Below are 57,671 nucleotides of genomic sequence, written 5' to 3'. Positions count from 1 at the left end.
TTGCGGCTGGCTGTACACCGCGGAGATCCTTGTAAAGCTTGCGGTGTACGAGGTACTTCATGGTGAGGGCAATGTAGTCTTATGTTTGGGGTAGGCGAAAGTCCTATCGTGCCCGATATCGTGACGAGCCGTCCGCCCATCTCCGTCACGTGCACATCCACCGTGAAAATCTCCTCCAGTATTTGTAGGCGCTCAACGGTGCAGATCGTGCGGCTACCCGCCGCACCTGTGCCGATCGCCTGGGCGGTTAGCCATGACCCGGTGGCGATCCTGTGCACGGCGTAGCTCATCGTCGAAATCGGGAATCCTCGTTCCTAGCTGGATTCTGTCAAGAATCTCCCTGATGGCTGTGTTGGTGAAAGGCCGATAGCTATGGGAATCACCTGGATACGGGTATTCTTCCCTGGTGTTTAACTGAGCTTTGCCCTACCTAGTCTCTCACTCGCATGCGATGCCGTCACCGTCACGGTCCAGTTTCTTAGAATAACCAGGATCTCCTACGTGAAGCGGGGCTACTCCAGCAGCGCGAGCTTCCTTACAATTGTTGTAATGGGCAGCAGGTTTGGGTGCGGGCTTGGGTGCAGGTTTGGGTGCGGGCTTGGGTGCAGGTTTGGGTGCGGGCTTGGGTGCGGGCTTGGGTTGGGATGTCGGCTCAGATGTTGGTTTTTCGGGCGCTGGCTTCATAAATCCCAGCGGGTGACTGGTTGTTACGGGCGTGGGAGACGGAGTCTGGGTGGTCACGGTTGGTGCGGGAGTCGGTGACGGAGTGGTTTTGACAGTAGCTTCTCTGGATATCGTAGGCATGGTGGTCGGATCGTCGGCGTTGGGGACCTCGCAGGCCGTAACCAAGAAAAGGAGAACTATGGCTACAGAAGTGCTTACAGTGCGGATGGAAGCTCGATAACCAGAAAATGAACCAATGTGCATAGATCGACTCCTTAAACAATGTGCGTGGAAAAGAAGTGTCGTTTCAGTATTCTAAATAATTCGACAGTGAAATATGCTGAAATTTGGAATATGAGTCCCAGAGTGCCACGAATGCGTAACTAATCCCCGCCGCGGTTTTTGTTGCCGTGGCGGGGATTTGTGTGAGTACCCCGAACAGGATTCGAACCTGCGACCTTCTGCTCCGGAGGCAGACGCTCTATCCCCTGAGCTATCGGGGCCCAGCGAATCGTCAGTCTAACATCTGCCACCCCATAGAATCGAATCGTCCGCGTGCGATCTTGCGTGGTGGAGAACTGAGTATTCGAAACGCGGAACAAATTGGGCGCTTCGGCGTGCCCCGGTATGCTTGGGGCATGACTCCTGAAGAACTCTCTGCCTTTATCCGTACGTCACTTGAACAGGCGATCGCCGCCGGTGAAGTTAACTTGGACCCGGCCGATCTGCCGGAAGTGAAGGTTGAGCGCCCGCGTAGCCGTGAGCATGGGGATTGGGCCACGAATGTGGCCATGCAATTGGCGAAGAAGGCGGGTACCAACCCGCGCGCGCTTGCGGAGATTCTTGCTGCACGCATCAAGCAGTCGGATGCGATCTCAAACGTTGAAATCGCGGGTCCGGGCTTTATGAACATTAAGCTCAACGCTGCAGCTGCGGGCGAACTTGCCCGTGCGATTGTCGAGGCGGGCCAGGCATTCGGCACCAGCGAGGCGCTGGCCGGGTCGACGATCAACCTTGAATACGTCTCGGCGAACCCTACCGGTCCGATTCACGTTGGCGGCGCCCGCTGGGCGGCCGTGGGCGATTCCCTAGCGCGAATCCTGACGGCGAGTGGTGCGCAGGTTGTGCGCGAATATTACTTCAATGACCATGGTGCTCAGATTGATCGCTTCTCGAAGTCGCTCGTGGCACGAGCCCGCGGCGAGGAAGCGCCGGAGGACGGATACGGCGGCCAGTACATCGCGGACATTGCCGCACAAGTAGTGGCGGACGCCGTCGCGGACGGCCAACCAGATCCAACTCATCTTCCCGACGACGAGGCGCGCGAAGTATTCCGCGAGCGCGGCGTCAACCTCATGTTCGATGCCATTAAGGAAGAGATGCGTGACTTCCGGGTGGAATTCGATGTCTATTTCCACGAGGACACTCTTCACGAGTCTGGTGCGGTGGACGCCGCGATCGGGCGCCTGCGTGAGGCGGGCGTCATCTTCGAGCAGGATGGGGCTACGTGGATCCGTACGACGGACTATGGTGATGACAAGGACCGCGTGATCATTAAGTCAGACGGTGATGCGGCATACTTCGCTGGCGATATCGCCTACTACCTGGATAAGCGTAACCGCGGTGCCGACAACGTCATCATCATGCTCGGTGCGGACCACCACGGATACATTGGCCGCATGTACGCCATGGCGCGCGCATTCGGTGATACGGCCGGCCCGGGCGAGAACCTCGAGCTTCTCATTGGCCAGCTGGTCAGCCTCGTTCGTGACGGTGAGCCGGTGAAGATGAGTAAGCGTGCAGGCACGATCGTCGTTCTTTCGGACCTCATGGAGGCCGCGGGTGTAGATGCTTCGCGGTATTCGTTGGTGCGTGCGGCGATGGATTCCCCTCTCGAGATCGATCTAGGCGTCATCACGTCCAACACGAACGAAAATCCGGTGTACTACGTACAGTACGCTCACGCTCGTACCTGTGCAGTGGACCGCAATGCCGCCGAGCATGGCGTGACGCGCGATGCCTTTGACCCGGCCCTCCTTGACAGCGACGCCGACGAGGAGTTGCTGGCCACGCTAGCGCAGTACCCGGTTGTCGTCGCTCAGGCGGCCGAGCTTCGCGAGCCGCATCGCGTGGCACGTTACCTCGAGGAGCTGGCCGGAAAGTACCACTCGTGGTACGGCGTCTCGCGCGTGACCCCGCGTGGCGATGACCCGGTGACCGCCCTGCATCAGACCCGTCTGTGGCTGAACGACGCCGCCGGGCAGGTTCTCGAAAACGGTCTTGGCCTGCTCGGCGTGAGTGCGCTGGAGAGGATGTAAACATGTTGGAGACGGTCGCCGCGCCCGAGCCCAACGGCAGGCCCGACGGAGTGTGGTCGATGAACACGGCCCGGGCGGAGTCAGGCGAGGTGACCGTCGCTGGGGTGCCGGTTTCGCTGATCGCTGCTCAGTTTGGCACCCCCACCTACATTCTTGATGAGGCCGACATGCGAACTCGCGCTCGCGCCTGGGTGGAGGCAATGGAGAAGGCTTTCACCTCGCTTGCCGGGGCGGACGTGTACTACGCCGGCAAGGCATTCCTCTCCAAAGCTGTGGCCCGGTGGATGATGGACGAGGGCCTCAACATCGATGCGGCCTCCGAAGGGGAATTACGCACTGCGCTCGCGGGCGGGGTGCCAGGTTCCCGTATTGGCCTTCATGGCAATAACAAGTCAGAGGCGGAGATCGCACTCGCTATCGATAGTGGCATCGCCCATATCGTCATCGATTCTATTCCCGAGATCGCCAAGGTTGCGCGTATCGCAAGCGAGCGTGGCAGGAGCGCCCCGGTGTATGTGCGCCTGACAACCGGGGTGCACGCGGGAGGGCACGACTTCATTCAGACCGCCCACGAGGACCAGAAATTCGGGCTTTCCGTGACAAGCGGAGCGGCCTATGATGCCATTACCCAGATAGCCGGCACGCCCGGCCTGAAGCTGGTGGGTATCCATTCACATATTGGTTCCCAGATCTTGTCCACCGACGGCTTTGCCGAGGCGGCCAAGGTGGTCCTTGACGTGCGGGCATGGGCGGCGCAGCGAGGGATCGAGATCCCGGAAGTGGATCTCGGCGGTGGCTATGGGGTCCGTTATACCTCACAGGATGCCGTCCCGCCCGCGCCGGAAGACTTCGCTGAGGTGCTCGCGCAGGCGGTGCGCGCACATTGCGATGCTACCGGCTTGCCGGCACCACGGATCTCCATCGAACCGGGCCGTTCGATCGTCGCACCGGCGATGATGACGCTGTATACGGTCGGCACAATGAAAGATGTCGCAACGGATAGTGGCCCTCGTCGCTACATTTCGGTCGACGGTGGCATGTCCGATAACCTCCGGCCGGCACTCTACGGCGCCAACTACACGGCCGCCGTTGTCGGCAGGGAGGCTACTGGTGCCGGGTGTCGGTCCCGCGTGGTGGGCAAGCACTGCGAATCCGGCGATATCCTCGTCAAGGACGTCAGCCTTCCGCCTGTCGAGATCGGGGATCTGTTGGCTGTGCCTGTGACGGGCGCCTACGGGCGTTCGATGGGATCGAATTACAATATGCTCCCGCGGCCGGGTGTGATCGCAGTACGAGACGGGCAATGCACGGTGTTGCTCCGCCGTGAGACGATCGAGGATCAGCTCGCTTACGATCTCGGCTAACGGCGGAAGGAAGACATGAGTATTAAAATCGCTCTCCTCGGATGCGGAACCGTGGGTACCCAGGTTGCGCGTCTACTCAAGGAGCAAAACGACCTCCTCTCCGCTCGCGCAGGAGCGGAATTAGAACTCATCGGCATTTCGGTGTCGAACCTTGAAACGCAACGAGATCCGGTGATTGATCGGGCACTGCTGACCACGGATTCGCGGGCTCTGATCGAGCGTGCGGACATCGTCATTGAGCTTATCGGCGGCATCGAGCCTCCCCGGACCCTCGTGCGCTACGCGCTGGAATCGGGAGCATCCGTGGTGACGGGCAATAAGGCGTTGCTCGCCGAGCATGGCCCGGAGCTGTATGACCTGGCTAAGGCTGCCAACGTGGATCTTTACTACGAGGCAGCCGTTGCGGGGGCAGTGCCGGTGGTCTACGCGGTGCGCGAGTCGTTGGCTGGGGATTCTGTCAAAGCTATCAAGGGCATCCTCAACGGCACGACGAACTACATTCTTGACGAAATGACCACGAAGGGCCTCGCCTTTGACGAGGTCTTGGCCACGGCCCAGGAGCTCGGATATGCCGAAGCGGAGCCGAGCGCCGACGTGGACGGTAGGGACGCAGCGGCCAAGATTGCGATTCTTGCCTCGCTCGCCTTCCATAAGAGGGTCTCGCTCGCCGACGTCGACGTCGAGGGTATCCGCTCCATCACCTCCGCGGATATCGAAGCTGCGGCGAAAAATAATTTCGTCATCAAGCTCGTCGCGACGGCGGCGCAAACCGGGGGCAAGATCGAGGTGCGCGTCGCTCCGACCCTCGTCCCGACCGTCCACCCGCTGGCTTCTATCTCGGGCTCCTTTAATGCGGTCGTGATCGAGGCAGAGTCCGCCGACCGACTCATGTTCTACGGCAGGGGAGCGGGCGGCACCCCGACGGCGTCGGCCGTGCTCTCCGACGTCGTTGCCGCGGCTGCGAAGAAGGTTGTGGGCGGGCGTGCCCCGCAGGAGATTGTGCTCGGCGAATCCGAGTTTGTGCCCGCCTCCGAGGCGGTCTCACGCTACTTTGTCCGGTTGCGGGTCAACGACGTCGTCGGCGTACTTGCCGAGCTTTCTCGCGCTTTCGCAGACTCCGGGGTTTCCATCTCGGCTGTGCGGCAGGATTCGGACGACGAATCGGGCGGGGCGAGCCTGACGATCACGACCCACGCGGCCACGGCGGCCGATATGGCGGCTACGATCGAGTCAGTGAGTAAGGTAAGTGACGTACGCGAAATCGTGCGCGTCTTGAGGGTAGAGGACGAGTAAATGGCACACCAGTGGCAAGGCCTGATCAATGAATACCGCGAACGGCTGCCGTTCGCTGAGACGGCTCCGGTGGTGACGCTCAAAGAGGGCGGCACCCCGCTCGTGTATGCCAAGGCGCTTTCGGAACGGCTGGATGCCGAGGTCTATGTCAAGGTTGAGGGCGCCAACCCTACCGGTTCTTTCAAGGATCGAGGCATGACCACCGCGATTTCGCAGGTGATGCAGACGGGTGTGGAAGTCGTGGCCTGTGCCTCGACGGGCAATACCTCCGCATCTGCCGCTGCCTACGCCGTGGCGGCCGGTCTGCAGTGCGCCGTCGTGCTACCGGCCGGCAAGATTGCGGCGGGCAAGCTGGCCCAGGCGATCGTGCATGGGGCGAACCTTGTGGCTGTGGACGGCAATTTTGACGACTGCCTCAACATCGTGCGCGAGCTGACCGATAGCCACCCGGTCGCGCTTGTGAACTCGGTCAACCCCTACCGCTTGCAGGGCCAAAAGACAGCCGCTTTCGAGATCGTTGACGAGCTCGGCGACGCCCCGGACATCCACGTTCTCCCCGTGGGCAACGCGGGTAACATCTCCGCATATTGGATGGGATACAACGAGTACGCAGGCAAAACCACGCTCGCTTCGATTGATGACACCGCCCTTCATCTTCCTCCGGTATCCACGAAGGTACCCCAGATGTGGGGCGTACAGGCCTGGGGGGCGGCGCCGCTCGTGCTCGGCCACGTGGTGGATGCGCCCGAGACTATCGCGACGGCGATCCGCATCGGCAACCCGGCGTCATGGAAATACGCCGAAGCGGCACGCGACGATTCACGCGGCTGGATTGATCGCGTCCGCGACGAACAGATTCTCGAGGCCCAGAGAATACTTGCTGCCGAGGTGGGCGTGTTCGTGGAGCCGGCGTCGGCAGCCTCGGTCGCAGGGCTACTTCAGGCGGGTGACCAGGGCAAGGTTGCGCAGGGCGCGAAGATCGTGTGTACGGTCACCGGCAACGGCTTGAAGGACACTGCGACCGCGCTGGGTGGCATGGAGATCAATTTCGATCCGATCGAGCCCACCGCTACCGCGGCTGCTCGCGTTCTGGGGTTGTAATGCGAATTGTCAACGATTCGGCGCGTGTGCGGGTGCCGGCGTCGTCGGGCAACCTTGGCCCGGGCTTTGATTCGATGGGTATGGCCCACGACGTGTGGGATGAGGTCAGTGCCACGCTGACGACCGGCGCCTCGAAGGCTCTCATTGTTGGCGAAGGACATGACACCCTGCCCAAGGATGGCTCGCACCTGATTATTCGGGTCATGCGCGAGACGCTTGAGCGCCTGGGGCTGCCGGCCGCGGGTGTCGAGCTTGTGTGCCGGAACTCGATTCCGCACGGGAAGGGCTTGGGTTCCTCGGCGGCGGCGATCGTGGCTGGCGTCATGTTGGTCCGGCAGCTGGTGGGCTCGCCTGAGGAGTTCACGGACGAGGAAGTGCTTAACATTGCCTCCGAATACGAGGGGCATCCGGACAACGCCGCTCCTGCGATCTACGGGGGAACAACCTTGTCATGGGCCGAGGGGAAGGGGTACCGTACGGTTCGCCTCACGGTTTCGCCGAAGGTGAAGACCACGTTGCTTGTTCCTTCTGAGATTTTGCCGACGACGACGGCGCGCGCGGTCCTGCCCGCCTCCGTCCCGCACACAGACGCCGCGTTTAACGCGGGGCGTACAGCGTTGCTCACGCACGCACTAGCGAATGACCCATCGTTGTTGTTCGCCGCCACGCAGGACAAGCTTCATCAGGACTACCGCTCTGAGGCGATGCCGCATACGGCGGCCGTTTTGGGTGCGTTGCGCAAGGCCGGCTGGCCTGCCGTCGTGAGCGGAGCTGGCCCATCGATTTTACTGTTTGCCGAGGTAGATCCCGCCATGGCGAATATTTTTGCCCAACAGGGGTATCGGACGATGAATTCTCGGCAGGTACGTGGCGCACATATCGCGGGGTAGAACTTTCGAAAGTCGCCACTTTGTGTGTATGCTGATGAATGACAGTTCAGACTATTAGTCATGTATGCGGGGCTATTAAACAGCTCGCACTTCCGCACTCTGTCAGATTATTTACATGAGCGCCATGCGCTATGTCGCGGAAAGTCACATTATTGACCCCGGCTTTGTTCCGGAACCGAGGAAGGAACCTCGTGAGCGAAAACTCAACGCAACCATCTGGCCCCATCTCCACGATGCGCCTGGCCGATTTGAAGACGCTTGCAGCCGACATGGGCTTGTCTTTGGCGCCTAACGCGCGCCGCAACGATTTGATTACGGCCATTCGTGAGGCGCGTAACGCTGCCAAGAAGCCAAAGTCGCGCGCACGCAAGGCTTCCGATCAGGCCACGCAGGCGGCGCAGCCGGCCGAAAAGCGTGAGGCCGAAGAGACCGTCAACCAGCACGGTGATCCCAAGGCCCAGCTTGACCTACCCGTCTCGAAGAAGAAGCCCGCCAAGGAGCTGAGCGAGGACGAAAAGAGGGCAGCCCTCGACGCACTTGGTGACGCCGCGCAGCGCCGAGCCGAGGAAAGCTCCGACGATGACGAGGGTCGCGGGCGTCGCGGCCGTCGCCAGCGCAACCGTAACCGCAATCGCAACGACGAGCGCCAGGAGCACGGCAACCGCAGCGATGAGCGCGGCGAGCGCCAGGAGCGCGGCAACCGCAACGACGATCGCCGTAACCGCAACGATCGCAACCGCAACGAGGAGCGCGAGGAGAACGTCGAATCGGGTGAAGTCCTCATCCCCGTCGCCGGCATTCTTGACGTCGATGGCAACAACAACTACTTGCGCACGGGCGGTTACCTTCCCGGTAAGAACGATGCGTACGTCTCTTCCCAGATCATTCGCCGCTACGGCCTGCGCCGTGGCGATGCGATCCAGGGAGCTGTGCGTGATGCGTCGGAGGGAAATAACCGCCGCGGCCGCCAGCACAAGTACAACCCGCTGGTTGAGGTCACGTCTATTAACGGCATGACGCCGGAGGAGGCGAAGGAGCGCCCCGAGTTTAACAAGCTCACCCCGCTTTACCCCAACGAGATGTTGCGCATGGAGACCAGCCAGAAGGCGCTGACCTCGCGCATCATCGACCTCGTCGCCCCGATTGGCAAGGGCCAGCGTGGTCTGATCGTCTCCCCTCCGAAGGCGGGCAAGACCGTCGTCATGCAGCAGATTGCGATGGCGATCGCTAACAACAATCCGGATGTTCACCTCATGGTGGTTCTTGTTGACGAGCGTCCGGAAGAAGTCACGGACATGCAGCGCCTGGTCAAGGGCGAGGTCATTGCCTCGACGTTCGACCGTCCGGCCTCCGATCACACCATCGTTGCCGAGCTCGCCGTCGAGCGTGCTAAGCGCCTCGTGGAGCTGGGCCAGGACGTTGTCATTCTTCTAGATTCGCTCACCCGCCTTGGCCGCGCCTACAACCTTGCCGCTCCGGCGTCGGGCCGTATCCTCTCGGGTGGTGTGGATGCCGGTGCGCTCTACCCGCCCAAGAAGTTCTTCGGCGCTGCCCGCAACATCGAAAACGGTGGTTCGCTGACGATCGTCGCATCCGCGCTGGTGGAGACCGGGTCGAAGATGGACGAGGTCATTTTCGAGGAGTTCAAGGGTACCGGCAACATGGAGCTGCGCCTGTCGCGTCAGCTCGCCGATCGCCGTATCTTCCCGGCTGTGGATATCAACGCTTCGGGCACCCGCCGCGAGGAGCTGCTGTTCAGCCCCGAAGAGCTCAAGATCGTCTGGCACCTGCGCCGCGCGCTTGGCACGTTGGATGTCCAGGAGGCCTCCGACTACGTTCTCGGGCGCATGCGCAAGACGGAGTCGAACGGCGAGTTCCTCATGTCCGTTGTTCGCGGAATGCAACACGCAGATTAGCGCTTTCGCGGGCGGTGTGATCAAGTGTGCACCGCCCGCGGCTATCGATATAGCGGCCTTATGTGGTTAAATTGACCGTCGGCTTCTGGTTCACCACGGGTAAATCTCGATGGACCCAGGGCACCAAACGATCCAAGGAGAAGAAATGAAGCAGGGTATCCACCCCGACTACCACGACATCCACGTCACCTGCACCTGTGGCAACGAGTTCGAAACCCGTTCCACCCTCGCAGGCGATTCGCTCCGCGTTGACGTGTGTAGCGCATGCCACCCGTTCTACACGGGCAAGCAGAAGATTCTCGACACCGGCGGCCGCGTCGCCCGCTTCGAGGCTCGCTACGGTAAGCGCACGAAGTAACTGAGCTTATGAACGCCGGTACAGTGTATCTGTACCGGCGTTTACCGTATTTTCGCACTAGCAACAGTTGGAGAGACATGAGTGAGTTCCCCGCAGCGCAGGCAGCGGCAGAAGAGTATTACGACATTGAAAAGCAGATGGCATCGCCGGAGGTGTTGGCCAAGCCGGAGAAACTGCGTAGCCTGGGGCGTCGTTATGCCGAACTCAAGCGAGTGGTCTCCCGCTACGAGCGCTGGGTCAACGCGTCAACCGATCTTTCCGAGGCTCAGGAAATCGTCGATCTGGGTGGGGAAGACGGCGAGCTGTTCGCCGGCGAGCTTCCGCGCCTAGAAGTCGAGGTTGACGACGCGGCGGCGTCGTTGCGAGATGCGCTTCTTCCGCGCGATCCCGACGACGGGCGCGACGTCATCCTCGAGGTCAAGGCCGGTGAGGGTGGCGAGGAGTCGGCTTTGTTCGCCTCGGATCTGCTGCGCATGTATCAGCGATACGCCGAGTCCAAGGGCTGGTCGACCCAGATTCTGTCCCACACCGACACCGATATGGGCGGTTACAAGGACGTGCAGATGGCTATCAAGGCCAGGTCGGTTCCGGACGATCCCGCCGACGGGGTGTGGGCACACATGAAGTACGAGGCGGGCGTTCACCGCGTTCAACGCGTGCCGGTCACCGAGTCTCAGGGACGCGTCCACACGTCGGCTGCCGGTGTCCTCGTGTTTGCCGAAGTTGATGAGCCCGAGGAAGTCCAGCTCAATGACAACGAGCTTCGCATCGACGTCTATCGTTCTTCGGGCCCGGGCGGACAGTCGGTGAACACGACCGACTCGGCCGTGCGTATCACCCACCTTCCGACCGGCATCACGGTCTCGATGCAGGACGAGAAGTCTCAGATTAAGAACCGTGAAGCGGCAATGCGCATTCTTTTGGCCCGTATCCGCCAGGTTCAGCTTGAAGAGCAGGCGGCTAAAGAAGCAGATCAGCGCCGCTCGCAGGTCCGTACGGTGGATCGTTCTGAGCGCGTTCGCACCTATAACTTCCCGGAGAATCGCATTGCCGATCATCGCACGGGCTTTAAGGCACACAACCTCGACCAGGTGCTCCAGGGCAACCTTGACGACGTCATTACCTCGCTACGCGAGATGGACGAAGAGGAGCGGCTCCAGGCAGCTGCGGAAGAAGCAGAGGCCAAGTAAATGTGGGCAGACGCCATCCGTCAGGCGCGCGAGCGGTTGGCGGATGCCGGCGTCGCGTCGCCTGATGCGGACGCGCGTTCCTTGGCGCAGTTCGTGCTCGGCCGGCGTCCGGTGCCCAACGACGCCGTTGTCCCGGCCGATCTTGAACGCTTCGAGGATGCCGTGCGCGCTCGCGCCAAACGTGTGCCACTGCAACACATCGAGGCAACGATGTACTTCCGCTACCTCGAGCTCGAATCGCGCCCTGGCGTGTTTGTCGTGCGCCCGGAGACCGAGATGGTGGTTGACGCGGCCCTGGCCGAGATTCGCGGTGTGGACGATCCCCTCGTTGTGGACCTGTGCACGGGCTCTGGAGCCATCGCAATCTCCATCGCGACCGAGACGAATGCCCGCGTGATCGCCGTCGAGCTCTCGAAGGAGGCTTTCGAATCAGCAGTGCGCAACAATGCCCGCTACGGGAGCCTCGTGACGCTCGTGCAGGGCGACGCTCGCGAAGAGCTGGACCACTATGCGCGAGGCATCGATCTCGTGGTGACCAACCCGCCGTACGTGGCACCGTGGCACGACTTGTCTCCTGAGGTCCGCCAAGACCCTGCGATGGCGCTTTTCGGCGGCGAGGACGGGCTCGAGCTGCCAATAGCGCTTGTGGAACGAGCCCACCAACTCCTTCGGCCTGGGGGTATCCTCATCATGGAACATGGCGACGAGCAGGGGCCCGCGCTCTGCCGTGTCGCTGAAGAACGTGGTTTTGTCGAGGTCTCGACTGGGCAAGATTTGACGGGCCGTGATCGCTGGCTACGCGCGCGAAAGGACATCCGATGAAGGTCAAGGCACACGATCCCGAGGCGATCGCGCTGGCGAGCGCCGCGATCGAGCGTGGCGAAGTGATCTGCCTGCCAACCGATACCGTCTACGGCATTGGAACTGACCCGTTTAACGCCGAGGCGATCACGGCGCTGTTGACCGCGAAGTCCCGCACGCGCGCCAACCCGCCTCCGGTACTCGTGGCCAGCGTTGACCAGGCCCACGCATTGACCGACCATCTTCCCCGTGCCGCCGAGACGCTGATGGAAGCCTTCTGGCCGGGCGCTATGACGATCGTGGTGCCAGCGCGGGAGACGATCGGCTGGGACCTCGGAGAGACCAACGGTACAGTGGCGTTGCGAATGCCCGATTCGACGACGACGCTCGCGCTCCTGGAAACCGTGGGTCCGCTCGCCGTGACGAGCGCAAATCAGCACGGCCAGCCGCCCGCGACGCGCGTCGAGGAAGCCATCGCCCAGCTTGGTGATTCGATCGCACTCTACCTCGACGGCGGGCTCGTAGGCGCAGGCGGGGGAATAGCCTCAACCATCGTGTCGGTGGTCGGCGAGCCCACGATTTTGCGTCATGGGGCCATCGCCGACGCCGATGTCTTCGCCGCCCTTGACCGCCCGGGGGAGCTCCGGTGAGAACCTATCTGCTCGTCCTCGTCCTTGCAGCGGTCTTGACCTACCTCCTTGTGCCGCTGGTGTTACGGCTCGCGCTCGCGAGCGGCGCGATCACGCAAATCCGTGAACGAGACGTCCATTCCACGCCCATCGCTCGTCTCGGAGGCGTGGCGATGTTCGGCGGTTTTATCGCGGCGTTGGCGTTGGCCAGCCAGATTCCCTACCTCAAGGACGTTTTCGCCGTGAGCACGGGCATGTGGGCGATCATGTGGGGCGGGGCGATCATGTGCCTCCTGGGCGCGATCGACGACATCTGGGAGCTGACCTGGTATGCCAAGTTCGCCGGGGAGATCCTCGCGGCTGGAGTCATGGCCTGGCAGGGCGTGCAACTGGTGACGGTTCCGCTTCTGGGGCTGACGGTCGGCTCCACCCGTCTGACCCTCTTCACCACGATCATCGCGGTCGTTGTCGTTGCGAACGCGGTGAATTTTGTGGACGGCCTGGACGGCCTAGCGGCCGGCGTTGTCGCCATCGCGGCGTTCGCCTTCTTCATCTACGCCTACTATCTCACCCGGGAGGTATCGCCGGGGGATTACACCTCGGTGGCGACGACCGTTCTTGCTGCCCTCGTGGGTAGCTGCATCGGATTCCTGCCCCACAACTTCCATCCTGCCAAGATTTTCATGGGTGACTCTGGCGCGCTCATGCTCGGCACGATCCTCGCCGGTGCGACCATCTTAGTGACGGGCCAAATTGACCCGGTCACCGTTGGCACCCGCCAAGCGTTGCCCGCGTTCATGCCACTTATCATCCCGCTTCTTGTGCTCGTCATTCCACTGGTCGACCTCACGTGGGCGGTTTTTCGGCGCGTGCGCAAGGGGCGCTCTCCGTTCTCCGCTGACGCCGGTCACCTCCACCACCGCCTCCTTCGGCGGGGCCATTCCCACACCGTGGCCGTGCTGATCCTGTACATGTGGACGGCCATCGCCTCATTTTCGGCCGTCGCCTATACGGTCTACCCGAGCAAGATCGTGCTCGCGATGACGCTGGTGGCGATCCTCGCCGGAATCGGCGTGACGTGGAAGAAATTTGGTCGACATGCCTCCCAGCAGAGCGCGTCGGCGTAGGCCGGGGCAACGGCTGACCTCCACGCAGGTCATCGCGCGTGCAACCGTGTGGGCGGCCGGGGTCGTCCTCGTGGCGGCCGCCGCAGCTGGCCTCGCCTTGCCCACCCATCGCCTCTCGATCACGGTTGGCGCGGCGATCGCCGTCGGCCTCAACCTTCTGTCGCTGATCGGCATGGTCGTCGTCGGGCGCTATTTTTCTGACGCGCAGGCGGCTGGCGTCGTCATTTCTTACGTGGTCAAACTGCTCGGCTTCGCCGTTTGCGCTTTTGCACTGAAAAATTCTGGTTTAGACGTCCGCATGGTAGTCGGAGTGCTCGTCATCTCGCTGGTGGCGTCGCTTGCCGTGTTTTCGTATGTGTCGCTGAGAAAATCAGGTCCGTTCGTCGGCGACCAGTAGGACGGGGATGGCCGTCATGATGTGAAATGTGCTTAAGTCACAAAAATATTCGAGCGCGCGACGGCCCTCATGGGTTACTTTGGAAGCAATGGAAATACTCGGGTAGAGTGTTTTGAGGTTCGCTCGTGTCAGCACTGAGGCCACTCGTCATGGGCATCGCACTAGTTGGGGTATAAACGCACTGTGAATTTTTCTGCGCTTGCATCATTGCCCATCTTCCTCGCGGGAGGTGGCAAGGGGTTCGTCCCACCCTCGCTCGAGGGCGAATTTAATCCGCCTGCGTTCCTCTTCGAAGGCACGCCCTTTGAAATGAACCGCATCGTCATGGCTCGCATGATCGCCGCGCTGTTCATCGCCTTCATTCTTATCTGGTATGCGCGCCGCAAGAAGCTCGTGCCCAACCGCCGCCTAGCAGCCGTGGAAGCCCTGCTGGACTTCTCCAAGGTCCAGATCGGTGAAGAAATCTTGGGTAAGGATCACGCTCACCGCTACCAGCCGCTCATCATGACGATCTTCTTCGGCACGTTCTTCATGAACATTACGGGCGTGATCCCGGGCCTTCAGATCGCCGGAACCTCCCTCGTGGGTATGCCGCTCATCTTTGCACTGTTCGCCTACTTGGGCTTCATCTTTGCCGGTGTGCGCGCACGGGGCGGCCTGCGCTTCTTCAAGGAACAGCTCTTCCCCTCGGGCGTTCCGTGGCCGATCTACTTCATTATGACGCCGATCGAGTTCCTCTCGACATTCGTGCTACGCCCGGTCACGCTCACGTTGCGTCTATTGATGAACCTGGTCGCCGGCCACCTCATCCTTGCGCTGACCTTCGTCGGAACGCACTACCTGTACTTCACGCTTTCGGGCGTGCTCGGAGGTGTGGCGGGTACCGTCACGCTCATCGGTGGAATTGCCTTCATGTGCTTCGAAATCTTCGTCGCCGCATTGCAGGCATACATCTTCGCCATGCTGACAGCCTCCTACATTTCCCTGTCCATTTCAGAACACTGACCCACAACAAAAGGAAAGAACACCATGATCGGTAACATCGCCACCATCGGCTACGGTCTCGCAACGCTCGGCCCGGGCATCGGCATCGGCCTTATTGGCGCCAAGAACCAGGAAGCAACGGCTCGTCAGCCGGAAATCGCGGGTCTGCTCCGCGTGAACATGTTCCTCTCGATCGCGTTTGCTGAGGCTCTGGGCCTGATCGGCTTCGGTGCTGGCCTCGTCTTCGGTGCATGATTCTTATGCATGAGACGACTCTGGCAGAGGGCGGGTTCTTTCACGTCCTAGTACCGGCGATCCCGGAACTCCTCTGGGGATCGCTGGCCTTCATTATCGTCGCTGTTGCGGTCTACGTCTTTGCGTGGCCTTCGTTCGTTGAGATGCTTGACGAGCGCGCACAGAAGATCGATGAGGGCCTACGCGCAGCAGAAGTCGCCCGTGCCGAGGTCGCTGATCAGCAGGCCAAGCTTGCCGATGATATTCGTGACGCTCAGCGCGAAGCCACGGGCATCCGTGAGAACGCGCAGGACAACGCGAAGGCCATCATCGCCGAGGCCCAGGCTAAGGCGCGCACGGAGGCGGACAGTCTGATTACCGGCGCACAGCGTCGCATCGACGCCGACTCTGAGGCAGCCATGCGCTCTCTCCAGGGTGAGGTGGGCCTGCTCGCCACGGAGCTGGCTGGCCGCATCGTGGGTGAGGCAATCCAGGACGAGGCGCTCGCACGCCGCGTCATCGATCGCTTCCTCGACGACCTGGCCACGATGACGCCGGAACTGAAGAACGAGGCGGAGGCTTAAATGCGATCGGCTAGCCAAGGCGCGCTTGAGCGTGCACGTGAGCGGTGGGAGGCATTCGTCGCCGCCCGGCCAGGCTCGGAGATCGATCTGGCTTTGCAGATGTTCTCCGTGGTGGACACCATTAAGGTTTCCACAGCTCTCACGAACGCACTCGAGGGAGGGGCACGTGAAGCTGATGCTCGAGCCGCGCTTGCCAAGAAGGTCTTTGAAGGCCGGGTTGCTGACGAAGTGACCGAGCTCGTCGAAGGCCTGGCCCGCGAAGAATGGTCCCAGCGTGATGACCTGCAGCGTGCCCTCGAGGCGCTGGCAGTGGACACGATTTTGCTGGGAGCACGCCGGGAAGGTGAGCTGTCGAAGGTTGAGGAAGAGCTCTACCAGGCGATGCGGCTGTATTCGGATAACCGCGATCTGCGGCTCGCGTTTACGACGCCGAACATCACCCCGCACGCTCGCCACGAGCTATCCGACCGGCTCTTCTCCCGCCTCCAACCATGGACCGTTGCGCTCATTCGCCGTTCCATTGCCCGTGAGCATCACACCATCCCCGGGCTGTTGCGCCGTTACACCGATGCGGCGGCGCGCATGGGGGACCACCTGGTCGCAGCCGTGACGAGCGCGATCCCGCTCACCCGTGAGCAGGAAGACCGCCTGGTGACCATCCTGTCCGCCAAGTACGGCAAGCAGGTCAAGGTTCACGTCTCCATTGACACGTCCATCATTGGCGGCCTGCGCATCTACGTGGGCGACGACATTATCGAAGGCACTATCGCCAGCCGACTCGACGCCGTTCGAGGGGCTTTTACTAACTGATTGACACGCGGCGATTGCCGCAAGCGAGGATTGGAAGATAAATGGCTGAACTGATTAAGCCGGAGGAAATCCGGGCTGCGTTGGACAGCTTTGTGAGTTCGTACGAGCCCCCGAAAGCGGCCAGCGAAGAGGTCGGCCATGTCACGCTGACGGCCGATGGCATCGCCCGCGTCGACGGGCTGCCAGGAGCGATGGCGAACGAGCTGCTGAAGTTTGAAGATGACACCCTCGGCCTGGCCATGAATTTGGAGGAAGAGGAGATCGGCGTCGTCGTCCTTGGTGACTTCGCTGGTATTCGCGAGGGCATGGAGGTACGCCGTACCGGGGAAGTTCTTTCCGTCCCCGTGGGCGATGGCTACCTCGGCCGCGTCGTCGATCCGCTCGGCCAGCCCATCGACGGCCTGGGCGATATCGCTAACCTTGAGGGCAGGCGCGCGTTGGAGCTTCAGGCTCCTGGCGTCATGATGCGTAAGTCGGTTCACGAGCCGCTTCAGACCGGCTTGAAGGCAATTGACGCGATGATTCCAATCGGACGTGGTCAGCGTCAGCTCATCATCGGTGATCGCAAGACGGGCAAGACCGCCCTGGCGATTGACGCTGTCCTCAACCAGAAGGCCAACTGGGAGTCGGGCGATCCAAACAAACAGGTTCGCTGCATCTACGTCGCGGTCGGCCAGAAGGGCTCGACGATCGCCTCGGTTCGTGCCACCCTCGAGCAGAACGGTGCGCTTGAATACACGACCATCGTCGCAGCTCCCGCCTCGGATTCGGCGGGCTTTAAGTACCTGGCGCCCTACACCGGCTCGGCAATCGGCCAGCACTGGATGTACCAGGGCAAGCACGTTCTGATCATCTTCGACGATCTGTCCAAGCAGGCCGAGGCCTACCGCTCGCTGTCCCTGCTGCTTCGCCGCCCGCCGGGGCGCGAGGCCTACCCGGGCGATGTCTTCTACCTGCACTCCCGCCTTCTCGAGCGTTGCGCGAAGCTCTCCGACGATCTCGGCGCGGGTTCGATGACCGGTCTGCCGATCATCGAAACCAAGGCCAACGACGTCTCGGCATACATCCCGACCAACGTCATCTCCATCACCGACGGTCAGATCTTCCTCCAGTCCGATCTGTTCAACTCGAACCAGCGCCCCGCTGTTGACGTGGGCATCTCGGTTTCCCGAGTTGGCGGCGACGCCCAGATCAAGGCCATGAAGAAGGTTGCCGGCACCCTGAAGATCACGCTGGCCCAGTACCGCGCGCAGGCGGCGTTCGCGATGTTCGCCTCTGATCTCGATGCGACGACGCGCCGCCAGCTCACGCGCGGCGAGCGCCTCATGGAGCTGCTCAAGCAGCCCCAGTACACCCCGTACGCGGTGGAGGAGCAGGTCGCTTCGGTGTGGGCGGGTACCCACGGATACCTCGACACGATCGAACTGAAGGATGTGGCCAGGTTTGAGGCGGGTTACCTCGACTACCTTCGCCACAACACGAACGTGCTCTCGACCATCCTTGAATCGGGCAAGCTTGAGCCGGATACCGAGGAAGAGCTGAGCGCAGCCACGGAGAAGTTCCTGCAGTCCTTCACCTCCGCTTACGAGACCCACGAGCTTCCCACTGACGAGGTCGATCCTGCACAGAAGTCGCAGGAGAAGATCGTCAGGTCGAAGAGGGGTTAGTAGTGGCCGGCGAACAGCGTATTTACAAGCAGAAGATCAAGGCGACCCAAACGCTGGAAAAGGTCTTCTCCGCGATGGAGCTTATCGCAGCTTCACGCGTTGGCAGGGCGCGCAATCGCGCGCTCGGTCAAGATCCCTATACGCAGGCCCTGACCAAGTCGATCGCCGCGGTCGCCGCGCACGCCGATGAGCGCCACCCATTGCTCAACGAGCGCACGGACACCAACCGGGTTCTCCTTTTCGTGGTCACCTCTGACCGCGGGATGGCTGGCGCCTACTCGGCGTCGGTCCTGCGCGAAGCGGATCGCCTGCGCGAGGAACTCATCGAACAGGGCAAGGAGCCCGTGGTCTACGTCTTCGGACGCCGCGGCGTTTCGCACTACAAGTTCCGTGGCGTCGAGCTTGCCGGTTCGTGGACGGGGGAGTCAGACAACCCGAGTGCGGACACGGCTCACGAGATCTCGCGCGAGTTCCTGGCCCGTTTCTTGGCCGACGCCGACGACGGCGGCGTGAGCGAGCTTCACGCGGTCTACACTCGCTTCGAGTCGATGATCACGCAGAGTGTGCAGGTGCGCCGCATGCTACCACTCGTCGTCGTCGACGACGAGGAGGGCCTGACGGAGGAGTTGCCTCTTTACGAGTTTGAGCCCTCCGCTCGTCAGCTCTTCGACGCGCTGCTGCCGATGTACGTCGATCAGCGTATCTATGCGCTGCTCCTCATGGCTGCAGCATCCGAGCTTGCCTCCCGCCAGCAGGCGATGCATTCGGCAACCGAGAACGCTCAGAACCTCATCGAGGATTACACGCGTCTTGCCAACAATGCACGCCAGGCTGAGATCACCACTGAAATTACTGAAATTATCTCCGGCGCGGATAGCCTCGGAAAGTAACCGCACCAAGAAGGAAATGACAATGACAGTTGAAACGTCGCAGAAGCTGGCAACTGGCCGCATCATCCAGGTGGTCGGCGCGGTCGTGGACGTCGAGTTCCCGCCGGATGCCCTTCCTGAAATTAACTACGCCCTCGAGGTCGAGGTTGCCCTCCCGGCAGACGAGGCCGACGGCGCCCCGACGTCGCAGCACATGGTCCTCGAGGTTGCTCAGCACTTGGGCGACAACATCGTGCGTACCATCGCCATGAAGCCCACCGACGGCTTGGTGCGTGGCGCGACCGTCACCAACACGGGCGCCCCGATCTCCGTCCCGGTCGGTGACGTGACCAAGGGCCACGTCTTCAACGTGGTGGGCGAGTGCCTCAACCTTGAAGACGGCGAGACCCTCGAAGTGACCGAGCGCTGGCCGATTCACCGCAACGCGCCGAACTTCGATCAGCTCGAGGGCCGCACCAAGATGTTCGAAACCGGCATCAAGGTAATCGATCTTCTCACCCCGTACGTCCAGGGCGGCAAGATCGGCCTGTTCGGTGGCGCCGGCGTGGGCAAGACCGTCCTGATCCAGGAAATGATCCAGCGAGTCGCGCAGGACCACGGCGGCGTGTCCGTCTTCGCCGGTGTCGGCGAGCGTACCCGCGAGGGCAATGACCTGATCATGGAAATGGAGGAGGCCGGCGTTCTGGATAAGACCGCCCTCGTCTTCGGTCAGATGGACGAGCCGCCGGGGGTGCGTCTGCGCATCGCCCTGTCCGGCCTGACCATGGCAGAATACTTCCGCGATGTTCAAAACCAGGACGTGCTCCTGTTCATCGACAACATCTTCCGCTTCACCCAGGCAGGTTCGGAAGTGTCGACTTTGCTGGGTCGTATGCCGTCGGCCGTGGGCTACCAGCCGACCTTGGCGGACGAGATGGGTGCCCTCCAGGAGCGCATCACCTCCACGCGTGGCCACTCGATCACGTCCCTGCAGGCCATCTATGTGCCCGCTGACGACTACACCGATCCGGCACCTGCAACGACGTTCGCCCATCTGGACGCAACGACCGAGCTCTCGCGTGACATCGCCTCCCGCGGCCTCTACCCGGCTGTGGATCCGCTGGCCTCCACCTCGCGCATCCTCGACCCGCAGTACGTGGGCCAGGCCCACTACGACGTCGCCACCCGCGTCAAGGCGATCCTGCAGAAGAACAAGGAGCTTCAGGACATCATCTCGATCCTCGGCGTTGACGAGCTTTCGGAAGAGGACAAGATTACCGTCGCACGCGCACGCCGCATCGAGCAGTACCTGTCGCAGAACACGTACACCGCTGTGAAGTTCACGGGCGTGGAGGGCTCCACCGTGCCGATCGACGAGACGGTCGAGGCCTTCCGTCGTATCACGGAGGGCGAGTACGATCACATTCCGGAGCAGGCCTTCTTCAACATTGGCGGCATCGAGGACATCGAGCGCGCCTGGGCGAAGATTCAGGCCGAGTCATGAGGCTAGAGATCGTCGCACGAGCCGGAGCCCTCTACGAAGGTGAGGTCTCCGAGGTCGTCGTGCCCGCCTACAACGGCGAGATGGGCATTCTCCCCAACCATGCTCCGATTATGGCCGTCCTCTACAAGGGCAGCGTCCGCTTCGTTGAGAATGGCACGCGTAAGAGTGTCGAGATCGGCAACGGTTTCATGACCGTCGACCAGGATGACATCACGATCGTGGTGGAGGACTTCGACGACCAGGAAGCCAACGCCAAGATCATCGACGACCTGGCCACAGAACAGGACTAAGACGATGGGCGGGGGCGAAATCTTCGGGATATTAGGATTCCTCGTGATTATCGCCCTCGCCTTCGTCGTTCCCTATCTCTTACGTATCCGCTACCTGCTCAATCATGAGGCGTCCATCCAGGTGTCGTTACGCTCGACGGAGGGTAGGTGGTGTAACGCGATCGCCATCTTGGGGCCGGATACGCTTGATCTTTTCCTCACCCGATCGTTTTCTTGGCTACCGTCTCAGCGGTGGAATCGGCAAGAGATGAGTTTCGAAGCTCATCGTCCACGCGGGGGAATCCGTGTGGTGACGATCATTCTTCCCGAAACGAGCTGGCGCCTGGCCTCGAGCCCGGACGAAATGAGCGCGTTGCTCTCCTGGATGGACTCCTCCCGGCCCGAGGCCGAACCGACGATCGCCTAGAGGCTCTGCTAGGCTGGTGGGCGCCATCTTGCGAAAGGACCTCCGTGCGAATCGTCATTGCCACATGTTCCGTTGAATATTCGGGGCGTTTGGATGCCTACCTCGAACCCGCCAAGCGCGTGCTGATGCTCAAATCTGATGGCTCGGTGCTCGTCCATGCCGACGGCGGATCGTACAAGCCCTTGAATTGGATGTCTCCGCCTTGCACGATGAAGGTGATCGAGCCAAGCGAGGAAGAGGCCGAGCTCGGCATTGTTGAGAACTGGCGTGTGGATCATCAGAAGATGGATGACGCGCTCATTATCCACATCCACGAGATTCACGACGACGTCTGCGCGGATCTCGGCGACGAGCCAGGTTTGCGCAAGGACGGCGTCGAGGAACATCTCCAGCGGCTGCTCGCCGAACAGACGGAGATCTTGGGGGCTGGAACTCGGCTGGTGCGCCGCGAGTTCCCGACGGCGATCGGGCCGGTCGATCTGCTCGTGATGGACGCTCACGGCGCGCACATCGCCGTCGAGGTCAAGCGCCGAGGTGGAGTGGACGGCGTCGAGCAGCTGACTCGATATCTCAATCTCCTCGAACGGGACTCGACTCTGCGGCCGATCCGAGGCATTTTCGCTGCTCAGGAGATCAAGCCCCAGGCGCGCGTGCTGGCCGAAGATCGCGGTATCGAATGCGTCGTCCTTGACTATGACGCGATGCGAGGCGTGGACCGCCCGGAGGATCGGCTGTTCTGATGGGACGGCGTCGTAATAAGTACGAACGCGAGTTTAGGCCGATCGATCCTGACCGGCTGATGAACTATACCCACTACGAGACCGCCGATAATGGGATGGAATTTAAGGTCCATAGGATTCGTGCGGCCGCCAAGGAATACGTCTGCCCGGGATGCAACGGAATCATTATGGTGGGGCAAGCGCATGTGGTGGCTTGGACGGAGGACTCGTGGTTTGGGGCTCGGGCCGGCCAGGAAGCGCGTAGGCATTGGCACGAGTCATGCTGGAAGGCGAAAGGCCACCTATCCACGGGGTGGTAGTGGTAGTTTGGGGTCATGATTGCATACCGTAGAACTGGGCCTCAATCCGAACTTCCCCTCGTGTTGCTACACGCGCTCCCGCTTGATTCGACCATGTGGGATACCGTGCGTGAGGACCTTGCCGATATCGACGTTCTCACCTTTGATGCACCTGGCTTTGGCCAGAGCGACCTGAGCGAGTTCGCGGGCGGCGAGCCGAACACGATGGCTTTTGTTGAGGCGATCAAGGCGCGTCTGGACGAGCTTGGGATCAGTCGCATTGCGCTGGGCGGGCTTTCGATGGGCGGTTCGGTCGCCGCCGATTTCACAGCCGCCTACCCGCAGATGGTGGCAGGCCTGGCACTCATGGACACGAATATCACCGCCGACGACGCCGATCGGAAGGCCTTCCGCCGCAACGTTGCCGACAACGCTGATGCTGGCCGTGGCTACGAGATGGTGAGCAACTGGACGACGACGATGGTCGGACCGGACGCGCCCCAAGAGGTGCGTGATTCGCTTGATGCACGCTTCCGCGCACTTCCTAACGAGGGCCTTGCCTGGATTCAGCGTGCCATGGCCAACCGGGTGGATCACTCGGACGCCGTCGGGATGGTGGAAGGGCCGGTGTATTTCATCCGTGGCACGGAAGATCCGACCGCCTCGATGGAGTCGTTTATGACCCTTGCCCTGGGCGCCAAGCAACCGCGCATCAAGGAGATCGAGGGCGTGGGCCACTTCGCCGCGGACGAGAAGCCGCACGAGCTGGCGCCGTTGCTACGCGAATTCTACGGCATGACGCGAGATATCTAGGCGTTCATACAGAATGAGGGGGCACTTCAAGTGCCCCCTCATTCTGTATGAACGCCTAGTCCTCGGACTTAGTTTCGGCCGCGTCGACGATCTCATCAAGCACGATGGAGTGCCGGGAGGATGCCAGCATCGAGCGCATGTCTTCGAGGTAGGACTGTAGGGAGTCGCGCTGCTCGCGAAGGGAGGCGATGTGCTCGTCGGCTGCCTTGCGGTCGGCGTCGGCCGCTGTGAGAGCTTCTTCGCGGATGCGGGCGGCTTCTTCGCGAGCCTCGGCGAGGATGGCGGCGGCTTCGTCGCGAGCCTCGGTCAGGAGCTTGTTAGCCTCGTCGTGGGATGCGTTCGAGAGCTCTTCGGCGCGACGCGTAGCGTCAACGACGCGGGCTTCGGCGTCCTGTGCCTCGTGTTCGGCGGCTGCGACCATCTCATCGGCGCGGGCGCGAAGCGCTGCCTCGTGCTCGGCCAGTTCCCGGGCGGCCTCAGCGGACTTGGCTGCAATGGCGTTATCCGCCTCGGCACGAAGCCGGGCGACCTCTTGGGCAACCTCTGTGCGGATCTTGGTCATTTCGGCCTCGACCGAGGCGCGAAGTGCGGCCGTCTCGTGTTCAGTTTCGGAACGGAGCGCGGAGGTGTCCTTGTCTGCGAGTGTGCGCAGACGCTTGGCCTCGCGTTCGGCGGAGGAAACCATCTGCTCGGAGGTGCGGCGGGTGGTCTCAGACAGCGTCGCCGCCTCCGACTGGGCCTTGGAACGCATATTCGTGGCCTCCTGCTGGGCGCGGGCGAGTGTCTTTTGGCTGTCAGCCTCCGCGGAGCTACGTAGCTGGTTGGCGCGAGCCTTGGCGTCCTCGATGAGAGCCGCGGCGTCTTTGCGTGCCCGGGTCATGAGATCCAGGGCCTGCTCTTCGGTGGAGCGCAACAGGCGCTCCACGCGCGAACCGAGTCCTGAGTAGGAGGGGCGCTCATTTTCCTTGAGGGCGTCTTGCGCCTCGGAGAGTTCAGCGGAGAGTTGGAGGATCTGGGCGTCCAGCCGGGAGACATGATCGCGTGTCTGGCCGAGGTTGGCTTCGAGCTGGGCTACTCGCTCGTCGACCTGCGCGCGGTCGTAGCCACGCATGACGATCGGGAATTGTTCGCTCAATTTCTCTCCTTGAATAGGTTCTTGTCTCCCTACAGCGTAGTACTGCGCCACGCGTCAGGTCACTCACACTACGATGATCTTAGTACTAAAACAGGATAGTGTTACACAATTGTTATAAATCTTCTTCACCCCTCAAAGGATTAGGTATGAAACGGATTGGCGGCTTGCTCCTCGTCATTCTGGGCTTGGCCGTGGCTGCTTTCGGAATCTTCCAGGCGGTCACTGCCGAGGATTCGACCGTCGTCACTGTGACGGTTCCCGGTGGCGATTCGCAGTTCATCTACACCGCGCCTGGCGTGCTGGCCCTCGTCAACGATTCGGTCGACGTCAAGCTGACTGCTTCCGAGGGGAGCGTGCAGTGGGCTGTGGCCAGCACGAAGGACGTCGAGGCGTACGTGGGCGAGGCTCCTGCGCTCAAGGTGACGGGTCTGACGTCGTGGGAAGAGTTCGCTACCGAGGTTCTTCCTGGCACGGCCGATGGGCGTAAGGCGATTGACGACGCCGTCGCTAACTCGAGCTTCGACCTGACGGCCTCGGACATGTGGCTTGACGCGGGCGCCGGGGAAGGCAGCGTTGAGACGACGTTGACGGCGGACCATGCGGTTGAGCAGTCGTTGATTGCGACGACGTCGAAAGGCGTGGCGCCCACGCTCACGCTTTCGTGGCAGCACTCGCGAACCGTGGCCAATCCCATGCCGATTATCGCCATCGGAGTCTTGCTGATATTGATTAGCGCGCTCATGCTGTTGAGCGCGCGTCAGGAGGCCGCACTGTCGAAGGGAATCGCGGGTGCCTACCGTGAGCGCCGTGAGCGCTCGGAGGCACAGACGTCGATCTTCCCCAAGGTTGGTGAGCGTGAGGACGTCGAGATGAGCACGAGGAGCGCCTATGGGGCCTCAATCCTGCCCGCTGCAAATCTGGACTTGCGCAATCGCGAACTGAGCGAGGAGGACCGCGTCGTCCTGCCGGTGGAAGAAGCCACCGACCTGGCTAAGACCACCGAGGCGGAGCAGGCTGAGTCCGCCACGCCGCAGGAGGGGAGCGCGCAGGCCGCGATTGACGGCGGTGAGCCAGACGATCTAGGCAAGGTCGACGCCGGCCAGCCGGAGAGTCAACCAGGAGCCGACGTTTCGGCGTCTGAAGATGCCGGAAGCCAGGAGCCGGGCGAGCAGGATTGGCGCTCGCTGTGGAATTTCTCGTGGGGCACGCCGTGGCAGAAGGGAGAAAACAATGCGTAAGCAGGTTGCAACGCTTGCTGCCATCGCGCTGTTGACGAGCGCGTGTGCGTCGGAGGGGACGCTACCGCGTCCGGCCAGCGGAACGAATCCTCAGGTGATCCTCACGCAGGAGAAGTTTGCCGAGATCGCGGCAGCAGCTGAGAAGGACATCGCGGCGGCGAACTCGTCGCTTGACGCCGCGGCGCTGGGCAACCGAGTCGGGGGACCGGTTCGCGCTTACCGGACCTCTCAGCTCAAGCTGGAGTCGCTACTGGGGGAGTCTTACAACCTTGACCCGCTGATCGTGGATGGGCAGGCGACCCCGGTCTCGTCGGGCACCGCGTTCCCGCGAACGCTGATGACGGTCGTCCCGCCGCGCGAAGGCAAGAACCTCACGACCCTGTCGGTCTGGAGCCAGGATCAGGCCCGGAGCAACTACCAGCTGTGGGCTGACGTCGCGCTATTCCCCGGCGTCGAGGTGCCCGCCATCGTGTCCAGCTTGAACAATTCCGAAGGATTCCCGAAGGTCGATCCCGCGGCCTATGCGGTCAACCCGGAGGAGGTGTTGGCCAACTATGTGGCCTTCAACGGTACACGCCAACCCCAGAAGATTCGCTTCCAAGAAAACGATCCGCTCTTCAGACAGATCGCGGATCAGCAGGACGCCTTCGTGCGCTCGCTGGGCAACCTGGGTACGGCGACGACCGACTTCGCGGCCGGAGAGGCCGGGCTCCGCGGCGTCTCCACGGAGAACGGCGGACTGGTGATCGTTGGCGAGATGCGCTACACGGTTCGCATCACGAAGACGGCGGCCGGGGCGAAGCTGCGCATCGGCGGCCAGATCGGCGCCTTGCACAAGGACAGTGGCGAGAACCCCGTACTAGAGATCGATAAGCAGGGTGTGGCGAACTATTCGACGACCGTGGCTTTCTACATCCCGGGTGCGGGATCAGACGCCACCGTCCGTGTCATCGGCTCGTCCGAGCCCACGCTCATCAGCGTGGAGAACGTTGCGCAGTAGGAGAAGATCATGTCATTGACCAGTATGGGCGGCGCTGTCGATCTGTCCATGTTTAAGAAGCCAGACCAGCCCGCCGAGGAACCAACAGCGATTCCCGGCCCCTGGGTCTATGAGTTGACAGGCGAGGGCCTTCAGGGCGCCTTGCTCATGTCAAACAAGGTGCCCGTCATCGTCGCCTTCCACTCCTCGCGGTCGGACAACTCTGCTGCCCTCCTCGCCGACCTCGAGCGCCTGGTCACCGCCAAGGCGGGCCGCCTCCAGCTGGCCAAGGTTAACGTGGACGAGCAGGCCGAGGTCGCCCAGGCTTTCGGCATTTCTGCCGTCCCCGCTGCAGCCGCCCTCCTCCAAGCCCAGCCCGTCCCGCTCTTCCAGGGCGTTCCACAGGCTGACCAGCTCTCCGACACGGTCGACAAGATCGTCGAGGCCGCCGCCCAGTACGGCATCACGGGTGTCCTTGATAACGACGCCGAAGCTGCCGCTGCCGTTCCCGAGGTTCCGCCGCTGCACAAGGAGGGGCTGGCAGCGATGGAAAACGGTGACCTCGGGGGCGCTCACGCGGCTTACGCGAAGGCACTCGCGGAGAATCCGGGCGACCACGAGGCTCAAACCGCGCTTTATCAGGTGGAGCTCCTCGAACGTATCGCAAAGATCAATCCCGAGGGCGACGTGGCGAAAGTGGAAGAAGTCCTCATGAAGGCTGCCCAGGCGCCGGTTACGGACATCGAGGTACACCTTCAGGCGGCCGATATCGAGTTTTCCTTCCAGCGTCCCGACGCTGCTTTCGGACGCCTCATCGAGGTCGTGCGGGGGACATCGGGGGAGGACCGCGACGCGGTCCGGGAGCGCCTCATCGCCTACTTTGACATGCTCGGCCCAGGCGAGCTGGTCACTCAGGCGCGCAAGGCGCTGACAAACGCACTTTTCTAAACGTCAGGGAGGGGACAGCTTACGCTGTCCCCTCCCTACTTGCGCTCTCGCTCTGCGCGTTTACGCACTCTCGTTTAGCGTGTACCACACCGCGGTGTTGGGCGCGATGGCGGCGTCGTGAATCTCGCGCGAGCCCACGAGGATTCGTGCGCCCGCCGGAAGGACGGCTGGCGTGGCGAAGGTGAGCAGGACATGGACGTCCTCGCGGCTGGTATGGCTCGAGACGTAATGCAGATAGGGAGCGTCCTCTTCCACCTCGGCGAGGGCAGCGCGTGCCATCTGGAGATCCCTGCGCCTGCGCAGGAGGGCCCTGAACAGTGCGAGTGTGGAGTGCGGATCCGTGGCCTGCACGTCGGCGGCGAGGGCGGCGATGCCCTCGGGCTGGGGCAGCCAGGACTCGCCGGTGGGGGAGAAGCCGAAGCCGGGCGCCTGCGCCTCCCATGGCATGGGAATCCTGCACCCGTCTCGTCCCGCTTCCCATCCGTCGGTTCGGAAGAAGGAAGGATCTTGGCGGAGCGAATCGTCCAACGCCATGTGCTCGGGAAGGCCCAGCTCCTCGCCTTGGTAGATATAGCACGAACCCGGCAGTGCCGCCTGCAGCACATGTGCCGCAAGGGCGCGACGAAGGCCGAGTTCGGCGTTGGGCTGGGGGTCACTCGCGCGGATCCCGTTGGGGCCCTTGCCCGTGACAGGCAGGCCCATACGCGAGACGGCCCGGACGACGTCGTGATTGGACAGGACCCAGGTGGTCGGCGCTCCGACGGCGTCCATCGCGGCGAGCGACTCCCGGATCACGCGGCGGTAGGAGTCCACCTCGAAAGGCGCACAGAGGAAGTCGAAGTTGAAGGCTTGATTCATCTCGTCGCTACGCACATACTTGGCAAGCTCGGGCAGACCATCGACCCATGCCTCCGCGACGAGCGCACGGTCGGGTCCGTACTCGGAGAGCACCTGGCGCCATTCGCGGTAGATATCATGCACGCCCGGGCGGTTCCACTGCGGGGGAGGCGGGATCGTCCCGGGCTCGCGCTCGCTTGCCGAAAGCATGTCGAAATGAAACTGCCAGTTGGGCAGGTCCGCATCCTTATCGAGGCCATGGGCGACATCCACCCGGAAGCCGTCCACCCCACGATCGAGCCAGAACCGCAAGATGTCACGGAACTCCTCGTGGACGCGCGGGTTGTGCCAATTCAGGTCCGGTTGGCTGGAGTCGAACAGGTGGAGGTACCACTGGCGGTCATTCTCCCACAGCGAGCCCGGAGCATCTGGGCGGTCGCACACCCGCGTCCACGCGGACTTGCCGAAGATCGAGAGCCAATCGTTGGGTGGATCCTCGCCGACGCCGTCGCGGAACCAATACCTATCTCGCTCCGGTCCTTGGGGATTGGCAAGCGCCGCTTGAAACCACTCGTGCTGGTCAGACGTGTGATTGGGGACGAGATCGACGATGAATTTTAGGCCGTGGTCGTGAGAAGCGGCGATGAGGGCTTCGCAGTCGTCGTTCGTGCCAAATCGCGGGTCGACCAGGCGGTAATCGGCGACGTCGTAACCGGCGTCTTTTTGAGGCGAGAGGTAGAAGGGGCTGAGCCAGACTGCGTCGACCCCGAGGTCTTTCACATACCCAAGCCTGCCGATGATCCCACGCAGATCGCCCATCGGCCCGCCCGAGGAGGCGAAGGAGCGCGGGTATATCTGATAGATGACCGCCTCTGTCCACCACTGGCCCGGCTCGGTTTGCTCGTGAAGAAGCCTCATGTGTGTCCTTTCGACAAAGTTAGCGGCGGATCGCCGTCGATTCTCGAACAATCAGTTCCGGTTCGAACTTCATTTTCCCGACGTCGGAGGAGGTGCCGCCGATCATCGCCAAAAGCGTACTCACGGCCGACTCGGCCATCGTCTTGACCGGCTGACGCAGGGTGGTCAGCGGCGGGTCGGCGTATCCGGAGATGGGCGAATCGTCGAAGCCGACGATCGACACGTCGTGCGGAACCGACAGGCCAACTGCTCGGCAGTGGCGAACCGCCCCGAGAGCCATGAGATCCGAGCCGCAGATGATGGCCGTACACCCGGCCGCGATGAGCTGGGCCGCGGCCGACTGCCCGCCCGCCACCGTATAGAGCGTGTGAACGAGACGGGGTTTCTCTTGGGGCAGCATGTGGCGCATGACGTCGAGATAGGTTTCCGTCTTTTCCCGCGAAGGGATGAAGCGGAGCGGGCCCGAGGCGAGGCCGATCTTCCGGTGACCGAGTGCGATCAGGTGCCGAATCGCCTGGCGGACGGCCGAGACGTCGTCGGTCGAAAAGTCCGGGTTGGGGAGCGAGGGGTGAGCGCCATTGATCGTCACGTAAGGAATATTGCGTTCGGCTATACGTTCGTAGCGCCCAATGCTCGCGGTTGAATCGGCGTGGAGGCCGGAGATAAAGACGAATCCGGAGACCTGCTGTTCAATCATTGCTTCCACGTAGGAGTCCTCCGTTGCCCCGCCCGCCATCTGGGTCCCCAGCAGTGGGGTGAATCCCTGAAGCGTCATCGATGACGCGATGTACTGGGTGAAGAGTGGGAAGATCGGGTTAGTCAGCTCCGGGACGATGATGCCGATCTGGCCTCCGTTGCGTTCGCGCAACTTTTCCGGGCGCTCGTAGCCCAGCAGGTCGAGTGCCGCAATGACGGCCTGCCGGGTTTCGGGGGCAACGGAATCCTTGCCGTTAAGGACCCGTGAAACGGTGGCAGTGGATACACCTGCCTGGGCCGCGATATCTGAAAGCCTGATCTTTCGTGCCATGGCGTCTCCAGAGCTAGTCGTCGTTAACTGCATCCGACCTTACCGGAATTGCATCAAATTTGCGCGCAAATTTGCATAAGAGCGGCATAGTTGGCTGTGTAAAATCGCAAATTCATGAGGATTGCGGGGCTTTGGACACGTGCGAATCTTGCACGATCGGTGAAAACCCTTGCACCCGGAAGTGTGGCTTTTATAATCAAAATACGCGAACGGAAGCGGGCAATGGGGCTCATCGAAGCGCCTAGTGCCCAACCTCAACGCAGCAAAAACACACAAAGAGGAGAGAAAATGCGCAGGAGCATCGCGCTTATTGCTACTGCTGGTCTGGCACTGACGCTGGCAGCATGTTCGAACAACGGCTCGAGCGACAAAAACACTGACAAGCCCACCACCACTACCACCACCGAAGCAGCGGCTGGTGGCAAGATCGTGATCTGGACCGACGCCAACCGTGAGCCGGCGTTCAAGATCGCAGCTGAAAACTACAAGAAGGACACCGGCAACGAGGTTGAGCTCGTTGTGAAGGAAAACGACCAGATGCGCTCCGAGTTTGCCTCGCAGGCGGCTGCAGGCAAGGGTCCGGACGTCGTTTTCGGTGCTCACGACTGGCTGGGAGAGTTCGTCACCAACGGCCTCGTCGCTCCCGTTGAGCTCGGCGCCAAGGTAAGTGAGTTTAACAAGCTCGCCGTCAACGCCTTTACCTACGAGGGCACCACCTACGGCGTTCCCTACGCCGTGGAGAACCTCGCCATCTACCGCAACGCCGACCTCGTGGACTCCACCCCCGCCACCTTCGACGAGATGATCGCCAAGGGCAAGGCAGCTGGCGTGCAATACCCGTTCATCATGCAGGTTGGTGCCGACGGCGATCCGTACACCATGTACCCCTTCGAGGCATCCTTCTCGGGCCCGGTCTTCGAGCTCGATGGCGATAAGAACTACACCAAGAAGCTCAACCTCGGCGGCGATAAGGGCAAGGCTTTCGCCGAGTGGCTCGCAGCCAACGGCCAGGGGGGTACCAATATTCTCGACACCAACGTCACCTACGACATCGCTGTGGATGCTTTCAAGGCCGGCAAGTCTCCCTACATCCTCGGTGGCCCGTGGATGATTAACGACTTCAAGGGAATGAACATCGCGGTCGATCCGATCCCGGCCGCTGGCGACATGCCGGCTGCTCCGTTCCTCGGCGTCCAAGGTGGCTTCATCAACGCTGGTTCGGCTAACCAGCTCCTCGCAACCGACTTCCTGGTGAACTACGTCGGCTCCAAGCAGGTCCAGGACAAGCTTTACGAGATCGGCCAGCGCGTTCCCGCTCTGACCGAGTCCGCCGACGCCGCAACCAAGGATCCGCTCATGGCTGGCTTCGCAAAGGCTGGCGAGGCCGCTCTTCCGATGCCGTCGCTTCCTGAGATGGGCGCCGTGTGGAGCTTCTGGGGCAAGACTGAGTCCCAGATCCTCGCTGGCGGTGCTGACGCTGGCGCCGTCTGGGAGAAGATGATCTCCGACATCGAAGCCGAGATGAACAAGTAGTCGCTCTCATGAAGCACAAGTGCCGGCCGGTCAAGACTGACCAGCCGGCACTTGTCTAGCATCACGAACCACTCTAGGAGGAACTTTGTCATCGATGACAGTTCAGTCCGAGGTGAGCAAGGAAAGGCAGCGCCGCCGCCAAGAGCTTCGTAAGAAGGACTCGCATGCGACCAACTGGTCGGCTGGCTTCGCCGTCAAGCTTGTTCTTATGGCATTGGTCAATGCCCTCGGCGTATATATTATTTTCACCGCGTATTCGCTGGGCTCGTGGGTTATCGGTACCCTCATGCTCATCCTTCTCTTGGCCGTTGATTGGGTGTACTTCTCCAAGCGCACACTTGCCCTGAAGTACCTCGCCCCGGGCCTCGTCTTCCTGCTGGTCTTCCAGGCGTTCACGATCGTCTACACCGGCTACATCGCGTTCACCAACTACGGCCATCAGCACACGCTCGATAAGGCCCAGGCTGTCAACGCGCTCGTCGTTCAGAATTCCTTCAAGCGGGTCGAAGGATCGCCGCAGTATCCGCTCGCGCTCGTAGAGAAGGATGGTGAACTCGGCTTTGCCGTCATTGACGACGGCAAGATCAAGGTCGGTAGCGCTGACACTCCGTTGGCTCAGGTCGATGGCAAGATCGAAGGCAACCGTATCGCGTCGGTCGAGGGCTGGAAGACTCTTCCTGCATCTAGCCTGGCGTCGCGGCAGAAGGAGATCATTGATCTGCGCGTGCCGCTCAGCGGCGACCCGGAGGATGGTTCGATCGGAACTCAGACGGGTACGACGGCCTTCCAGTTCACCTCGACGCTCAAGTACGACGAAGCCGCTGACACCATGACCAACACCGAGACCGGCAAGGTCTACAAGGCCAACGGGGACACGGGCTTCTTCGAGGCCGAGGACGGCTCGACTCTTCCGGTGGGCTGGCGCGTCGGCGTCGGGTTCGACAACTTCATCAAGGGCTTCTCTGACGGGCGCTACTCGCAGCCGTTCTTCCAGGTCCTGCTGTGGAACGTCGCCTTCGCATTCTTTTCCGTGCTGACCACCTTCCTGCTCGGCATGATCCTCGCTATCGTCATGAATGACGACCGTATGAAGGGCCGCAAGATCTATCGAACGATCATGCTGCTGCCCTACGCGTTCCCCTCATTCATGACAGCCTTCCTCTTCGCGGGCCTCATGAACGCCAAGTATGGCTTCTTCAATGAGCTTCTTGGCGCCGCCATTCCGTGGCTGACCGACCCGACGATGGCGAAGGTCTCCGTGATCCTGGTGAACCTGTGGATGGGCTTCCCCTACATGTTCCTCATCGTGACGGGTGCCCTGCAGTCGATTCCCGGTGACCTCGTCGAGGCGGCCAAGATCGACGGCGCGAACACCTTCCAGGTGTGGCGCAACGTCACTTTCCCTCAGCTCATGATCGCCTTGACACCGCTTCTCATCTCCTCCTTCGCCTTCAACTTCAACAACTTCAACCTGATTTACATGTTGAATGGGGGAGGCCCCTCGATGACGGACGCCTCAGTGCCGGTGGGCCACACCGACATCCTCATTTCGATGGTGTACAAGATCGCAGGCCTGACTGGTGAAGCACTGCCGAACTACGGTTTGGCTGCCGCGATGTCCCTCGTGATCTTCCTGATCGTCGGCGGCGTATCGCTGTACTCGTTCAAGAAGTCGAACTCGCTGGAAGGACTGAGCTAAATGACTGAGCATACTGCAATGGCACAGCCCGCAGCCGGGCAGCTTCAGGTCGCTGAGAACAAGATGGGTTTCGGGCGTTGGTTCCGTGAGCTAGGCTTCCGCCACGTCGTCGGCATGCTTGCCGTGGTCTACGCGGCCTTCCCGATCGTCTACATCGTCTCGGCGGCACTCAACCCGAACATCTCGACCACCCTGACGGGCGCAAACGCGCTCTTTTCCGACGTCTCATTTGAGAACTTCAGCGAGCTGTCCGACACCATGTTCTGGACGTGGCTGAAGAACACCCTCATCATCGGCGTCGCGACGTCGATCGGTACGGTGCTCATGGGTGCGGCGGCGGCGTACGCATTCTCGCGTTACCGCTTCCAGGGCCGCAAGGTCACCCTGATGTCCCTCATGATCATCCAGATGTTCCCGCAGCTGCTGACCTTCGTCGCGATCTTCCTCCTCCTGACCACCCTCGGCGATATCATCCCGTGGCTGGGCATCGATTCGAAGATCGCTCTGATCGCGGTCTACTGGGGCGGCGCTCTGGGAGCTAACACTTTCCTCATGTACGGCTTCTTCAACTCCATCCCGATGGAGCTCGATGAGGCCGCCAAGATCGACGGCGCCTCGCACTCGCAGATCTACTGGACGATCGTCATGCCGCTGGTCATCCCGATCCTCGCGGTCGTCGGCCTGCTGTCCTTCATCTCCGCGTTCAACGACTTCATTCTTTCTCGAACCATTTTGACGAGCCAGAATAACTGGACGTTGGCAGTGGGCATGAACCTTTGGGTCGGAGGAAACGAAAAGCACTGGGAGTGGTTCACAGCCGGCTCCATCATTTCGGCATTGCCGATTCTGCTTCTCTTCCTCTTCCTGCAGAAGTACATCGTCTCCGGTCTGACCGGAGGTGCTGTCAAGGGATAAGGTTGATTCTTTCCTCGCCTTAACCCGGTTCCGCCCCGCGCATTGCGCGGGGCGGAACTTTTTAGTTTTCGATGGAGGGATCGGCGAGCCTGATTCCTTGGATGCGTGGCTCGCCCTGAGTGTCGGGGTAGGTGGAGATGCTGTGGAAAGCGTAGGTGTTGGGGTAGTAGTAGGTGATCCAGTCACCTTTCCCGCCGAATGAGTCTTGGTTGACGGCGTTCTCCTTCGGGTCCCCGAAGCGCTCGATAAACTCCGACATCGGCATTCCCAGGTAAAGCCCGATGTTGCTGTGGAGGACGTCCTTGTATTTCTCCGGGGTCGAGGGGAAGTCCGGCGAGGAGATTTCGACGTCGAGCGTGTTGATCTTCAAATCGCCTTGGAGCAAAGTGGCATTCGGATCGGTGCGCACACCCATGAGCCTGAAAGACAGCTCGGGCATGCTGCGCGAGCGAAGGCCGAGATTGACGTTGAGGCGTTCAGTGGATTCCGTGTCCAATAGCTGGTTAAGGTCCGCGTCGTCAACGGGGTCATACTCGAGGTCATGTTCCTCGATGAACGCCCGAATCGGACCGCCAAGGCGCACCTCCTTGCCGTGGACCTCGAAGTGGGTAGCCGTGGCCAACGGAGAAGCGTCCGCACGCGGTGTCGTCTCACCGCGCGTCGTCTCGCCAGGCGTGGCGCTCATTGAACTGGCGGCAGAGGTTTGCGCCGCGGGGCCAGGAGCGTCGGCCGAGCATGCAGCTAATCCCAGCGTGATGAGGGCGAGCGCCGCCCACTTGTGTGCTTTCATCTCATGTCCTTCATATTCCAGCGACTAGCGCGCACGTGCCCCAATTTTATCGTGTTTGCCAGCATCGGCGGGCCGCATGTCGGGGAGGACTTCCCGTAGCGATATGGCCATTTTCGCCCGGGTCTGCGGGCCACCTCGCTATACGCGCAATTACGCACAACTATAGGAGAGCGCCATGGAAAAGGCATCGCCGCTTTTTTCTTCTGATCGTGGGCTTCTTGACCGGCTGCTCCGGCGCCGGCGAGAGCGCGGAGGTTTCGCATTCGGCAGAGGAATCGCAAGTAGAGCAGTCCGCCGAGGACTCTGACGACATGGAGGACGATGAGGCGGACCAAGGCAGGGCCGAGGAAGAGATCATCGCCGACCTCAAGCTCGTGCCTGGTACACCGGCCGTCGCCACCACGGGAAAGATTGCCGTGGCAGGAACTAACATGACCATGCCGATTCCGTTACTGGAATTCGTCAATAAGTTCTGCAATTTCCCAGACCAAGTTGAAGGAAAGGGGACGTTGGAGGAGCACCTCAACTCCACGGATCTGACCGCAGCAGAAGAGAAATTTACGTGTGAGTCGAAGGCCATGCGAGGAATTAAGGCTGAGGTGGTCGCCGAGCCGGTCGGCAAGAAGACGGACGTCAAGCCCAAGGACCTCGCTATCACCAACGCCTTCTTCTGGCTCGAGAACCCATTCGCTGCGGGCTTCGAGAACTTCAAGGACGCGATCGGCGAAGATAACGGGCTCTACATTGGCATGCCCTTCTCGCAGTTCCAAGAAAAATTCGGGGACCCGTTACAGACCGGCGCACGGTGGGCCGAGGGTATCGATACCTATCGGGTGTTGCGTTACGCCACGGTCGGTGGCCGGAACCTCAACGCCTTCTATTTTGAGCGTAAGGATCCTGCAGACGAGTTCCTTCTATCAGGAGTTGAGCTTCAGTACTATCCTGAGGCGATCTCGAAGCACATGAAATAAAGTGATGGCGTCCCGGGTGGGGCGCCATCACTGTTGTTGAGTGAGTTACTTCTGCGGTGTCAGGTATACGACGCCGTAGGGCGGTAGCTGCATGATCGCGGACTGAGCACGCCCGGCCCACTCAACGGCCTCGGTCTGTACCTGGCCGAGGTTGCCCACGCCCGAGCCGCCGTACTCGACGGCGTCGGTGTTGAGCACTTCCTCCCATACGCCCGCGGTGGGCAGACCGATTCGGTAGTCGTTGTGGGGGATGCCGGAGAAGTTGCAGATTGCCGCCACCATGTCTTCCCCGTCTGCGGACTTGCGAAGGTATGCCAGCACGTTGTGGTCGGAGTCGTTGACTTCGAGCCATTCGAAGCCGTGGTTGGTGAAGTCGTCGCTCCACAATGCGGGGTGCTCGGTGTAAATCTCGTTGAGGCGCTTGACGCACGTCATCACGCCGTCGTGGCCAGGGTTATCGGTGAGCCACCAGTCAAGGCCCTTGCCGGAGTTCCATTCGTCGATTTGAGCGAATTCTTGCCCCATAAACAACAGTTTCTTACCCGGGTGGGACCACTGGTAGGCGAGCAGGAGACGAACGCCGGCTAGCTTCTGCCAGTGGTCGCCGGGCATCTTCGAGTAGAGGGAGCCCTTGCCGTGCACGACCTCGTCGTGGGAGAGCGGCAACAGGAAGTGCTCGGAGAAGGCATACACGAGGGAGAACGTGAGTTCTCCGTGGTGCCACTTGCGGTTGACCGGCTTTTCCTCCATGTAACGCAGAGTGTCGTTCATCCACCCCATGTTCCACTTCAGACCGTAGCCGAGGCCACCGTTCTCGGTCATGCCAGTCACGCCGCCCCAGGAGGTGGACTCCTCAGCGATCATCATGATGCCGGGGTGGTTGCGGTACGCCGTGGCGTTGGCCTCTTGGATGAAGGAGATGGCCTCCAGGTTCTCGCGCCCACCGTAGATGTTGGGCTGCCACTGGCCTTCCTGACGTGAGTAGTCGAGGTAAAGCATGGATGCGACGGCGTCCACGCGCAGGCCGTCCACGTGGAACTCTTCCATCCAGAACAAGGCGTTGGCGACGAGAAAGTTGCGCACCTCGCGACGGCCGAAGTTGAACACGTATGTTCCCCAGTCCGGCTGTTCGCCGCGCAACGGATTGGGATCTTCGTAGAGCGGAGTACCATCGAAACGAGCCAACGCCCATTCGTCCTTGGGGAAGTGGGCCGGAACCCAGTCCATGATGACGCCGATGCCAGCCTTGTGAAGCTCGTTGATGAGGTAGCGCAGATCGTCCGGTGTGCCGAAGCGGGCGGTGGGTGCGTAGTATGAGGTGACTTGGTAGCCCCACGAGGGCCCGAAGGGGTGCTCGGCCAGCGGCATGAACTCCACGTGGGTGAATCCCATGTACTTCACGTGCCCGATGAGCTGCTCGGCCGCCTCGCGGTAGGACAGCCCGTTGCGCCACGAGCCGAGGTGAAGCTCGTAGACGGACACCGGGCCGGAGTGTGGATCGGTCCCAGCACGCTTGTCCATCCACTCCTCGTCGTCCCATTCGAAGTGAGACTTGGTGATGATGGAGGCTGTCGACGGCGGAGCCTCCGTGCGCCGCGTCATCGGATCGGCCTTTTGGTGCCAGCTGCCGTCCGCGTACTGGATCTCGTACTTGTAGCGATGCCCGTCCTGGGCTCCTGGGATGAACAGCTCCCAGATGCCGGAGGTACCCATGGTGCGCATCGTGGAGGAGATGCCGCTCCACGAATTAAAGTCTCCGATCACACGCACGGCTCGAGCGTTGGGTGCCCACACCGTGAAGCTGGTGCCCTCGACGACGCCCATCGGAGTATCGTAGCTGCGCACATGTGCGCCCAGCGCCTTCCACAGCTGCTCATGGCGTCCCTCGGAGAAGAGGTAGCGATCGACTTCACCGATCGTGGGAAGAAAACGGTAGCCGTCGTCGGTCGTCGCCTCGAAATCACCGTAGGTGGCGCGCACCTGGTAGGTCGGAATCTCTTGGCCGGGAAGGACTGCCACCCACACGCCGTTCCATTCGTGAACCGCGGGGTATTCGGCGTCGGGGGTCACGATCGTGACCGTGTCGGCTAGCTGGCGGCTGACACGAATAGTGACGTTCGTGCCATCGCTGTGGGGGCCTAGGACATCGTGTGGGGAATGGTATGCGCCATTGGACACGGCATCTAGTACGTCGTGATTGACAGACATCGGTACGGGTTCAGTCATGTCGGGTTTCCTTTTTTGTGCGCGGGTTATATTGAGACTTATTCTACGCTGGTTTGTTATTTTCGATCGCTTATCAACCGAATTACCCCACGGAGCGGGAGCTGTACCCAAGAGGGCCGGCTAGCCGTCTCATAGCTGACCTCGTAGAGGGCCTTGTCGAGGATAAGTGCCGAAAGTAGGCGGTTTTGGTGGGCGTCAAGCTCGCCGTAGCCTGCCACGTAGGCGACCTTGGCCGCGGCGGTCCATGCGTCGATCTGGTCGGAGCCGGCGCCGGCGAGCAACGCCGATCCGCCGGCGTAGTCGAACGAACGAAGCATGCCGGCCACATCCCGCAGGGCGAGGTCCGGGTGAACGCGTTCGCTCAGCGGGCGAAGTGGCTCGCCTTCGAAATCGAGGGCCACCCATCCGCGTTCGGGCACGTGCAACACCTGGCCGAGGTGAAAGTCGCCGTGGATGCGCTGGAGGTGGGGCCAGGGTACGTCGAGGGCCGAGGTGAAGACGCGCTCGATGTCGGCGCGATATTCTTCCAACTCGGGAGCGTCCGCGATCGCCTTCTCGGCGCGCTCTCGCCACTGCTTGACGAGCTCTTCGCGTAGCTGATCCGTTGCCGGGAGCGTGGGGAAGGCTGTCGCCAGCTCGTCGTGGATGCCGCGTGTGAGCGCGCCCAGAGCCTCAATCTGCGACCGTTGCGTGAACGACGCCGTCCGGGCCAGCTCGTCAGTGATCACCTGCCACGCGTCGGTGGCGCCGACCAAGAACTCTTGGGCCACGAGCACGTCGGTGTGTTTGCCATCCCACCGGCCACTGACGGACCCGTACTGGCGGGGGACAGCCCGCGAGCCGGCGCCGTCGAGCGCCTGCTGCAACTCCACGTCCGGATTGGACCCGTCTGAGAGCACGCGAAAGACCTTGAGGATGATGCCCGCGGCGCCGTCGTCGGGCTCGGCGAACCTGTAGATAATCGAGGTGTTGGACTGTTCTGAGGTCAGCTTGCGCGCCTCGGCGATGGGTGACGCTTCGCGTGTGGGATGCGAGGTGAGCGTTAGCCCTCCGGCACCGGGCGCCGGGGTGGCGAACGCCGCCGCGAGGAGGGCGCGCTGGCCATCGGCGTCGTCGGTGGCGTCAAAGACGGCGACGCCGCTTCCGTGCGGCTTGAACGTGAGCGGGACGCTAAAGGTCAGCCCGCCCGCGTCCACGAGGTAGATGGCGGTGCGGATGCCGGCGTTCTCGGCAAGGAGGGCGTGGGCGCCGATACGGAAGTCGGCGTTGGCCTTGCCTGTGAACCAACGTGCGCGGGGCATCCATTGACGAAGGAGGCCGGTGACTTCGGCGTTCTCGACACGCGTGACGACTCCGATCATGCGCTCGCTCCCTCGATGGGCGCCGGTGTTCCCGATCCCGGCCGTGTCAGTTCAAGCCAGAAGAAATCGCGTGAGCCGAGCGTCATGGAGTAGGTCCCGTCCTTGCCCACGGATGGGAAGCCTGCGCCGCCGAACACGTCGCGTGCCTCCCACTGCGCGTACTCGGGGAGCGAGATCTGAGCGGCTCGTGCCGTGTTGGCCATGTTCATCACGCACAGCATCACCTGATTTTCGTTAGCGCGGGTGAATGCCAGCACGGCCTCGTTGTTCGCTTCGCGCAGGGTGAAGTCGCCGTCGCCGAGCACCGGATACTCGCGGCGAATCATGAGGATGCCACGCATCCAGTGGAGCAACGACGCCGGCTGGGCAAGCTGCGCCTCGACGTTGATCGCCTGATAGTGGTAGACGAGCGATTGGATCGTGGGTAGGTAGAGCTTGCCCGGGTCGGCGGTGGAGAAGCCCGCGTTACGGTCTGGGGTCCACTGCATGGGTGCACGGACCGAGTCGCGGTCGGGCAACCAGATGTTGTCCCCCATCCCAATCTCATCGCCGTAGTAGAGGCACGGTGAACCGGGCAGCGACAGAAGGAGGGCGTTGGCCAGCTCGAGCTCCGCCCGCGAGTTACCGAGGAGCGGCGCCAGACGACGCCGGATTCCTACGTTCGCACGCATCCGCGGGTCCTCGGCATACCAGCCATACATTTTGGCACGTTCTTCCGTGGAGACCATCTCGAGGGTGAGCTCGTCGTGATTACGCAGGAAGGTGCCCCATTGAGTGCCTGCCGGGATATCTGGGGTAGCGTGCAAGATGTCGCGGATCGCGGTGGCCCGCTGGTCACGCAACGCGTAGTAGATGCGTGGCATGACGGGGAAGTGGAAGCACATCTGGCATTCGGGATCTTCCTCGCTACCAAAGTACTCCACCACGTCCTGCGGCCACTGATTGGCCTCCGCCAGCATGATCTTGCCCGGGAACTCGGTCTCCAGCATCTCGCGTAATTCGGCAAGGAATGCGTGGGTTTGGGGTAGGTTCTCGCAGTTGGTGCCCTCTTCTTCGAAAAGATAGGGGACGGCGTCGAGCCTGAAGCCGTCGATGCCAAGCTGGGCCCAGAAGCGGACCACGTCCTTGATTGCCTCACGTACCTTCGGATTTTCGTAGTTCAAATCGGGCTGGTGGGAGAAGAAGCGGTGCCAGAAATATTGGCGGCGCACCGGATCGAAGGTCCAGTTGCTCGCCTCGGTGTCGATGAAAATGATGCGCGCGTCGGCATAGTCGGCGTCATCGTCGCGCCAGACGTAGAAGTCTCCAAAGGGGCCGTCCGGGTTCGACCGTGAGGATTGGAACCACGGGTGCTGATCGGAGGTGTGGTTGACGACGAGGTCGATAATGATACGGATTCCCCGCTTGTGGGCCTCCTCAATCAGCTCCCCGAATTCTTCGATCGTGCCGTATTCCGGGGAAATCGCGGTGAAGTTGGCGACGTCGTAGCCCCCGTCTCGCATGGGAGAGGGGTAGAAGGGTGGGATCCACAGACAATCGACGCCGAGCCACTGGAGGTAATCCAAGTGATTGATCAGGCCCCGCAGATCGCCGAGGCCCGTGCCGTTCGAATCACCGAATGCGCGTAGGAGTACCTCGTAGAAGACGGCCGTCTTGAACCAGTCCGGGTTGTCATCCAAACCGGGGAAGTGGTCGGTCTCGGAAGAAAAGAATGCGTTCGAAATCTGGGTCACATAAGGCCTTTGTTAGTAAACTTTCACGGAAAGAATGTGAGCCGGTTGCCCATGGGGATTGAGGCTGACGTAGGGGCGGTCATTCCAATAGAAGGTTTCGCCGGTGAGCTCGTCAAAGACCTCAATTGCGGGGGAGCCATCCCACCGAGCAGAGGTGCCAAAGGCCGACAGATCGAGCTCAATCTGCCCCGCGTGGGTCTCATACGGGTTGAGGTTAACGACGACGATGACCATGTCCACGGATCCGTCTGGCGATTCTTCGGGCCGTGTGACCTTGGTGAAGCACAAGATGTTGTCATTGGTCGTGGGGTTAATGGTGATGTTGCGCAGGCGACGGAGGGCCAAATGGCGGGAGCGGATGTCGTTGAGCTTGGTCAGCAGACTCGAGATACCAAGCGCTTGGCCGGCCTGCCAATCGCGGTTCTTGTATTGGTACTTTTCGTTGTCGATCTGCTCCTCGGCGCCAGGGCGCGCCACGTTTTCCACAAGTTCGTAGCCGTTGTAAATTCCCCAGGTTGGCGAGCCTGTCGCCGCAAGTATCGCGCGGATTGCGAAGGCGGGCACCCCGCCTCGTTGCATGTAGGGGGTGAGGATGTCGTGCGTCGTCGGCCAGAACGCCGGGCGCACGCGCGCGTCAGAATCGTGGGAGAGCTCCCATAGGTATTCCTCGAGCTCCTTCTTATCGTTACGCCACGCAAAGTAGTTGTAGGACTGGTGGAAGCCCACTGCGCCCAACGCCTGAAGCATGGGAGGCTTCGTGAAAGCTTCGGCCAAGAAGATGACATCGGGGTGAAGCTCGCGGAATTCTGCCAGCAGGCGCTGCCAGAAGGAAACCGGCTTGGTGTGCGGGTTATCGACGCGGAAGAGGGTGACGCCGTGGCTCACCCACAGCTCAAGGATCCGCTTGATCTCCTGGTAGATCCCCTCAGGGTCATTATCGAAGTTGAGCGGGTAGATGTCCTGATACTTCTTGGGCGGGTTTTCGGCGTAAGCGATCGTTCCATCCGCACGGGTGGTAAACCATTCCGGGTGCTCGGTGATCCAGGGGTGGTCGGGGGAGCACTGCAAAGCGATGTCGAGCGCCACTTCCATCCCGAGCTCGCGCGCGCGAGCGACGAACGCGTCAAAATCCTCAAACGTGCCGAGGTCCGGGTGAATTGCATCGTGGCCGCCCGAGGCCGACCCGATTGCGTACGGAGACCCTGGATCTTCCGGCGTTGAATCGAGTGTGTTGTTACGACCCTTCTTATTCGTTTCCCCGATGGGATGGATCGGAGTCAGATAAATGACGTCGAATCCCATCGCCGCGATGCGATCGAGACCCTCGGCCGCCGTCTTTAACGTCCCCGATACCCACGTCTTGCTTGCATCGTCAAAATAGCAGCCGATGGAGCGTGGGAAGATTTCATACCAGGACCCGACGAGCGCTCGCTCACGATCCACATTGACCTTATACCGCGGGGACTCAGTGACCATGTCGCGCAACGGGTAGGTGTCCAGCGCGCGGCGAACATCGTCGGAAGTGGCGGCTGCGAAACGCAGATTGGTGGACACGCGCTTGCGCTTGATCACCGAGATCGCGTCACGGAGGATCGCGCGTTCTTCGGTAGACGTTGGCATGTTCTTCATCGCGCGGGTGAGTAGTCGCTCTCCTTCAAGGAAGACGAGCTCTACGTCAACGCCGGCGTTCAGCTTGATCTCGGCGTCGTGATACCAGGTCGCCATCGGATCGGACCATGCGCGTACGAAGAACTCCCATTGGCCCGAACTTGTTGGGGTGAGCCATCCCTTGTAGATGTTGAGGCCAGGGTGGGAATCGAACATGATTGATTCCTGTATCTCCTTGCCCTGGGGGTCAACGAGGACCGCGGCGGCGCCGAACTGATCGTGGCCCTCACGGAAGACGGTGGCCGTGACGGGGAAGGCTTCGTTAACGGTTCCTTTTGCAGGCCACGCACCGTTGTGGAGCACGGGCGAGACGCCGACAATCGGGATACGGCCAACCGGAGTCAACGACGCCGTCGCGTTCGCCGCTGACGCGCGGCTCTTGCGTGTCGACTGCTTCTTGGGTGCAGGCTTCTTCGCATTACTCTTAGCGGCCTTGGTCGCGGGCTTTGCCACTGGCGAGGTTAGAGGGGCGGTGGGCTTGGCGGAATCGTTGGTAGTCACGCTGACAATTCTATGTCAAAGCGCACAGCATTACCGCCGAGATCAGCCAATACCGAAAACTTAGACGTGGGTGCGCATGACGGTGACAGGATCTCGATAGGCGGCAATCACGCCAGGGATGAGCGCAGCAAGGACGGCGGCCGCGATCGTCAAGACAATCGTTGCGGCGGTGAAACGGGCGGGAACGGCCACTGCCTGGAGGGCCAGAACAAGGTGAGCGCAGATAGCTCCGAGGAAAGCGCCGATGATTGCTGAGTAGGCTACCCGGAGTTCAATGAAGGCCACGAGATTGGTGCGTGTGATTCCGAGTGTGCGGCGACGTCCGAGGTCGCGGGCGTGGAGAAGCACATCAGCAAAGACGACGCCGAAGATGACGAGCAGTCCACCACCGATCGTCTGTGCGATCTGGGCAGTTCCGGAGGATCGCAAGACGGACATGAGCTTGAGTGAATCGGCTGCGGAGGCAGCGGCTGAGTTCTTGGTGATGTCTAGGCCAGGATGTTCGCCGATGACACGAGAGACTGCGCTTTCCATGTTCGGTAGGGTCGCCAGGTTAGGGGCAAGAACGTGGAGGCGGGCATAAGCGGGCACCTCATCGGTGACAATGACGTAGTCGTTCAGATCGCCGAAGGGGATATCGCTTCAAATGTTCCAACGATTGGCCACTGTTGTCCGACACCGGATTCGACATATCCAATGCCGTCCACGAGGCGGAGCTTGTCTTTAGCACGTAGCCCTACGATTGACTCTCCATGCGTGGGAAGGCGACCCGAGGTTAGGCGCACTGCCGAGCTGATATCGCCTGTCAAGCCTTTCTTCTTCGAGGGGCGAGCACACAAAGGACAAAGACGAGCGTTGAGACTTAACTTCTTCACATACTGCACGTACTCGCCGCGATGTCAAGGAAGCAAGCATATTAAGCCCGAAAACCATAAGGACCGCGACTTTTCCTTGAAATAACAACAAGAAACCCGAACTTAAGACCCACTTCCTGACGCTTAGCCCGCAGATTCTCCCAGCCTTCCAGGCGCACATGTCACTCGCGGCTTTTGCGGGCCCAATTCGAGGTGTCAGCATGCAGACCTCTGTCACTACAGCGGTGGATATCCTTGTCTAGAAGCAAGAAAGTGGGGGTGTTAGCCTGGCGATTCCAGGCTAACACCCCCGGCGTCTATGCTCCCTTAGATCTTCTGAGCTTCAATCTTCCACACCTCGCGCGCGTAGTCGCGGATAGTGCGATCGGAGGAGAAACGGCCAGACTCGATGATGTTCTTCAAACACATCGCGGCCCAATGGCGGCGATCTGCGAAGTAATCGGCAGCCACCCTGTCACGGGTTGCGCGGTACGAGGCGAAATCGCCAAGGACATAGTACTCGTCCGAGCCACCCCATTCGCCGAGCAACGAGTTGTGCAGGTCATGGAAAAGGCCGGTGCCGGCGTCGTCGAGCGTGCCATCGACAAGCGCATCCATCACTCGCTGCAGGCCAGGGACCTCGGCGGCGGTGCGACGCGGATCGTAGGTCTTGCGCAGCTCGGGCAACTCGTCTTCCTGAGCGCCGAAGATGTAGGCGTTCTCGTTGCCGACCGCATCAACGATCTCCACATTCGCCCCGTCCATCGTGCCCAGAGTCAACGCGCCGTTCATCATGAACTTCATGTTGCCCGTGCCCGAAGCCTCCTTGCCGGCAGTGGAAATCTGCTCGGAGACGTCCGTGGCAGGAATGATGTGCTCCGCGGGGGAGACGTTGTAGTTCTCCACGAAGACGACCTTGAGGCGGCCGGCCACGTCGGCGTCGTTATTAATCAGCTCACCGATGGTGTTGATCAGCTTGATGATCGCCTTGGCACGAACATAACCAGGTGCTGCCTTCGCGCCAAAAATGAAGACGCGCGGGGGCACCTCCATCGATGGGTTTTCCTTGATCTGGAAGTAGAGATCAAGGATGTACAGGGCGTTGAGCAACTGGCGCTTGTACTCGTGCAGGCGCTTGATCTGAGTGTCGAAAACGGCCTCCGGATTCACGTCAATGCCCTGGCGGTTCTTGATCCACGCGGCGAAATCGACCTTGTTGGCGTGCTTGATGGCATTGAGACGATCGAGCACGTCGGCGTCGTTGAGATAGCCCTCAAGATTCTTGAGCAGGTCGAGGTCGCGAACCCAGGCGTCGGAACCGAGCAACTCGGTTAAGAGAGCCGACAGGCGCGGATTGCACTGGTCGAGCCAACGGCGCGGCGTCACCCCGTTGGTCTTGTTGTTAAACTTTTCCGGCCACACGTCGTGCCAATCCTTGAGCGTGTCCGCCTTGATGATCTCCGTGTGCAGGGCAGCCACGCCATTGATCGAGAAGGCGGCGTAGCAGGCAATCCACGCCATTCGGATGCGGTTGCCCGAGACGGGGGCCATGTAGTCGATTTTGCCCTGGTCATAGCCCGCTGCGGCCATCTCCTCACGGAAGCGCCGATCGATCTCAAAAATAATCTCACGAATGCGCGGGAAGAGGCGATCAAAGATCGAAATCTCCCATGTTTCCAACGCCTCGGCCAGAACGGTGTGGTTGGTGTAGGCGAAGGTGCCCTGGACGATCTTCCACGCCTCATCCCAACCGAAACCGTGCTCATCCATGAGGATTCGCATCAACTCCGGAATGGCAAGGACCGGGTGGGTATCGTTGAGCTGGATCGAGTTGAAAGCCGCGAAGTCCTTCAGGGAACCACGCTGGGCGATCTCATTGTCCACGATCTGCTGGAGAGACGCCGAGCAGAAGAAGTACTGCTGGCGCACGCGAAGCACCTTACCTTCGAAGGAAGAATCGTTGGGGTAGAGCACACGAGAAATGTCGTTGACCCGCTCGCGCTCCACGATCGCGCCCGTGAAGTCTTGGGAATTAAAAGCGTTGTAATCGAACTCGGCCATCGGCTCAGCCTTCCACAGGCGAAGCGTACCCACGTTGTCCGTTCCATATCCGGTGATCGGCATGTCATAAGGAATCGCGCGGACCTTGAGATCGGCGTACTCGATGAGCTTCTGGTTCTCCTCGCGGCGGATGACGAACGGGTAGCCTTCCTCCATCCATGGATCTGGCTCTTCGCGCTGGTTGCCGTTTTCAAAGAACTGCTTGAACAGGCCGTAACGGTAGAGGATGCCGTAGCCACGAACCGGCAGGTCCTGAGTTGCCGACGAATCGAGGAAACAAGCCGCCAGACGGCCAAGGCCACCGTTACCCAGAGCGGCATCATGCTCTTCTTCAAGGACATTGCTCAGATCCTGGCCAAATTCGGCCAGGGCCTTCGTCGCGTCCTCAATCATGCCTAAATTATTGAGGTTGTTGAGCAACGCGCGGCCCATGAGGAACTCGGCCGAGAAGTAGTGCTGCATACGTGAGGCGTTGTAGCGCTCTTCGGTCTTCTGCCAGTTTTCAGCCAAGTGATCGACGACGGCGGCAGCAGTGCCCTGCCAGTACTCCATCGGCGTGGCGGAGCTAGCGTTCTTGCCGGAGAAGGCGCGAACTTGGCCCGCGATAGCTGTAGTCAAATCTGCGTGAGTCATGAAACCCCTTTATCAAGCGTGGAAGACCACGATACTTAACTCTCTTCAAGGATACCTAGGGAAAATAGGCGGCAAAACCATTGACCACCTCATGCAAGAAATCCTTAGTAGCTCATCCCGAAAGCGGCGTGTACTTCGGCCAGCGTCTGTGCGGCTTGTTCGCGTGCTTTCGCCACTCCACGGGCTAGGACCGATTCGAGGTAAGCCGGATCGTTTGCAAGTTCGATACGGCGGGCTCGCAAAGGTGCAAGGTGTTCGTTGAGGGCCTCGGTGACGACCTTCTTCAGCGTTCCACCGCCGCCGTTGCCGATCTCCTGCGCAATCTCGCGCGGATCGCTCCCTGTGGCGAGCCCGGCAAGGAGGAGAAGGTTGGAGACCTCGGGGCGGTTGTCCGGATCGTAGGTGATGAAACGTTCGGAGTCGGTCACGGCCTTCTTGATCAGCTTGGCGGTTTCATCCTCGCTCATACGCAGCTCGATCGTGTTGTGGCGAGACTTGCTCATCTTCGTTCCGTCGAGACCGAGCACGGATTCGGCCTCCGATAGGAGTGCCTGCGGGCGCGGGAAGACCCGTTCGCTTCCCTTGTGGCCGTAGCGAGTCTCGAAGCGGTCAGCGATCACGCGGGCCTGTTCAAGGTGGGGGAGCTGGTCCTTACCCACGGGAACGAGGTTGGCCTTGCAGAAGAGAATGTCGGCGGCCTGGTGGACCGGGTAGGTCAGGAGCAGGCCGGACATCGGGCGGCCGCCGGTGGCGTCAAGTTCCGCCTTCACGGTGGGGTTGCGGCGCAGTTCGGCGTCGGTCACGAGCGAGAGGAACGGAAGCATGAGCTCGTTGAGCTCAGGGACTTGGCTGTGGGCAAAGATGGTTGTCTCGTCCGGGTCCATGCCGATAGCGAGGTAATCCGTGAGGAGGGAGTAGACCGAATCGCGGATGGAGCCCGTCTCGTCACGGTCGGTAATAACCTGATAGTCGGCGATAAGCAGCCACGTGTCGACCCCGCGCCGCTGAATTTCCACCCAGTTACGCAGGGCGCCAAAGTAGTGTCCGATGTGGAGGTTCCCGGTCGGGCGGGCGCCCGTCAGCACCCGAAACTGGGAAGGATCCTTGGTGATAGCTTCGTCGATCTTGGCGCTCACCGAACGAGCATGATCGAGCGAAGCGTCGGAAATATCGAAATTCGCGCTGTTATCAGTCATATCAACATCATAGGTGGCACCCGTGACGTTTCGAAAATGTCGACGCCGCCGCCCGGCTTCCGCGGAGCGCTTCGGCGAAAGCTACTGCGGGTTGGCAAAGAACAACGTGAGCGACAAGGGATCGACACGGGTGAGGGCGCCAGGGGCATACGTAGGGGTAGTGCGCCTGGGCCTGTCCCACGTCGAACACCACTCGAGGCGGAACGGCGTTCCGCGCCCCTGCGGGAGCTGAACCACGCGAGAATCGGGATGGCCGTTAATGACCAGGAGCGCGTCGGCGTCCTGCCCGAAGCCCGAACGTAGCGCCTGGACGAGGCGGACTCCTGGATCAAACCACTTGTAGTCGGGCATGAAAACGCCGGTGTGATCGAGCCAGGCGATGTCGGCAATCGCGTCCCCCTCGGCGTGGTTTCCGGTGTAGAAGCTCGTGGGCCGGAAGACGCGGTGATCGCGGCGAAGTCGCAAGAGATAGGAGACGGTCTCGAGCATGTTGCGCTGGTCGTCATCCAGATCCCAGTTGATCCATGAGATGTCATTGTTCTGGCAGTAGGCGTTATTGTTCCCACCCTGGGTCTTGAGGATTTCGTCGCCCGCCACGATCATGGGGGTGCCCACGGCGAAAATCAGTGAAGCGAACATGTTGCGCATCGACTGGCGGCGGGCGGAACAGATCTTCGGATCGTCGCTTGGTCCCTCAACGCCATGATTCCACGAACGGTTGTTGTCCGTGCCGTCACGGTTATCTTCGCCGTTGGCTTCGTTGTGCTTGTTGGAGTAGCTCACGAGGTCATTCATGGTGAAACCATCATGAGCGGTGATGAAGTTGACCGACGCATACACCCCACGGCCGCCAGGTATGCGACCGTGACCGAACAGGTCAGCTGAGCCGGCGATACGTGTGGCGAGATCGCGCTGATCGCCTCCTTGCCCACCGTGCATGATGGCGGCAGGTTCGGTGACCCAGAAGGAGCGCAGGGTGTCGCGGAAGCGGTCATTCCAATCGGCAGTCGGGGCGGGGAATTGGCCCGTTCGCCAGCCGCCATTGCCCACGTCCCACGGCTCGTTGATGAGCTTAACATTGGAAAGGACCGGGTCACTGGCCATCGCCACGTACAGCGGATGCATGTGGTTGAAGGAATCGCCCTCGCGGCCGAGCGTGACGGCAAGATCGAAACGGAAGCCATCCACGCCGATCTGCTCCACCCAGTAACGCAACGAGTCGAGAGTGAGAGAGATGACCGGCATGCGGCGAAAATCGAGGGAGTTTCCACAGCCGGTGGTATCGATCATCTGGCCAGGATGCTGGGCGTCGTGGCGGTAGTACATCGAGTTATCGAGACCACGCCACGACACGGTGGGGCCGGTTGGCCCTGCTTCGCATGTGTGGTTGTAAACGACGTCGAGAATGACCTCAATCCCGGCTTCGTGCAAGAGCTTGACCATGCCCTTGACCTCGTCGATGATCGCTTGCGGTCCGGCGGCGCGGCTCGAGGCCATTGCGTATGAAGGTTCGGGGGCAAAGAAGTTGAGAGTGTTGTAACCCCAATAGTTTTCTTTACCCTGCCTGGTCAAGAAGGGCTCGCTCATCTTTGCGTGGATGGGCAGGAACTCGATCGCCGTGACACCGAGTGACTTCAGGTGATTGATGGTGACCGGATGGGCGGCGCCGGCGTAGGTGCCACGCAGCTCTTCAGGGATGGCGTGAAGCTTCTTCGTCAGGCCCACGACGTGTGCTTCATAGATGACCGTTTGGTCCCACGGCACGTTGGGGCGGTACACCGAGGGGGTATGTTCTTCGATGACGACGCCGAGCGCCCCAACTTCCGCCGAGTCGCGTTGGTCAGCTTGGAACGTCGAATCTGGGTTCAGATCGGCGTCGACAACGTGAGAAAAGAGCGCGGGATGCAACTCGGGGGTGTGCGTAACTGCGCGCGCGTAGGGATCGAGGAGGAGCTTGGCCGGGTTGTGACGTAGCCCCTGATCGGGATCCCAGCGGCCGTGGACCCGATACCCGTAGGCCTGTCCGGCGCGGATACCGGGGATGTGGCCGGTCCAGATTCCGTGGTGGGATTTGCGCAGGCGGAATCGGCGTTCGGAGGTGTGGTATTCGGTGCGGTCAACAAAGCACACCTCGACGGCCGTCGCGTGAGCGGCCATGACCGCCACATCGACGCCCTGGGCGCTCAAGTGGGCGCCCAGGCGGACGGGACCCGAGACGGGGATGCTCGGTTCGGGTTCGCGCGCGATATAACGCGAAACTGGCCTTGTGGATAGCTGGGAAGTCACGGCATCTATTGTGGCAGGTTATGAGGGGATTCGAAAGGCGTGTGAAAAGGTGTCGGAGGGTGGAAGTAGAGTTGTGGCAGGAGGCAAGATGTATGGACAGCTGAGTGGACCGCGCAAGATTCACGATAGGGACGGGCATTCGCGTTGCGACATGCGCGCGATCCTGGACGACGATCGCGGGCGCTACCTGCTCGTTGACGGGGATACGGTCTCCTACAGCGAAGGCTCACTTGCCTTTTTGCCCCGAGCGCAGTTTACCCAGACGGGCCTTATCGCCTCCTATCTCGGTACATTCGAGGGCGTGCGCTATCTGATGGGAAATGCCGGCACGTCACGAAACGCACCCTCCATCGCGAGCTTGGGCTTCGCTCCGTTACGCGAGGTCGGCCACCTTCTTTCCGACATCGAAGCGGCGCTCGCGATGGAGGCCCTCGCTCTGGCTAACTGGCAGGTGTGCACGAAGTTCTGCTCCATGTGCGGCAAACCCACCCGCCTGCGTGAAGCGGGCTGGCACATGGAATGCGAAGAGGGTCATGCAACCTTTCCTCGGATAGATCCCGCCGTCATCATGGCCATACGAGACGGCCACGGGCGAATCCTCCTGGGCCGTAACCGGCGCTGGCGCGACGGGCGCTTCTCCACGCTCGCGGGCTTCGTGGAAGCGGGGGAGAGCGTGGAGGACGCGGTGCGTCGCGAAGTGTGGGAAGAAGCCGGAGTGCGGGTCGGCAGGCTGGAATACGTCGCTTCCCAACCGTGGCCCTATCCGCGTTCCCTCATGGTGGGCCTTCGCGGATGGACGGTCGAACTGGAGCCAAGCGCTGTGCCGGATGGCGTTGAGATTGCTCAGGCGGGTTTCTTCACCCGTGGACAGGTGCGCCAGATGTTTGCGGCTGATCCGCAGAGTATGCCAGGGCCGACGTCGTTGGCGCGGGCCCTCATGGAAGACTGGTATGGCGGGCCCTTGGAGGAAGGCGGAAAGTGAACAATATAGAGGACATGCTCGAAAACCTGGATCCGCGGCAACGGGAGGTGGCCGTCAACGTCAACGGGCCGATGGCGGTTCTTGCCGGTGCGGGCACCGGCAAGACGCGCGCAATCACGTATCGCATCGCCTACGCCGTGCGCTCGGGCCAACACAAGGCCCAGAACATCCTCGCAGTAACCTTTACTCACCGTGCAGCGAGCGAGATGCGCTCGCGGCTTCGTGACCTAGGCGTGCCCTCGGTCCAGGCCCGCACCTTCCACTCGGCGGCGCTGAGTCAGTTGCGTTATTTCTGGCCGAATGCGATCGGCGGGCGCGTGCCGGAGATTAAAGAATCTAAGGTCAACCTGGTTGCCAGCGCCGCGGCCCGGCTTGGAATGGGCGTGGATAAGGTTTCTGTCCGGGACATGGCTGCGGAGATCGAATGGTCCAAAGTTTCCCTCATTGCCCCTAGCGAATACGCCGAGGCGGCCACTTCCCAAGGCCGTCCTGAGGTCGCCGGATACTCGCATGCCGAAATTGCCGCGCTGATTCGCGCCTACGAAGAGGTCAAGGCAGAACGTGCGGTCATCGATTTTGAGGACGTCATTATCATCCTCATCGGGATTCTCCACGATCGGCCGGATATTGCCACAACCGTGCGCAAGCAGTACAAGCACTTTGTGGTGGACGAATATCAGGACGTCTCACCAATGCAGCACCGTCTCCTCCAGCTGTGGCTGGGGGACCGGCGTGACCTATGCGTCGTCGGCGACGTCTCGCAGACGATCTATTCCTTCACGGGCGCGTCCGCGCGCTACCTCGAGAACTTCAAGAAAGAGTTTCCCCGCGCCCGCACGGTCAAACTCAACCGGGATTATCGCTCCACTCCACAGGTCGTCGAACTGGCAAACGCCGTCATCGCCCCCGACCGCTCGGAGGCTGGCGTCGAACTGGTCTCGGCCCTCGCCTCGGGCCGCCCGGTTTCCTACCAGTCCTATTCCGACGATGCCGCTGAGGCGGCCAACGTCGCAGGGGCAATACTGTCCCTGCAAGCCCAGGGCATGGCACTCTCCGATATGGCCATTCTCTACCGGACCAACGCCCAGTCCCAGGAATTCGAAACCGCGCTTGCCCAGGCGGGAATTCCCTACGAGATGAAGGGCTCGGAGCGCTTCTTCCGGCGTCGGGAGGTCAAAGACGCGATGGTTGCCATCAGAGCCGTGGCGCGTGGGCCCGTCACCAGTGAGCTTCCCCAGGCTGTCGAAGAGACGCTGTTCGGCATGGGCTGGAGGCCCGATGCTCCTGCGGCGGGGGCCGCTAAGGAACGATGGGAGTCCCTCAACGCTCTGCTCAAACTCGCCCAAGACATGTGGGACAAGCGCCGAGCCAGCCTCGCCGAATTCATCGCCGAACTTGAAGAACGCGCCGAACTGGGCAACGAGCCCGTGTCAAACGCTGTCACCCTTTCGTCACTACACGCCGCGAAGGGCCTTGAATGGGGTGCAGTCTTCCTCGTCGGCATGAGCGAGGGACTCATGCCGATTTCCCATGCCAAGGGCAGCGACGCCATCGCCGAAGAACGCCGCCTTCTCTACGTGGGTATCACCCGCGCACGAGACGAGCTTTACATTTCGTATGCAGAAAACAATCGTGGCCGCGCCACCCGCAAGCTCACCCGCTTTCTCGAGGAACATTGGCCCAAGCCGCAATCGCGTACCACGCGCTCGCGGCGGGCGTCGCGGGAAGCCAAAGAGCACTGGGCCGAGGATAACCCGCACGACGTGCCGCTCTTCGAGGAGCTGCGGATGTGGCGGCTCGCCGTCGCTCAACAAACCGGTAAACCTGCCCACCTCGTTCTTCATGACGTGACCCTGCGTGAGATCGCGCAGAAGAAGCCGAAGGATTTGGGCGAGCTCGGGCGGGTCAAAGGAATCGGCACGCGCAAGCTCACCGATTATGGGATGGATATCCTCACCATCGTCAATGGAAGACCGCTGGGATACGGCCGCTAGGCTCGCCGCGGGCCCGATGAGGCCGGTCAGCCAGCCACGCCGAGCGTACCCGCGCCGGACATTACGCCGGTCATGCGGCTCCATGAGAGGCGGTGCAGCCGCATGAGGGATGAGGCTCCAGGACGAGCTGCTCCGGGACCGAGGGAGCCGGGCCCACGCGCCACATGTCCGGTGCCGGCGCGCCGTCAAACCAAGCGACGATATCTCGGGCAGCCAGGGAGATGGCCATCATCGCCGAGGTCGTCTCTGGCACGAGCGCCGTGGCGGCACACGCCTGCCTGCAGATGGTTCGCCAATGCGGATTGAGGTCCTCGCGGTGGAGCATGAGACAGCTTCCGCACGCCGTTTCGTGGGGGATGGACAGAGGGCCGACGTAAAGATCGATCTCCTCGATCCATGCCTGATAGACCGGTACCGATTCGCCCAAGAGCATGCCAACCGTGACCGGATCAGACGCGTAAGCGCCGCTGACGACGGCCAGATCCGGGCGCCTACCCGAGTCGAGCTTGCCAAAGCGGATGTGCGGCGCTTCCCGGCGCAGGAGCGTCTTGAGTGCCTGCGAGCGCGTGCGCCCCAATCCTACGGCTTTCATCGCGGGGTGATCGTTGGAGGCCACAGTCCCGATGTCATCGGTGGTGATCGTCCCGATCCCACAACGGGCGAGGGCTAGTGCAATTCCCGCGCCCAGATAGTCGACACGAGCGATATGCACGTGGCGCCCGGCGCGCTGGGGGAGGGTGTTGCGTATCCTGCGCCAGGGCTGATGATCGATGCCCACGGAAGGATTGACGAGTACGCCTGCCCGCTCGAGCATGGACAGGATGGAACGCAGACGTTCGGGCGCAATTCCCGCAACTCGCGCGCGGAGCTTGACCTCAGGCTCTTCCTGAGCACGCGTGAGCGAATCGACGAGCCCCAACTCCTCCTTACTCAGTCCATCGAGGCTGATGGCAATACGAGGATCGAGCCCGACCTGGGCCTGCCACCGGTCGGTCCAAAACACTGCCGTAGTTAACTGCATGGGGCCGACACTACCTGCGCCGGCCCCATGCCAACCCGCTTAAATCACCGTTGTGGATGAAACAAGCGCCTGTGAATGGCACGCGCTATGCTCACGCCTGTGCAGAATCCTCCGGCCCGAGTGCCTCGCCATAGCCAGGCTCGTGAGGGGCCGGGCCCTGTTCAGCGTCGTTGAAGAGGCCCTCGAGGAAGGAGTCCAACTCGGCCTCAATGTCCGCGGTCTCGCCGCCGAAGAAGGCCTCAGGTTTCTCGATCGCGTCAACGTTGGGAAGCAGATCGGGGTGGGCCCACATCGCGTCGCGCGCGTCGATGCCCTTCTTGAACTCGGCCATCGCCCAAAACGCGGCGGCCTCCCTTTGCAGACGTGGGGTGAGCTCGATTCCGAGCTGGGCCACCCACACGTGCTTGGCCGGATTGTCAGTGGCATACCGGCGGGAGAAAAGCTCATGCAACGCCACACCGTTGGGTAGATGAGGGGCGACCGCGCGGGCGGTCACCTCCGAGACCCACCCCTCGATGAGGGAAAGCAGTAGCTGAAGGCGCGCCACGGCGTCGAGCTGTTCCTCGGAAAGGTCGAGAACGAAGATGCGCGTCATGTCGATTTCGGGCATGCCGCCAGGGTTCAAGGCCATCCCGTCGCGTAGCCCGCGGGCCTGTTCTTCGATCGAGTCCATGTCGATCTCAAAGCCCGAGGCAATCTCCGCGATCGTGTCGATCAAGCGCGGGCGCAGCCACGGCACGCGTGTGTAGAGGCGGGCGGCAGCGCTTTCGCGGACGGCGACATAGAGGAGGACCTCCTCGTTAGAGATCTCCACATCATTGGCCATCTCCACGATATTCGTCGGCACGAGCACCGCCGAGGAACCTTCAAGCAAGGGCACACCGGTATCCGTTGATCCGAAGCTCTCCACGGCCAACTCCGCCAAGGCCCCACCATACTGAACGCCGAGTACCGAGCCCATCATTTTGCCCAAGAATTCCGACGGATCGCCGAGCATGCCTGCCAGCTGCGGCGGCATGTGCTCGGCCTGGCTTTGGAAGATCTCACCAAACGCGCGGGCGACGTTTGCGCCCACCGGGTCAAGAAGCTTGCGGAAGGTCGGCAGGGAATGCGCCACCCAATCCAGGCGAGACAGGGCCATGTTGGGGCCCGTCGTCGGGTCAAGGGCGGTGGCGGCATCCAGCCAAAGGGAGGCGGTGCGCAAAGAATCACGGGCCTTTTGACCCGCCTCGGCCGTCAGGCGGTCGAGGTTCTTGGCGGTAATGGTTTCGCGCGCAACGCGCTCGGCCATCTGCCAATTGACAGGGCCCTCGCCCGAGGAGCCGAGTAGCTGCTGGATCTGATTGGTCACCATCGCAAGGTTGGCCGGGTCCATCATCTGCGCCATCATCGCGTTGGGATCCTGGCCCTGCCGTTTCATCTGCTTGATGATTTCCTCGGCTGCCTGTGGCCCAAGGATCGCGCGAAGCCGCTCCTGCCAGCTATCGTCCGACCCACCCTGACCGTTATGATCGGTGTTGCTCATCTTTTCCTCCTCAGGGGTACTCGATAAGGGTAATTGCCCTCGCCCGCGCGGACAATCGCCGACGGTGCGCCGGGCGCGAAATAGCAACGGGAAATGAGGTCCCATGGATTTTCGTCGTCCTCCACGCCACATCATGGCAGGGAGTATCTTTCTGGCGCTGCTTGCGGTGGGGGCAGTGATGCCCACGTCCTACATCGTCCAGTCTGCAGGCCCAGTTTTAGATGTCACGGAAACGATGGAGGGCAAGGAGATCGTCTCCGTGACGGGCACACAGACCCACGAGTCGGATACCCACTTTCTCATGACCACCGTGACGTCGCTCGGAAACGCCGACACCGGAATTTCGGGCGCCCTCGTCGCCAGCGGACTGCTTAATCGCAGCGAGGAGGTTGTGCCGGTTCGCGCCCTGTATCCGGCGCAGGTGAGCTCCTCCGACATTGAGGAACGCAACAAGATGCTCATGACTAGCTCCCAAGACACGGCCGCGGCCGTCGCCTTCGAGGAGGCTGGCTTGGACGTGTCGATGACACTGTCGATCGCCGGTGTGCCCGACGATTCTCCGGCCGCGGGGCTGCTCAAAGAAGGAGACGTCCTGACGGGGATTGAGGTTCCCTCACTCACCTTGGCGAAAGCCGGCCCGGACGGCGTCGTACCTGTCAAGACCTTCCGCCAACTCTCCGACGTTCTCGACCTCACGCCCGCCGGGAGCGAGGTAGTCCTTCATGTCCAACGCGGGGGAGAGCCTACCGCCGTCACGACGAGGACGCGCGGCTTCGAACCGGACCCCACCGGCTGGCTCCACCCCGGCTCGGCGCTCGGAGTGTATGTCCAGGTCACGGACGTCAAACTGCCGGCGCAGGTGAGCTACGTCGTCGAAGGAATCGGAGGCCCATCGGCCGGTTCGATGTTTACGCTCGCCATCTACGACGCGATCACGCCCGGGTCCCTCGGTGGGGCATCAGTGATCGCCGGAACCGGGGCGATCGCGTGGGACGGCGAAATCGACCCTATCGGTGGAATCCGGCACAAGCTCGAGGGCGCTCGTGAGGCGGGTGCCACCGACTTCCTCGCGCCGGCCTTCAACTGCCCCGAGACCATCGGCTACGAGCCGGACGGGCTCAAGATCTGGGCCGTGCGCACGATCGGGCAGGCCGCCCAGGCGGCGTCGGCAATCGCCTCGGGAGACACCAGCGGCCTGACGCCCTGCTCGGCTCTGCCCGACGCAACCAAATAGCGGCCGCCAGCCCCGGTGTCGGCCGGGCGGGAGGTACCGGGCGGACTAGGCGAGTCCTTCCTGAGGAAACTCCGGGTCCTGGGCGAAGCCCATCTTCAACCCCTCAACCAAGCCGGGGACGAGGTTGGCCCCGGAGAGGATCTTGGCGTCGTCGTCGAACTTGCGCATCCGAATCGCGCA

General features: G+C 61.5%; 50 protein-coding genes and 1 tRNA gene (1 of these 51 only partly in view). 34 read left to right on the top strand and 17 right to left on the bottom strand.

Annotated elements, in window-relative coordinates; genetic code table 11:
* Positions 1 to 438 precede the first annotated feature (438 nt).
* Entirely contained in the window at positions 439 to 684 is a 246-nt protein-coding gene (locus tag HLG82_RS07230) for an excalibur calcium-binding domain-containing protein (RefSeq protein ID WP_246462374.1), read from the bottom strand.
* 409 nt (positions 685 to 1,093) lie between these two features.
* Positions 1,094 to 1,166 (bottom strand) — tRNA-Arg (locus HLG82_RS07225).
* A gap of 135 nt (positions 1,167 to 1,301) precedes the next feature.
* Here HLG82_RS07225 and argS point away from each other — a divergent pair.
* From argS to HLG82_RS07110, 24 genes are all read left to right on the top strand, one after another.
* Positions 1,302 to 2,981: an arginine--tRNA ligase gene (gene argS / locus HLG82_RS07220; RefSeq protein WP_193326187.1), complete on the top strand. Its 1,680-nt coding sequence runs from the start codon at positions 1,302 to 1,304 to the stop codon at positions 2,979 to 2,981.
* 2 nt (positions 2,982 to 2,983) lie between these two features.
* On the top strand, positions 2,984 to 4,345 hold the full coding sequence (gene lysA / locus HLG82_RS07215; protein WP_193326186.1) for a diaminopimelate decarboxylase: 1,362 nt from the start codon (positions 2,984 to 2,986) through the stop codon (positions 4,343 to 4,345).
* A gap of 15 nt (positions 4,346 to 4,360) precedes the next feature.
* A complete protein-coding gene (locus tag HLG82_RS07210) occupies positions 4,361 to 5,638 on the top strand; it encodes a homoserine dehydrogenase (RefSeq protein WP_193326185.1) in 1,278 nt (425 codons plus the stop codon).
* Entirely contained in the window at positions 5,639 to 6,739 is a 1,101-nt protein-coding gene (thrC, locus tag HLG82_RS07205) for a threonine synthase (RefSeq protein ID WP_193326184.1), read from the top strand.
* Positions 6,739 to 7,629, top strand: a complete 891-nt coding sequence (gene thrB / locus HLG82_RS07200; protein ID WP_193326183.1) for a homoserine kinase — start codon at positions 6,739 to 6,741, stop codon at positions 7,627 to 7,629. Before thrC ends, thrB begins: the two co-directional genes overlap by 1 nt.
* Before the next feature lie 233 nt (positions 7,630 to 7,862).
* A complete protein-coding gene (gene rho, locus HLG82_RS07195; protein ID WP_193327764.1) occupies positions 7,863 to 9,545 on the top strand; it encodes a transcription termination factor Rho in 1,683 nt (560 codons plus the stop codon).
* A 145-nt stretch (positions 9,546 to 9,690) separates the two neighbouring features.
* Positions 9,691 to 9,903 carry a 50S ribosomal protein L31 gene (rpmE, locus tag HLG82_RS07190; RefSeq protein WP_193326182.1) on the top strand — a complete coding sequence of 71 codons (213 nt, stop codon included), beginning with the start codon at positions 9,691 to 9,693 and terminating at the stop codon, positions 9,901 to 9,903.
* 77 nt (positions 9,904 to 9,980) lie between these two features.
* Complete coding sequence (prfA, locus tag HLG82_RS07185) at positions 9,981 to 11,093, top strand: peptide chain release factor 1 (RefSeq protein WP_193326181.1); 1,113 nt, start codon at positions 9,981 to 9,983, stop codon at positions 11,091 to 11,093.
* A complete protein-coding gene (gene prmC, locus HLG82_RS07180; RefSeq protein WP_193326180.1) occupies positions 11,094 to 11,915 on the top strand; it encodes a peptide chain release factor N(5)-glutamine methyltransferase in 822 nt (273 codons plus the stop codon).
* Positions 11,912 to 12,544, top strand: coding sequence for an L-threonylcarbamoyladenylate synthase (locus HLG82_RS07175; protein WP_193326179.1), 633 nt, complete (start codon positions 11,912 to 11,914; stop codon positions 12,542 to 12,544). Before prmC ends, HLG82_RS07175 begins: the two co-directional genes overlap by 4 nt.
* Positions 12,541 to 13,650: an MraY family glycosyltransferase gene (locus tag HLG82_RS07170; protein ID WP_193326178.1), complete on the top strand. Its 1,110-nt coding sequence runs from the start codon at positions 12,541 to 12,543 to the stop codon at positions 13,648 to 13,650. The genes HLG82_RS07175 and HLG82_RS07170 overlap by 4 nt, the downstream gene beginning before the upstream one ends.
* On the top strand, positions 13,622 to 14,047 hold the full coding sequence (locus HLG82_RS07165) for a hypothetical protein (RefSeq protein WP_193326177.1): 426 nt from the start codon (positions 13,622 to 13,624) through the stop codon (positions 14,045 to 14,047). The genes HLG82_RS07170 and HLG82_RS07165 overlap by 29 nt, the downstream gene beginning before the upstream one ends.
* Before the next feature lie 183 nt (positions 14,048 to 14,230).
* Complete coding sequence (atpB, locus tag HLG82_RS07160; protein ID WP_216858924.1) at positions 14,231 to 15,052, top strand: F0F1 ATP synthase subunit A; 822 nt, start codon at positions 14,231 to 14,233, stop codon at positions 15,050 to 15,052.
* A gap of 24 nt (positions 15,053 to 15,076) precedes the next feature.
* On the top strand, positions 15,077 to 15,286 hold the full coding sequence (gene atpE / locus HLG82_RS07155; protein ID WP_193326176.1) for an ATP synthase F0 subunit C: 210 nt from the start codon (positions 15,077 to 15,079) through the stop codon (positions 15,284 to 15,286).
* Entirely contained in the window at positions 15,283 to 15,849 is a 567-nt protein-coding gene (atpF, locus tag HLG82_RS07150; RefSeq protein ID WP_246462376.1) for a F0F1 ATP synthase subunit B, read from the top strand. The genes atpE and atpF overlap by 4 nt, the downstream gene beginning before the upstream one ends.
* Positions 15,850 to 16,659 (top strand): F0F1 ATP synthase subunit delta, encoded by an 810-nt coding sequence (locus HLG82_RS07145; RefSeq protein ID WP_193326175.1) that lies wholly within the window; start codon positions 15,850 to 15,852, stop codon positions 16,657 to 16,659.
* Positions 16,660 to 16,700: 41 nt separating this feature from the next.
* Entirely contained in the window at positions 16,701 to 18,326 is a 1,626-nt protein-coding gene (gene atpA, locus HLG82_RS07140; protein ID WP_193326174.1) for a F0F1 ATP synthase subunit alpha, read from the top strand.
* Positions 18,327 to 18,328: 2 nt separating this feature from the next.
* Positions 18,329 to 19,216: a F0F1 ATP synthase subunit gamma gene (locus tag HLG82_RS07135; protein ID WP_193326173.1), complete on the top strand. Its 888-nt coding sequence runs from the start codon at positions 18,329 to 18,331 to the stop codon at positions 19,214 to 19,216.
* A gap of 22 nt (positions 19,217 to 19,238) precedes the next feature.
* A complete protein-coding gene (gene atpD / locus HLG82_RS07130) occupies positions 19,239 to 20,699 on the top strand; it encodes a F0F1 ATP synthase subunit beta (protein WP_369800807.1) in 1,461 nt (486 codons plus the stop codon).
* Positions 20,696 to 20,989 (top strand): ATP synthase F1 subunit epsilon, encoded by a 294-nt coding sequence (gene atpC, locus HLG82_RS07125; protein ID WP_193326171.1) that lies wholly within the window; start codon positions 20,696 to 20,698, stop codon positions 20,987 to 20,989. Before atpD ends, atpC begins: the two co-directional genes overlap by 4 nt.
* A gap of 43 nt (positions 20,990 to 21,032) precedes the next feature.
* On the top strand, positions 21,033 to 21,395 hold the full coding sequence (locus HLG82_RS07120; RefSeq protein ID WP_193326170.1) for a DUF2550 family protein: 363 nt from the start codon (positions 21,033 to 21,035) through the stop codon (positions 21,393 to 21,395).
* A 44-nt stretch (positions 21,396 to 21,439) separates the two neighbouring features.
* A complete protein-coding gene (nucS, locus tag HLG82_RS07115; RefSeq protein WP_193326169.1) occupies positions 21,440 to 22,135 on the top strand; it encodes an endonuclease NucS in 696 nt (231 codons plus the stop codon).
* Entirely contained in the window at positions 22,135 to 22,434 is a 300-nt protein-coding gene (locus HLG82_RS10645) for an Rv1322 family protein (RefSeq protein ID WP_197551488.1), read from the top strand. Before nucS ends, HLG82_RS10645 begins: the two co-directional genes overlap by 1 nt.
* A gap of 15 nt (positions 22,435 to 22,449) precedes the next feature.
* Positions 22,450 to 23,226: an alpha/beta fold hydrolase gene (locus HLG82_RS07110; protein WP_193326168.1), complete on the top strand. Its 777-nt coding sequence runs from the start codon at positions 22,450 to 22,452 to the stop codon at positions 23,224 to 23,226.
* A gap of 55 nt (positions 23,227 to 23,281) precedes the next feature.
* Here the strand turns inward: HLG82_RS07110 and HLG82_RS07105 are convergent, their stop codons facing one another.
* Positions 23,282 to 24,361: a coiled-coil domain-containing protein gene (locus HLG82_RS07105; protein ID WP_193326167.1), complete on the bottom strand. Its 1,080-nt coding sequence runs from the start codon at positions 24,359 to 24,361 to the stop codon at positions 23,282 to 23,284.
* A gap of 146 nt (positions 24,362 to 24,507) precedes the next feature.
* Between HLG82_RS07105 and HLG82_RS07100 the strand changes: the two genes are divergently transcribed.
* The 3 genes from HLG82_RS07100 to HLG82_RS07090 are packed head-to-tail and all read left to right on the top strand — an operon-like array spanning position 24,508 to position 27,526.
* Complete coding sequence (locus HLG82_RS07100) at positions 24,508 to 25,599, top strand: hypothetical protein (protein ID WP_193326166.1); 1,092 nt, start codon at positions 24,508 to 24,510, stop codon at positions 25,597 to 25,599.
* Positions 25,592 to 26,599, top strand: coding sequence for a hypothetical protein (locus HLG82_RS07095; RefSeq protein ID WP_193326165.1), 1,008 nt, complete (start codon positions 25,592 to 25,594; stop codon positions 26,597 to 26,599). Before HLG82_RS07100 ends, HLG82_RS07095 begins: the two co-directional genes overlap by 8 nt.
* A 9-nt stretch (positions 26,600 to 26,608) precedes the next feature.
* Complete coding sequence (locus tag HLG82_RS07090; protein WP_193326164.1) at positions 26,609 to 27,526, top strand: co-chaperone YbbN; 918 nt, start codon at positions 26,609 to 26,611, stop codon at positions 27,524 to 27,526.
* Between the two features lie 60 nt (positions 27,527 to 27,586).
* On the opposite strand, the gene HLG82_RS07085 is transcribed toward HLG82_RS07090, so the two are convergent.
* Both HLG82_RS07085 and HLG82_RS07080 read right to left on the bottom strand, forming a co-directional pair.
* Positions 27,587 to 29,281, bottom strand: coding sequence for a glycoside hydrolase family 13 protein (locus HLG82_RS07085; RefSeq protein WP_193326163.1), 1,695 nt, complete (start codon positions 29,279 to 29,281; stop codon positions 27,587 to 27,589).
* Positions 29,282 to 29,300: 19 nt separating this feature from the next.
* Complete coding sequence (locus HLG82_RS07080; RefSeq protein ID WP_193326162.1) at positions 29,301 to 30,308, bottom strand: LacI family DNA-binding transcriptional regulator; 1,008 nt, start codon at positions 30,306 to 30,308, stop codon at positions 29,301 to 29,303.
* 288 nt (positions 30,309 to 30,596) lie between these two features.
* Between HLG82_RS07080 and HLG82_RS07075 the strand changes: the two genes are divergently transcribed.
* The 3 genes from HLG82_RS07075 (at position 30,597) to HLG82_RS07065 (ending at position 34,455) form a co-directional block, all read left to right on the top strand.
* Positions 30,597 to 31,841: a sugar ABC transporter substrate-binding protein gene (locus HLG82_RS07075; protein ID WP_193326161.1), complete on the top strand. Its 1,245-nt coding sequence runs from the start codon at positions 30,597 to 30,599 to the stop codon at positions 31,839 to 31,841.
* Positions 31,842 to 31,935: 94 nt separating this feature from the next.
* On the top strand, positions 31,936 to 33,540 hold the full coding sequence (locus HLG82_RS07070) for an ABC transporter permease subunit (protein ID WP_193326160.1): 1,605 nt from the start codon (positions 31,936 to 31,938) through the stop codon (positions 33,538 to 33,540).
* Positions 33,541 to 34,455 (top strand): sugar ABC transporter permease, encoded by a 915-nt coding sequence (locus HLG82_RS07065; protein WP_193326159.1) that lies wholly within the window; start codon positions 33,541 to 33,543, stop codon positions 34,453 to 34,455.
* Positions 34,456 to 34,516: 61 nt separating this feature from the next.
* On the opposite strand, the gene HLG82_RS07060 is transcribed toward HLG82_RS07065, so the two are convergent.
* Entirely contained in the window at positions 34,517 to 35,245 is a 729-nt protein-coding gene (locus HLG82_RS07060; RefSeq protein ID WP_193326158.1) for a hypothetical protein, read from the bottom strand.
* A gap of 209 nt (positions 35,246 to 35,454) precedes the next feature.
* Here HLG82_RS07060 and HLG82_RS07055 point away from each other — a divergent pair, with 209 nt between their 5' ends.
* A complete protein-coding gene (locus tag HLG82_RS07055) occupies positions 35,455 to 36,216 on the top strand; it encodes a hypothetical protein (protein ID WP_193326157.1) in 762 nt (253 codons plus the stop codon).
* Positions 36,217 to 36,261: 45 nt separating this feature from the next.
* Here the strand turns inward: HLG82_RS07055 and glgB are convergent, their stop codons facing one another.
* From glgB to glgX, 8 genes are all read right to left on the bottom strand, one after another.
* A complete protein-coding gene (gene glgB, locus HLG82_RS07050; RefSeq protein WP_193326156.1) occupies positions 36,262 to 38,442 on the bottom strand; it encodes a 1,4-alpha-glucan branching protein GlgB in 2,181 nt (726 codons plus the stop codon).
* A 56-nt stretch (positions 38,443 to 38,498) separates the two neighbouring features.
* Complete coding sequence (locus tag HLG82_RS07045; protein ID WP_193326155.1) at positions 38,499 to 39,803, bottom strand: phosphotransferase; 1,305 nt, start codon at positions 39,801 to 39,803, stop codon at positions 38,499 to 38,501.
* Positions 39,800 to 41,536: a maltose alpha-D-glucosyltransferase gene (treS, locus tag HLG82_RS07040; protein WP_193326154.1), complete on the bottom strand. Its 1,737-nt coding sequence runs from the start codon at positions 41,534 to 41,536 to the stop codon at positions 39,800 to 39,802. Before treS ends, HLG82_RS07045 begins: the two co-directional genes overlap by 4 nt.
* 12 nt (positions 41,537 to 41,548) lie before the next feature.
* Positions 41,549 to 43,714 (bottom strand): alpha-1,4-glucan--maltose-1-phosphate maltosyltransferase, encoded by a 2,166-nt coding sequence (locus HLG82_RS07035; RefSeq protein WP_193327761.1) that lies wholly within the window; start codon positions 43,712 to 43,714, stop codon positions 41,549 to 41,551.
* 51 nt (positions 43,715 to 43,765) lie between these two features.
* Positions 43,766 to 44,239 (bottom strand): hypothetical protein, encoded by a 474-nt coding sequence (locus HLG82_RS07030; RefSeq protein WP_193326153.1) that lies wholly within the window; start codon positions 44,237 to 44,239, stop codon positions 43,766 to 43,768.
* A gap of 647 nt (positions 44,240 to 44,886) precedes the next feature.
* Positions 44,887 to 47,253, bottom strand: a complete 2,367-nt coding sequence (locus HLG82_RS07025; RefSeq protein ID WP_193326152.1) for a glycogen/starch/alpha-glucan phosphorylase — start codon at positions 47,251 to 47,253, stop codon at positions 44,887 to 44,889.
* 104 nt (positions 47,254 to 47,357) lie between these two features.
* Complete coding sequence (trpS, locus tag HLG82_RS07020) at positions 47,358 to 48,449, bottom strand: tryptophan--tRNA ligase (protein WP_193326151.1); 1,092 nt, start codon at positions 48,447 to 48,449, stop codon at positions 47,358 to 47,360.
* Positions 48,450 to 48,530: 81 nt separating this feature from the next.
* On the bottom strand, positions 48,531 to 50,735 hold the full coding sequence (gene glgX / locus HLG82_RS07015) for a glycogen debranching protein GlgX (protein WP_255313846.1): 2,205 nt from the start codon (positions 50,733 to 50,735) through the stop codon (positions 48,531 to 48,533).
* Between the two features lie 88 nt (positions 50,736 to 50,823).
* Here glgX and nudC point away from each other — a divergent pair, with 88 nt between their 5' ends.
* Both nudC and HLG82_RS07005 read left to right on the top strand, forming a co-directional pair.
* The gene (gene nudC, locus HLG82_RS07010) at positions 50,824 to 51,717 is read left to right on the top strand and encodes an NAD(+) diphosphatase (protein WP_193326150.1); all 894 of its coding nucleotides are present in this window, start codon (positions 50,824 to 50,826) and stop codon (positions 51,715 to 51,717) included.
* Positions 51,714 to 53,711: an ATP-dependent DNA helicase UvrD2 gene (locus HLG82_RS07005; protein WP_255313845.1), complete on the top strand. Its 1,998-nt coding sequence runs from the start codon at positions 51,714 to 51,716 to the stop codon at positions 53,709 to 53,711. Before nudC ends, HLG82_RS07005 begins: the two co-directional genes overlap by 4 nt.
* 70 nt (positions 53,712 to 53,781) lie before the next feature.
* Here the strand turns inward: HLG82_RS07005 and HLG82_RS07000 are convergent, their stop codons facing one another.
* On the bottom strand, positions 53,782 to 54,732 hold the full coding sequence (locus HLG82_RS07000; protein WP_193326149.1) for a ubiquitin-activating E1 family protein: 951 nt from the start codon (positions 54,730 to 54,732) through the stop codon (positions 53,782 to 53,784).
* 91 nt (positions 54,733 to 54,823) lie between these two features.
* Entirely contained in the window at positions 54,824 to 56,257 is a 1,434-nt protein-coding gene (locus tag HLG82_RS06995) for a zinc-dependent metalloprotease (RefSeq protein ID WP_193326148.1), read from the bottom strand.
* Between the two features lie 103 nt (positions 56,258 to 56,360).
* Between HLG82_RS06995 and HLG82_RS06990 the strand changes: the two genes are divergently transcribed.
* Positions 56,361 to 57,491: a YlbL family protein gene (locus tag HLG82_RS06990; RefSeq protein ID WP_193326147.1), complete on the top strand. Its 1,131-nt coding sequence runs from the start codon at positions 56,361 to 56,363 to the stop codon at positions 57,489 to 57,491.
* A 45-nt stretch (positions 57,492 to 57,536) separates the two neighbouring features.
* Here the strand turns inward: HLG82_RS06990 and HLG82_RS06985 are convergent, their stop codons facing one another.
* On the bottom strand, positions 57,537 to 57,671 hold the 3' end of the coding sequence (locus tag HLG82_RS06985) for a PPA1309 family protein (RefSeq protein WP_246462381.1). The gene runs 450 nt beyond the window's last position; 135 of the gene's 585 nt are visible here — the last part of the coding sequence; its start codon lies beyond the right edge, outside the window; the stop codon is at positions 57,537 to 57,539.

Origin of the sequence: Trueperella pecoris (assembly GCF_014926385.1) — a bacterium.
GTDB classification, from domain to species: Bacteria; Actinomycetota; Actinomycetes; order Actinomycetales; family Actinomycetaceae; genus Trueperella; species Trueperella pecoris.
Note: the sequence above shows the minus strand (reverse complement) of the source record. Positions and strands in the feature narration are given on the sequence as shown.

Bases quoted from the DNA above. Each gene is read 5' to 3' on its own strand.
- HLG82_RS07230 (WP_246462374.1), bottom strand. From the start codon at position 684: ATGAAGCCAGCGCCCGAAAAACCAACATCTGAGCCGACATCCCAACCC.
- argS (WP_193326187.1), top strand. From the start codon at position 1,302: ATGACTCCTGAAGAACTCTCTGCCTTTATCCGTACGTCACTTGAACAG.
- lysA (WP_193326186.1), top strand. From the start codon at position 2,984: ATGTTGGAGACGGTCGCCGCGCCCGAGCCCAACGGCAGGCCCGACGGA.
- HLG82_RS07210 (WP_193326185.1), top strand. From the start codon at position 4,361: ATGAGTATTAAAATCGCTCTCCTCGGATGCGGAACCGTGGGTACCCAG.
- thrC (WP_193326184.1), top strand. From the start codon at position 5,639: ATGGCACACCAGTGGCAAGGCCTGATCAATGAATACCGCGAACGGCTG.
- thrB (WP_193326183.1), top strand. From the start codon at position 6,739: ATGCGAATTGTCAACGATTCGGCGCGTGTGCGGGTGCCGGCGTCGTCG.
- rho (WP_193327764.1), top strand. From the start codon at position 7,863: ATGCGCCTGGCCGATTTGAAGACGCTTGCAGCCGACATGGGCTTGTCT.
- rpmE (WP_193326182.1), top strand. From the start codon at position 9,691: ATGAAGCAGGGTATCCACCCCGACTACCACGACATCCACGTCACCTGC.
- prfA (WP_193326181.1), top strand. From the start codon at position 9,981: ATGAGTGAGTTCCCCGCAGCGCAGGCAGCGGCAGAAGAGTATTACGAC.
- prmC (WP_193326180.1), top strand. From the start codon at position 11,094: ATGTGGGCAGACGCCATCCGTCAGGCGCGCGAGCGGTTGGCGGATGCC.
- HLG82_RS07175 (WP_193326179.1), top strand. From the start codon at position 11,912: ATGAAGGTCAAGGCACACGATCCCGAGGCGATCGCGCTGGCGAGCGCC.
- HLG82_RS07165 (WP_193326177.1), top strand. From the start codon at position 13,622: ATGCCTCCCAGCAGAGCGCGTCGGCGTAGGCCGGGGCAACGGCTGACC.
- atpE (WP_193326176.1), top strand. From the start codon at position 15,077: ATGATCGGTAACATCGCCACCATCGGCTACGGTCTCGCAACGCTCGGC.
- atpF (WP_246462376.1), top strand. From the start codon at position 15,283: ATGATTCTTATGCATGAGACGACTCTGGCAGAGGGCGGGTTCTTTCAC.
- HLG82_RS07145 (WP_193326175.1), top strand. From the start codon at position 15,850: ATGCGATCGGCTAGCCAAGGCGCGCTTGAGCGTGCACGTGAGCGGTGG.
- atpA (WP_193326174.1), top strand. From the start codon at position 16,701: ATGGCTGAACTGATTAAGCCGGAGGAAATCCGGGCTGCGTTGGACAGC.
- atpD (WP_369800807.1), top strand. From the start codon at position 19,239: ATGACAGTTGAAACGTCGCAGAAGCTGGCAACTGGCCGCATCATCCAG.
- atpC (WP_193326171.1), top strand. From the start codon at position 20,696: ATGAGGCTAGAGATCGTCGCACGAGCCGGAGCCCTCTACGAAGGTGAG.
- HLG82_RS10645 (WP_197551488.1), top strand. From the start codon at position 22,135: ATGGGACGGCGTCGTAATAAGTACGAACGCGAGTTTAGGCCGATCGAT.
- HLG82_RS07110 (WP_193326168.1), top strand. From the start codon at position 22,450: ATGATTGCATACCGTAGAACTGGGCCTCAATCCGAACTTCCCCTCGTG.
- HLG82_RS07100 (WP_193326166.1), top strand. From the start codon at position 24,508: ATGAAACGGATTGGCGGCTTGCTCCTCGTCATTCTGGGCTTGGCCGTG.
- HLG82_RS07095 (WP_193326165.1), top strand. From the start codon at position 25,592: ATGCGTAAGCAGGTTGCAACGCTTGCTGCCATCGCGCTGTTGACGAGC.
- HLG82_RS07090 (WP_193326164.1), top strand. From the start codon at position 26,609: ATGTCATTGACCAGTATGGGCGGCGCTGTCGATCTGTCCATGTTTAAG.
- HLG82_RS07085 (WP_193326163.1), bottom strand. From the start codon at position 29,281: ATGAGGCTTCTTCACGAGCAAACCGAGCCGGGCCAGTGGTGGACAGAG.
- HLG82_RS07080 (WP_193326162.1), bottom strand. From the start codon at position 30,308: ATGGCACGAAAGATCAGGCTTTCAGATATCGCGGCCCAGGCAGGTGTA.
- HLG82_RS07075 (WP_193326161.1), top strand. From the start codon at position 30,597: ATGCGCAGGAGCATCGCGCTTATTGCTACTGCTGGTCTGGCACTGACG.
- HLG82_RS07070 (WP_193326160.1), top strand. From the start codon at position 31,936: ATGACAGTTCAGTCCGAGGTGAGCAAGGAAAGGCAGCGCCGCCGCCAA.
- HLG82_RS07065 (WP_193326159.1), top strand. From the start codon at position 33,541: ATGACTGAGCATACTGCAATGGCACAGCCCGCAGCCGGGCAGCTTCAG.
- HLG82_RS07060 (WP_193326158.1), bottom strand. From the start codon at position 35,245: ATGAAAGCACACAAGTGGGCGGCGCTCGCCCTCATCACGCTGGGATTA.
- glgB (WP_193326156.1), bottom strand. From the start codon at position 38,442: ATGACTGAACCCGTACCGATGTCTGTCAATCACGACGTACTAGATGCC.
- HLG82_RS07045 (WP_193326155.1), bottom strand. From the start codon at position 39,803: ATGATCGGAGTCGTCACGCGTGTCGAGAACGCCGAAGTCACCGGCCTC.
- HLG82_RS07030 (WP_193326153.1), bottom strand. From the start codon at position 44,239: ATGGAAAGCGCAGTCTCTCGTGTCATCGGCGAACATCCTGGCCTAGAC.
- HLG82_RS07025 (WP_193326152.1), bottom strand. From the start codon at position 47,253: ATGACTCACGCAGATTTGACTACAGCTATCGCGGGCCAAGTTCGCGCC.
- trpS (WP_193326151.1), bottom strand. From the start codon at position 48,449: ATGACTGATAACAGCGCGAATTTCGATATTTCCGACGCTTCGCTCGAT.
- nudC (WP_193326150.1), top strand. From the start codon at position 50,824: ATGTATGGACAGCTGAGTGGACCGCGCAAGATTCACGATAGGGACGGG.
- HLG82_RS07000 (WP_193326149.1), bottom strand. From the start codon at position 54,732: ATGCAGTTAACTACGGCAGTGTTTTGGACCGACCGGTGGCAGGCCCAG.
- HLG82_RS06995 (WP_193326148.1), bottom strand. From the start codon at position 56,257: ATGAGCAACACCGATCATAACGGTCAGGGTGGGTCGGACGATAGCTGG.
- HLG82_RS06990 (WP_193326147.1), top strand. From the start codon at position 56,361: ATGGATTTTCGTCGTCCTCCACGCCACATCATGGCAGGGAGTATCTTT.